Origin of the sequence: Herbidospora solisilvae (genome assembly GCF_009901565.1) — a bacterium.
GTDB classification, from domain to species: Bacteria; Actinomycetota; Actinomycetes; order Streptosporangiales; family Streptosporangiaceae; genus Herbidospora; species Herbidospora solisilvae.
This window is the reverse complement of record NZ_WXEW01000006.1, coordinates 570,248-627,235: the sequence shown is the minus strand read 5'-3', so window position 1 is coordinate 627,235 and position 56,988 is coordinate 570,248. Positions and strand designations below refer to the sequence as shown.

The window sequence follows — 56,988 nt, the reverse complement described above, 5'->3', positions numbered from 1 at the left end:
GAGCAGATCCAGAGCGACCTGGAGCTCGAACTCGGCGTCGTCAAGCGCCTGAAGCCGGGCATCGCCCTGATGCGCGAGCGCGGCGACATCGTCTCGGCCCTCCTCTTCGAGGAGATCCTCAAGGACGAGGAGCACCACATCGACTACCTGGAGACCGAGCTGGCCCTCATGGAGACGCTCGGTGACGCTCTGTACCTCCAGCGGTACGCCGAGCCGCCGTCCGCGTCCTGACGCAGTCGAGACGCAGGGCCGCGAGAAACGCCCGCCGGGATCCCGGCGGGCGTTCGCTTGTCTTGGGGCGGTCCGCGTCTCGCGTTCGTCACCAAAGCCGCCCGGACATGCTGCCGCAAAACCGCCTTTGTCCATGTTTGCCCAGGTCAATTGATGGGTCAACGTGGAGTCAAACCGCGCGCTGTGCCCGGGAAACGATCGCCTAAGGTCCTACGATCGCTTCCATGACCTGCGTACTTCTCGCCGAGGATGACACCTCGATCTCCGAGCCGCTTGCGCGCGCCCTGCGCCGGGAGGGCTACCAAGTCGAGGTGAGTCCCGACGGCCCGCAGGCCCTGGAAAGGGCACTCTCGGGAGGCGTCGACCTCATCGTTCTCGACCTCGGTCTCCCGGAGATGGACGGCCTGGAGGTCGCCCGCCGTATCAGGGCCGAGGGCCACGGCACTCCCGTGCTGATCCTGACCGCTCGCGTCGACGAGGTCGACACCGTGGTCGGCCTCGACGCCGGGGCCGACGACTACGTCACCAAGCCGTTCCGCCTCGCCGAACTGCTCGCCCGCGTCCGGGCCCTGCTGCGGCGGGGCACCTCCGAGACGCCGGTGGTCCAGGGCGTCCGGATCGACGCCGACTCGCGCCGGGCCTGGATGGGCGACAAGGAACTCCACCTGACCACCAAGGAGTTCGACCTGCTCCGCGTGCTCGTGCGCGACGCCGGCAAGGTCGTGACCCGCGAGCAGATCATGCGGGAGGTCTGGGACACCAACTGGTGGGGTTCCACCAAGACCCTCGACATGCACATCTCCTGGTTGCGGCGCAAGCTCGGTGACGACGCGGCGAAGCCGCGGTACATCACGACCGTCCGAGGGGTCGGCTTCCGCTTCGAACGCGAGTAAGGGGCATGCGGAGGCGTCTGCTCTCCTCGATGCTGCTCGTCGCGGTCATCGCGGTGCTGCTGCTCGGAGTTCCCCTCGGTGTTGTCGTCGTCCGTCTCATCAACGACGAAGCCGCGCAGGAGCTCCGAGCGGAGGCGACGCGCGTGCTGATCAGCGTTGAGTACGCCATCAGCCAGGAGCAGCCGGTCGATCCCAAACAACTGGAGCGGAACTACCCCAACCGGTTCATCCAGGTCGCGTTCCGCGGCATAGAGCCGATCACCGTCGGCGTCGAACCTCCCGTGAACCGGTCGCTGACCGAAGACGCGCGCTCCGAGAACGGCGTCGTCCGGCTCAGCCGCGACACCGCGGAGATCGACCGCGACATCCGGGCGCGGCTGCTGCTGACCATCGCCCTGGCGGTCGCCGCCCTGGTCGTGGCCATCGGGCTCGCGGTCGTGACGTCACGGAGACTCACGCTGCCGCTCCTCGATCTGGCCAAGATCGCGGAGCGGCTGGGCTCGGGCGACGCGCGTCCGAGCAAACACCGCTACGGCATCCCCGAGCTCGACCGGGTCGCCGAGGTGCTCGACCGCAGCGCGATCCGCATCTCCGAGCTGCTCGGCCGCGAGCGCGAGTTCGCCACCGACGCGTCCCACCAGCTCCGCACGCCCCTGACCGGGCTCACGATGCGCCTGGAGGAGATCGTCGCGGCGGCGTCCCAGCCGGCCATCGTGCGCGAGGAGGGGGAGGCGGCGATCGTCCAGGCCGAACGGCTGACGGCGGTCATCGACGAGTTGCTCAACGCGGCCCGGCGGCAGCGCCACTCCCAGGCCGAGCCGATCGACGTCGACGAGGTGCTGGTCCAGCAGATCACCGAGTGGGATCCGGCGTTCCGGCGCTCCCACCGGTCGATCCAGCTCACCGGCAGCCGGGGCCTCCACGCGCTGGCCACCACGGGCGGGCTCAGCCAGGTCGTGGCCACGCTGCTCGACAACTCCCTGCACCACGGGGGCGGCATCGTGTCGATAACGACGACGAGCTCGGAGAAGTCCATCGTCATCGAGGTCTCCGACCAGGGCGAGGGGGTGCCCGAGAAGATCCGTACCAGGATCTTCGAACGGAGTGTCACCGGCGGCAGCGGCACCGGGCTCGGGCTCACGCTGGCGCGGTCGCTGGTCGCCGCCGACGGCGGACGGCTGGAGCTGGTCAAACCCCGGCCGGCGACGTTCGCGATCTTCCTGCGGAAGGTCGGCGACGACGAGAAGGGCTACCGCGTCGTGAGCGGCCCCGCCTGACCTTCCTCCTGGACCACCGGCGGGGCCATGAACACCCACCGCTTGTACGACCAGAAGCGGAACAGCGTGCCGAGACCGGTGCCGATCAGCGTGGCGATGTTGTTGGCCACGATGTTGTCGAGCCCGAGCGTGTAGCGGCTCAGGCCGAGGCAGATCAGCTCGATCAGCAGGCCGACGCCGTTGAGCACGAAGAAGAGGACGTACTCCCGGGCCAGGCCGCTCTGCTCACGATGGCGGAAGGTCCAGTAGCGGTTGCCGAAGTAGGCGAAGGTCGCGGCGACGACCGTCGCGATGACCTTGGCGGACAGGGTGCCCTCGGAGCCCCACATGGCCCACAGGATGTTGACGACGCCGAAGTTGATCACGAAAGCGATGGCGCCGACGGAGCCGAACTTGATCAACTCATGGAGGAGGGTGGCGAATCGCGCGTAGGCGCCGCGGATGAGTTGCTGCACGAGCCGCACAGTCCTTCCTGGTGGGATGGGGTCGTCTCAGGCTACCGGTTGGGGCTGTTAGGCGGGCTGAAAGCTTCCTCTGAGTCCCTTTCTGCCCAGGTCGTCCAAGAACATTTCAAGAAATTTCAGACTTTGCGGCCCGATCGGGGTCGCCACGGGCTACGTTGGCGCCCGACGTCACACCCGCGCGCACATTTGGGAGAGGTGCGGGCATCCTCATGGTCCGACTGAGCCGGATGGTGATCACCGGTACCGTGCTGGGCCTGCTGGCCGCCTGCGGTGGGCTGCCCGCCGAGACCACGGCCCGGGAGTCCCCTTCCCGTGAACCCGAGACGCTCACCCTGGCCGCCGCCGAGGCCGCCTTCGCCGACCTGGCCGTCCTCGAAACCGCGTGGGGCGACAGCGACTGCGACGAGGTGGCCCGCCTGCTGGCCGCCCCGATCGCCGAGCTCGGCGGCGCCGCCTGCACGGCCACCGCGCTCGGCCACGAGGGCGCCCGGTTCGAGTACGGAGAGCCGGAGTTCTACCTGCCGAGCCGGGGCGCCAAGGGCAGGCCGTGGTTCGCCGCGCTGGCGAAGAAGCCCGATCCGGCCTACTTCGTCTTCACCCAGGGCAAGGGCGGCTGGCGGCTGGCCCTCGGGCCGATCCCGGTGCCCGACGGCGCCCCGGAGGTGCCCGTCACCGAGGCCGTCGTGCCGGCAGGCGACGTCAACCCGCAGGTCACCGCCAGTCTGGTGTCCCAGCGCTGCCTGACGTATCTGACCGACCCGACGGGGGTCAACGGCATCCGGGTCTCCTCCGGCGACGCGCTGCGGGAACTGCGCGACTCGATCACCCGGGCCCCGGCCAGGCACCGCCCGGACAAGATCGGCGTCGACGTGCGTCTCGTCCGCAGCGCGCCGGCGCACGCGCTGGCCCTCCCGGGCGGCGCGTCCCTCGTCTTCCACACCCTGCGGCTGGTCACCACCCAGAGCCCAGGCCCCGGCCGCGACTCGCTGGCCAAGCCCTCCTTCCCCGACCGGGACGTGCGCGCCTTCGCCGGTCAGGGCCGCCTCGGCAAGGTGACCGCCGAGGAGCTGTTGTTCCTGGCCACGAAGGTCGACGCAGACGGCCGGATGACGACGGTGGGGCTGGGCCGCAGGCTGGCCTCCGTGACGAACGGCTGAACCGGGCTGGGTAAGCTTCCCCTTCGTGAACAGCCCCTTCATCGTCGGCATGGTCGGCGCCGGGCAGCTGGCCCGGATGACCCAGCAGGCCGCCATCGCCCTCGGCGTCGAGCTCCGGGTGCTGGCCGGATCACGCGACGAGAGCGCGGCCAAGGTCGTCGTCGACACCCGGCTCGGCGACCACCGCGACCTCGGCGACCTCATGGCGCTCGCCAAGGGCTGCGACGTGGTGACCTTCGACCATGAGCACGTGCCGACCGAGCTGATCGAGTCGCTCGGGACGCCGGCCCGGCCGGGTGCCGCGGCGCTGGTCCACGCCCAGGACAAGCGGGTCATGCGCGAACGGCTGACCGCTCTCGGGGTGCCGTGCCCCCGGTGGAGCTCGACCGACTTCACCGCCCCCGTCGTGCTGAAGGCCGTCAGGGGTGGCTACGACGGTCGGGGCGTGTGGGTGGCGCGCACCCAGGCCGAGGTCGACGAGGTGGTCTCCCACGGGATCGACCTCATCGCCGAGGAGATCGTGCCCTTCGAGCGGGAGCTCGCCGTGCTGGTGGCGCGCTCGCCCCACGGGCAGGGGGTGGCCTACCCGGTCGTGGAGACCGTCCAGGAGGACGGGATCTGCGTCGAGGTGATCGCGCCCGCCCCGGGCCTCGACCCCGAGCTCGCCGCCGAGGCGCAGCGCATCGCCCTGACCATCGCCGAGGAGCTCGGCGTGACCGGCCTGCTGGCGGTGGAGATGTTCCAGACCGCCACGGGCCTGCTGGTCAACGAGCTGGCCATGCGCCCGCACAACTCGGGTCACTGGACGATCGAGGGCGCCCGCACCTCCCAGTTCGAGCAGCACCTCCGTGCCGTGCTCGACCTGCCGCTGGGCTCGCCCGAGATGGCGGCGCCGGTGGTCGTGATGGCCAACCTGCTGGGCGGCCCCGACCCCGACGTGTACTCCCGCTACGAGCACGTGATGGCCAACGACCCCGCCATCAAGATCCACTTCTACGGCAAGGACGTCCGTCCCGGCCGCAAGATCGGCCACGTGACCGCCCTGGGCGACGACCTCGACGAGGTCCGCGCCCGGGCCCGCCACGCGGTCACCTGCCTGAGAGGACCCCTGAGTGCCTGACCTGCGGCCTGACGTCGGCATCGTCATGGGCAGCGACAGCGACTGGCCCGTCATGGGCCAGGCCGCCGAGGCGCTGCGCGAGTTCGGCGTGCCCTTCGAGGCCGACGTCGTGTCGGCCCACCGCATGCCCGAGGAGATGATCGCCTACGGCAAGTCGGCCGCCTCCCGGGGCCTGAAGGTGATCGTGGCGGGCGCGGGCGGCGCGGCCCACCTGCCCGGCATGCTCGCCTCCGTGACCCCGCTGCCGGTCATCGGCGTGCCGGTGCCGCTGAAGTACCTCGACGGGATGGACTCGTTGTTGTCGATCGTCCAGATGCCGGCCGGCGTCCCGGTCGCGACGGTCGCGGTCGGCGGGGCCCGGAACGCGGGCCTGCTCGCGGTACGGATCCTGGCGGCGTCCGACCCTTCGTTGCAGGAGCGGATGGTGGAGTTCCAGGCGGACCTGAAGAAGACCGCCTACGCGAAGGGCGAGGCCCTCCGGAAGGCCGCGTCCTCGTAGGGGTCTACTGGGGGCGGCCCAGGGCGCGGTAGTTCCAGCCGGCCTCGCGCCAGACCGTCGCGTCCAGGGCGTTGCGGCCGTCGACGATGTTGCGGCGGTTCACGACGCGGCCCAGGGCGTGGGGGTCGAGGTCGACGAACTCCTGCCATTCCGTCAGGAGCAGGACCACGTCGGCGTCGCGGGAGGCGGACAGGGCCGACTCGGCGTAGCTCAGGGTCGGCTGGGCCTTGCGGGCGTTGTCGAGGGCCACCGGGTCGTAGACGGTGACGGCGCCGCCCTCCTGGCCGATGGTGGCGGCCACGTCGAGGGCGGGGGAGTCGCGGATGTCGTCGGAGTTGGGCTTGAAGGCGGCGCCCAGGACGCCGACGACGCGGTGGCGGAACGAGCCGCCGACCATGTCGCGGGCCAGGTCGACCATGCGGGCGCGGCGGCGCATGTTGATCGCGTCGACCTCGCGCAGGAAGGTCAGGGCCTGGTCGGCGCCGAGTTCCCCGGCGCGGGCCATGAAGGCGCGGATGTCCTTGGGCAGGCAGCCGCCGCCGAACCCCAGGCCGGGGTTGAGGAAGCGGCCGCCGATGCGTTCGTCGTACGAGAGAGCCTTGGAAAGTTGTTTCACGTCGGCCTGGGTGGCTTCGCAGACCTCGGCCATGGCGTTGATGAAGGAGATCTTGGTGGCCAGGAACGCGTTGGCGGCCGTCTTGACCAGTTCGGCGGTCGGGAAGTCGGTGACCACGATCGGGACCTCGCCGAGCGGCGCGTAGACCTCGCGGAGGATCTGCTCGGCCCTGGGACCGGCGACGCCGAGGACGATCCGGTCGGGGTGGAGGGTGTCGTTCACGGCGAAGCCCTCGCGGAGGAACTCGGGGTTCCAGGCCAGGTCGACGCGGCCGCCCGCCAGCCGCCGCAGCCGGGCCGCGAGGCGCTGGGCGGTGCCGACCGGCACGGTCGACTTGCCCACCACGAGGCAGTCGCGCCGCAGGTGCGGGGCGAGGGAGTCGACGACCTGGTCGAGGTGGGAGACGTCGGCGGCGTACTCGCCCTTCTTCTGGGGTGTTCCGACGCAGACGAAGTGGACGTCGCCGAACTCCGCGACCTCCTCGTAGGAGGTGGTGAACCGGAGCCGGCCGGTGGCGACGTGCTTCTTGAGGAGGGTCTCCAGGCCCGGCTCGTAGATCGGCGACTCGCCGCGCCGGAGCCGGGCGATCTTGTCGGGGTCGACGTCGAGGCCGAGCACCTCGAAGCCGAGCTCCGCCATGCACGCGGCATGCGTCGCGCCCAGATATCCGGTCCCCAGGACCGTCAGTCGGTGTGTCACGCCGCCGCTCCCCTCGATGACCTGCATTTATCAGGGTGTGTGATGTTACCTGAGGCTATCGGGGGCAGACCGCCCGCTGCGATAGTTGGACGTCCTAGAATCCCTACATGAGCTTTCCTCTGTACGCGCCGGCGGAGGAGCACGACATGCTCCGCGAGGCGGTCCGGGCCCTGGCCGAAGAGAAGATCGCCCCGCGTGCCGCCGCGGCCGACGAGAACGAGGAGTTCCCCGAAGACTCCTACAAAGACCTCGTCGCGGCCGACTTCCACGCCGTCCACGTGCCCGAGGAGTACGGCGGGGCGGGGGCCGACGCGCTCGCGGCGGTGATCGTCATCGAGGAGGTGGCCCGGGTCTGCGCGTCCTCCTCGCTCATCCCCGCGGTCAACAAGCTCGGCACGGTGCCGCTGCTGCTGTCGGCGTCCGCGGAGCTCAAGGCGGCCTACCTGCCCGCCGTCGCCCGGGGCGAGGCGATGTTCTCCTACGCCCTCTCCGAGGCCGAGGCCGGCTCCGACGCCGCCGCGATGCGCACCCGCGCCGTGGCCGACGGCGACTCCTACGTGCTCGACGGCGTGAAGACCTGGATCACCAACGCGGGCGTCTCGGAGTACTACACCGTCATGGCGGTGACCGACCCGTCGGCCGGGGCGCGGGGCATCTCCGCGTTCGTGGTCGAGAAGGCCGACGAGGGCGTCTCGTTCGGGCCCAAGGAGAAGAAGCTCGGCATCAAGGGGTCGCCGACCCGCCAGGTGATCCTGGAGAACGTGCGCATCCCCGCCTCCCGCATGATCGGCGCGCCCGGCACCGGCTTCAAGACCGCCCTGGCGACCCTCGACCACACCCGCATCACCATCGCCGCGCAGGCCCTCGGCATCGCCCAGGGGGCGCTCGACTTCGCCATCGGCTACGTCAAGGAGCGGCGGCAGTTCGGCAAGGCCATCGGCGACTTCCAGGGCGTCCAGTTCATGATCGCCGACATGGCGATGAAGCTGGAGGCGGCGCGGCAGCTCACCTACGCGGCGGCGGCCAAGTCGGAGCTGGCCATGCACGGCACCCCGGTCAAGGACCTGACGTTCTTCTCCTCGGCGGCCAAGACGGCGGCTTCCGACGCGGCGATGGAGATCACCACCGACGCCGTGCAGTTGCTCGGGGGGTATGGGTACACGCGGGACTATCCGGTGGAGCGCATGATGCGCGACGCCAAGATCACGCAGATCTACGAGGGGACCAATCAGATCCAGCGGATGGTGATGGCTAGGCAGCTCCTTAAATAGCCGTTGAACAGCGAAAACCCCGCCCAGGATGTTCCTGCGGCGGGGTTTCGTGGTTCGGCTCAGGCGACCTAAACGATCACTGTTCCGTGCCTGTTCCGTGAGAGATGAGACGAGGGCGGAACAGGCGGTCGTCGATCGCCTTGCGGGCCCGGTCGTGGGGGCCGGGCATCAGGTGGGCGTAGACACGGAGAGTGAAGCCTGGGTCAGCGTGGCCGAGGTACTCGGCGAGTTCCTTGACGGAGACGGCGCCGGCGAGCATCACGCTCGCGTAGTAGTGGCGGAGCTGGTGGAGGCCCTCTTTGCGTGACGTGGCAAAACGGGTCCGGCTGTTGGCGTCCTTCGTCGGCGCGGGGATGACGCCCGCAGCCACCAAGGCGGGTTTCCAGATCAGTTCGCTGTAGATCCGCGCTCTGATGAACCGGTCGTCGGTCCACCGGACGAGCAGGTTGTGGGTCTGCACTTTGCCGTTGAGCTTCTCCCAGGGCAGAGAGCAGGTCAGCGGCGGGAAGGCCGCCACATGACGTCTGATCGCATCGGCGGTCCATTCCGGCAAGGGAACGACGCGCTCACGGTCGTTCTTCGGCAAAGCGAAAACGTGATCGCTGCCCAGCTTCTTGATCTGGCGCCGGACCTGGAACACCTGCCCTTCAAAGTCGATGTCCTCCAGGGCGAGGCCGAAGATTTCGCCCTGCCGGAGGCCGCACGACGCGGCGATGATCGGCACCAGCCGGAAGAACTCCTGGTGGGCGTGGATGATGCCGTGGACTCTCTCGTCTGCCCATGCGGTCAGCTCTTCCCCAGACCGTTTGGGGACTTGGACGATCGACGATCGGGCGGGGTTTTTCTTGATCGCCTCGTCCGCGACGGCCAGTTCGAGAACGCCCTGCAGGACAAGAAACGAAGTCTCGATCGTCGACGGGCCGTAGCGCTCGTTCAGCTCGCTGATCCATCCCTGGATCTGCGACGGAAGGATGCTCTTCACCTGTCGCTTGTCGAAGGTGGGAGCGACGTGGAGGCGATAGATGTACTCGTATCTGATCTTGGTGGCGGGGTCGACGATGCGTGAGTCCACCCACCGTCTGGCCACATCAGCGAAGAGGACCTTGCCGGCGTTCTGCCTCCACGCCGGCCTCTTCGTAGGCGAGGACCATTGCAGCATGGGGCCGCGGCCCAGTTGCTCAGCGAGATGGCCGGCGCGCCGCGGCACACCCTCGCCGCCGCGTTGGCCGAGTCGTTGCTGCTCGTGGGGCGTATCGAGTTCTTCGACCTCCGACAGCCAGACGACGCAGAGGGCCATTTCGTCGAGGCCCTCCAGGCGGCCGGAGCGGCGGACAACCAGCTTCTCGGATCGGCCATCCTCGCGCACTCGGCGTTCGTGCCCGGATGGGCCGGCGAACGGGAAGCCGCAGCGGAACGGCTACGCGCCGCCCGCGTTTACGCGCGCCGGGCGGAGGGCGTACCGGCCCAGTTCACAGCCTGGCTTCACGCCGTGGGGGCGGAGTGCGGGACGCGATGCGGGAAACACCGCGAGGCCCTGAAGTCGATCAGCCGGGGAGAGGAGGCACTGGCCGACGCGGCTGACGGACCGCTGCCCGAGTGGTTCGACTGCTTCTCGCCGGTGCGCCTGGCGGCCTTCAAGGGGAACACGCAGCTCAAGGCCGGTCACTTCCCGCAGGCCAGAGCGACTCTGCTGGCGGTCCTGGAGCAGCTCTCCGACGAGGAGCGCAAACAGCGCACCGTCGTGCTCGGCGACCTTGCCGCTGTGGAGGCGGCCGAAGGACATGCCGAAGCGGCTTGCGCACGGGCCATCGAAGCGCTGGATCAGCTCGCGGTCACCTGGTACGCGGCGGGCATGGAGCGTGTCCGGGACCTGCGCCGGTCCATGGATCAGTGGTCCGACCTGGACTGCGTGATGGAGCTCGACGACCGTCTGTACGAATGGCGCACCACGGTCAACGCGCTTCAGCGTTGAAGGCCCGGATCTTTCCTGGCAGCTCACCCAGCGAGTCGATGCGGATGGACGGGATGCGGTCGGCGTCGGGGTGGGATTGCTGGATCGTGCCCCAAGGCCCACGGCGAATCAGGGCCGTGGGCATTCCGGCGGTCGTGGCCGGGAGGATGTCGTTGTCCAGGCGGTCACCGACGTAGAGGATCTCGTCCATCTCGAAGGGGACCACATCGGCGACCCGCTTGAAGAACTCCGGGTCCGGCTTGGACGCGCCCCAGTCGTCCGAGGTGCCGATGAGGTCGACGTCCTCCGAGAACAGGGTGCGGAGAATGCGCCCGGCCCGGACGGTCTGATTGCCGGCGATGCCCAGCCACAGGCCATCGGCGCGGAGTTCGGCCAGGGCGGGGCGGACATCTTCGTAGAGGTCATCTTCGCCGAAGGTCTCCGGCTGCCCGGCGGCGGCGCGGGCTTCGCGCTGTTCGTAGAGGTCGAAGCCGGGACGGAAGACCTGGAAGGTGTCACGGTAGTCGCGGCCCTGGGCGATGATCGCACCGAACATGGCGCTGAAGGTATGGCGGGGGACGCCGAGCCAATCGGCCCAGGTGCCGTATTCGCGGCTTTCGTCGACCAGGCATTCGCCGACATCGAAAACAACGGCACGGATCATGTCGACAGCCTATGGGCAAGCCTCCTACCGGTCTTCACGTCTCCAACGCCGTACCGTGCGGTGCCGCTTCGAGTGGCATGCCCGGCCGTAGCCGCAGGTAGCGCCGGGGATGCCGCCAGCGCCCGTGCTCACGCGCCACATCGGCTCGTACCCCGAGGTGAAGGCATCGCTCGCCAGGGGTGGTCCGCCATCGGAGCGCGCAGGTGGGGCAGGAATCAGATCTCTGGGCGGCCGATCACGGGAGCCTCAATTCCCTTGGGCGCCAGGATGTTCATCTGAGAAGCGCCTCGGTGAGGTGTGTGGTTCGCATGGACGGTGCGAGTGCTGTTCAACGTGCGCGCGGGGAATCCACCGGGAACACCGTGGGCACCCCGCCCCTTTTGAAGGTCCCCCCGCCGATTCCCGGCACCGATCAGCCGCATGCACTCTGGACTCCGGTCGGTGCCCGGGATGGACGACCCGGTCGAGTCGCACTGCGGCGTAGCCCAGCACTGATACCGCCAGCACGATCATCAGGTCACCGGAGGTCAAGGGCTGGGTACCCAGAAGGTCGCGCAGGGGTGGGAGGTACAGCCCGGCCAGCTGGAGCGCGAGCGCGCCCGCGACGGCGATCGGCAGCAGCGGATTGGCCCGGGTGCCGGGCCGCGTGCGAGAGCCGAGGGCGACACCGAGCTGTGCCGTGCCCAGGGCCAGGAAGGCCATGCTCTGCCAGGGGCGGCCGGTGTGGGCGGCCCAGACCGCGACGCCGAGTGTCACGGCGGTGAGCACCGCGGCGATGCGGACCACGCGCTGCCACAGGCCCGCCCCGAGGATGCTCTCCCTCGGAGGGCGCGGCGGGGCGTCCATGGAGCCGGGCGTGGCGGGCTCGCCGCCCAGGGCCACGCCGGGCAGCCCGTGGGTGAGCAGGTTGATCCACAGGATCTGGGCGGGCAGCAGCGGCAGCGGCAGGCCGAGGAAGGGGCCCAGCAGCATCACGGCGATTTCCGCGGCCCCGCCGGACAGGCCGTACACGAGGAAGCGGCGGATGTTGGCGTAGACGCGCCTGCCCTCCTGGACGGCGGCGACCACGGTGGTCAGGTTGTCGTCGGCGAGTACCAGGTCGGCGGCCTGCCGGGCGACTTCGGTGCCCCGGCGGCCCATGGCCACCCCGATGTCGGCGTGCCGCAGGGCGGGACCGTCGTTGACCCCATCGCCCGTCATGGCCAGCACCTCGCCGCGGTCGCGCAGGCGCCGGATGATGTCCAGTTTCTGGGCGGGGGTGGCGCGGGCGTAGACGGTGGCGTCCTGCCGGTGGGCGTCTGTCTCGCGGCAGTCGGCGACCGAGCCGTCGTGGTCGACGATGCCCAGCTCCACGGCGATGGCGCGGGCGGTTCCCGGGTGGTCGCCGGTGATCAGCAGCGGCCGGATCCCGGCCCTGCGGCAGGAGGTCACGGCGTCGGCGGCCTCCCGCCTCGGCGGGTCGAGCATCGCCACCAGGCCGATCAGGCGCAGGCCGCGCTCCTCGACGCGCGCAGGCGTTCCGTCGAGGTCGGCCCCCGCGACCGCCAGCACCCGGTAGCCCGCGCGGGCGAGCCGGTCGGCCTCCGCGGCCGCGCGTTCCAGCGGCTCCGGCGCGTCGCCGAGCAGCGGGGGATGGAGCAGCACTTCGGGGGCGCCTTTGCAGATCACCCGGGTCCGGCCGTCGGGCAGTCGGTGTGCGGTGGTCATGCGCTTGCGGTCGCTGTCGAAGGGCAGTTCGCCGACCCTCGGGAACCGGCGCCGGAGTCCGGCGTGGTCCAGGCCCAGTTTGGCGGCGGCGGCCAGCAGGGCGGCCTCGGTCGGGTCGCCCAGCGCCTCCCACCGGCCATCGGCGTCGTGGACGAGCGTGGCGTCGTTGCACAGGGCCGCCGCGGTCGCCAGGTCGGTGAAGTCGGCGGCGGTCGTGCCGGGGGAGGGGCGGATCTCGCCTTGCGGCGCGTAGCCGGAGCCGGTGAGCAGCGCTCCTCCGGCGGGGGTCCACATCTGGCGGACCACCATCCGGCCCTCGGTGAGGGTGCCGGTCTTGTCGGTGGCCAGCAGGGTCACCGAGCCCAGGGTCTCCACCGCGTGCAGGCGGCGCACCAGCGCCGACCGCGTGGTCATCCGCCGGGCGCCCAGCGCGAGGCTCAGGGTGACCACGGCCGGCAGGGATTCGGGTACGGCGGCGACGACGAGGCTGATCGCGGTCACCACCATCAATTCCACCGGCTGGCCGCGCAGCAGGCCCAGGGCCAGCACCAGGGCGCACAGCGCCACCGCGACCGCGGCGAGCACGCGTCCGACGTCTGCCAGCCGGCGTTGGAGCGGCGTCAGCGCCGCCTTCTCGCCCATCATCGAGGCGATGCGGCCGACGGCGCTCGCGGCCCCGATCGCCGTGACCTCGGCCGTGCTTCGCCCCCGCACCACCATGGTCCCCGCCGACAGGGGGTCGCCGTCGCCCTTGTCGATCGACACGGACTCCCCGGTCAGGGCCGACTCGTCCACCAGCAGCCCGGCCGACTCCACCACTACCGCGTCGGCGGGGATCACGTCCCCCTCGGCCAGCACCAGCAGGTCGCCCCGCACCACCTCGGCCGCCGGGACCGGAGTCTGGGCGCCGTCTCTGACCACCCGGGCGGATGGGGCGGTGAGCCGCGAGAGGGCGGTGATGGCCCGGTCGGCGCGTACCTCCTGCACCACCCCGACGGTGGTGTTGACCACGACCACCAGCAGGATCACGCTCATGTCGGCCCAGTCCCGGGTGGCGGCGGTCAGGGCGGCGGCCACGAGCAGGACGAGGATCAGCGGATCCTTCATCTGCCCGGCGATCCGCCGCCACAAGGGTGTCGGGGGCTGCTGCGGCGGCAGGTTGGGGCCTTCCCGCTTCAGCAGGACCGCCGCCTCACGGGTGGAGAGCCCATGGTGTTCGGAACTTCGTGTGGTCATCATCGGACTCCCGGCTCGGTTCCGACACCGCTCGCTCGCCCCCACCTCATCGCCGCGTGCGGACAACGGCGAGGGGGCAGGGGGCGACGCGCGGCAGGGCCTGGCTGACGGACCCCAAAACCATTCCGGCCAGGGCGCCCTGGCCGCGTGATCCGACTATCAGGAGTTCGGCCCGCTCGGCGGCGTTGCGCGGGACGTCGACCGGGTGCCCCTCCACGACTTCCATCGACACCGGCGTGGCGCGCGCCCGCCTTCCTCAACGCGAAGTCGAGCACGGGACGTGAACCTCCGGCGCATCGGCGCCGACGACCACCTCAGCCCGCGGTGCGGTCGCCGGGAATATGGCGGTGATCGCGATACGGCGACACGGTTGCACGCGACATTGCGCCAACGGCTCTGTGTACGGCACCACGCGGCTGACGCCACCTGGTTCACCGGGGGCGTCGTACGGACACGCGCTCCGGCTCCAAACCTAGATCCGGTTTATTCTGCGGCCGGTCACGCGTTGAGGTGCGATACGGATGTAGTGGTCACGGCTGTCCCCAGCCCAGGAGTCGACGTCGTCAGCGCCCGTTGCCGACAGCTCACTCTCTGAAACGTGATGGGCAGGACCCTGGATCAGGACACTCCATCCGTTGCGGTTCCGCTCGTCGATATGGTCGATCTGAAAGGCGATCTTCACTTCCACATCGTCGATTCCCGATGAAATACTCTCATCCATGGTTCCGCCTTTGCGAATGCGGAACACAACCTGACCATTGATCAACCGGTAATTAACCGGGAATACCGTCGGGCCTACCACTGCCCCGCCAAAGGCCACCCGGCCGATTCCGCCCTGCTCGGCGAGCTGAAGGCACTCCTTTTCGCTCAGTTCTTCCAGAGTGCTCGGACCGGAATCACGCATCGCACTCAATGGGTCTCCTCTCCTGCCCGGATTTCATCCGGCCGACTGTGGTCTGCTAGGAAGGAAGAAAGAAACTACTCCTTATTCTACCTTCCGCCCATCCGAGAAATGGGGCGGCGGTGCTGAAGGGTGGTCCCATGCCGATCAAGGTCGGACAGGTGATGGGCCAGACCGCAGTCGCGGTACGGCGGGGGACGCGTCGTGCAGAGATCGCGTCGGCGATGGACAAGTACGGGATCAAGCAGGTCACGGTCGTCGATGGCGACAACCGCCCGTTGGGTGTCGTATCGGAGGCCGACCTGCGTTCCGGCAAAGGGCGGAGTCCCAGGTTGACCGCTGGCGATCTGATGACCACACCGGCTGTCACGGTGACACCCGACGTCACCGTCAGGGAAGCGGCGCGGCTCATGTACATCCACGATGTGGAGCAGTTGCCCGTCGTGCATCCCGACGACGGGAAGATCGCGGGCGTCGTGGCGCAGGCGGACGTGGTGCCCATCCTCACCCATCTGGCTGATGAGGTGCGTGAAGAGGTCGTCACGGTGATCCGGGACGTCACCGATCTCGATCCTGACACTCTCTCGATCACCGTCGGCGAGGGCGTCGTCGGTGTGGCCGGGCCCGTCCCTGCCGGAACGCCGGTCCCCCGTCTCATCGAAGCCCTCCGGGGTATCGATGGTGTCGTGGAGGTCAACTGCGATCTCGCCCTGCCCTCGACCGTGCCCTCGGTTCCGTCCGGCGAACCGGAGGCCGGTTTGGAGACGGTGGTGGAAGCGGCGACGTGGGCGCCGTCGATCCACAACTCCCAGCCGTGGTCCTTCGCCATCGCCGGGAAGGAGATCAGTCTCCGCGCCGACGCCGATCGCCGGCTTCCCGTCAGCGATCCGCAGGGACGGCAGTTGACGATCAGTTGCGGCGCGGCGCTGTTCAACATGCGGACGGTCGTCCGGGCGATGGGCCATCAGCCGCAGGTCAGGACGCTGCCCGATCCCGACCGCCCGGGCCTGGTCGCCACAGTGCGCGTCGGCCCGGCGGAGCCGCCCTGTGAGGAGGTAAGGATCGTTCGGGAGGAGATCCCGCGGCGGCGCACCCACCGAGGTGGCTTCGCCGAGCGGCCCGTCCCCGATGACCTGATCGACTCGCTGACGGCGCTGGCCGCCATGCAGAACGTCCGGCTGATCCCGTTCAGGTCGCCGGGCGACGTGCGGATCCTCGGGGCATTGACCACGGTGGCGCAGGAGTTGCAGGAGCGGGATCCGGAGTTCGAGCTGGAGATGATCCGGTGGGGGCTGCGTCCCGGGAGTCCGCGCCGCGACGGCGTGCCCGCCGACGCCTACCCTCGGCGGACCCCAGAGAGCCATCCGGAGTTTCCGCAGCGGGACTACAGCCGGGGCCAGGGCTGGGGCACCGAAGACGAGCCGGCCGGGGTGACCGGAGTGGTGGCGGCGATCACCACGACCGGTGACGAGCGGATCGACTGGGTCCAGGCAGGGCAGGCGCTGGAGTCGATTCTCCTGTATGCCTCCTCCCGAGGCGTCCAGGCCGCCTTCCACACCCAGCTCCTGGAGTATCCGCAGCTGCGCGACTTCCTCCGTCAGAAGTTGTGCTCCGGCGAGTACCCGCAGGTCGTGCTGCGGCTGGGTTACCCGCTCGGCACGACCCTCTCCTACCGCCGCCCCCTGGTGGAGGTCCTTTCCTAGGTCAGGTCACCGGTTCCACCCGGAACAACGCCGGGTGGACGTCACTCGCCGTGCCGGGTTCCGGCGTGATCCGGCCGGCGACGGCGCGGAGGATGTCGACCGTGGTGATCACGCCGACCGCCCGGCACTGCTCGTCGACCACCGGGACGGCGTCGTGGCCGGAGTCGAGCATCACGGCGGCCACGCCGGAGAGCGGCCGGTCGAGCGGGACGCGCGGCGTGAGATTCGATTTGATGAGGTCGCCCACCCTGCGGCGGGACAGGTCGGCCAGCGTGCCCGAGCAACTCGTAGCGATGTCCTGCATCGAGAGGATCCCGTGTGGCCAGCGGCTGGGGCCGACGACCGGGATGTGGTGGATGCCGCCTTTGCGCATGAGTTCCCAGGCCATGATCGGAGACTCGTCCGGGGTGACCGTGACGACCACCCGTGTCATGACGTCCCTGGCGGCGAGCGTCGTCGGGTCGATCATTTCCTGTCCTCCTTGTCGGTGACGATGGCGACCGGGCAGTGGGCCCGGTGCAGCAGGCCGTATCCGACCGATCCCAGAGCGGCCGAGCGGATGACTCCCCGTCGGCGGGAACCGACGATCACGAGATCGGCCGTGCGGGACTCCTCCGACAGGACGTAGACCGGATGACCACAGACACCCGTGTGCTCGATCGGGACCTGGGGGAACTTCTCGGCCCAGGGCGCGAGCTGCTGCCAGACGAAGGTCATCTGTTCGTCGAACATTCGCTGGACCAGCGCGGCGTAGCCGGCGGCCGAGCCAGCAAGGGGTGGCGGTTGCCAGGCGTACACGAGCTTGAGCCGGGCTTCGCGCCGTTCGGCCTCGGCGAAGGCGAAGTCGAGGGCCGTCTCCGCCTCCTCGCTTCCGTCGTAACCGGCGATCAGCTCGCCGTAGGTGTGCCGGGGAGAGGTGCGGACGACCACGAGGGGGGCCGCCGTGTGACCGGCGAGGGCCAGGCCGACCGATCCGAGGATCAGGCCGGCGAAGCCGCCTCGGCCGCGGCTGCCGATCACGACCTCGTCGGCGCCCATCGCCTCGCGGCCGAGCCGGTCGGTGACGTCACCCCTGATCAGTTGGGTGCTGATCTCGATGTCCGGGGCGCAGTCCCAGGCCCGTCGCTGGGCCTCGGCGACGATGTCTTCGTGGTGGCGGTGCTCGGTCTGGTGTATCTCCCGGTCGCCCATGGTGAGGGGCGGCCAGACGTGGATGATCCGCAGCGCGGCGTTCCTGCGGGCCGCGTCGCGCGCCGCGTACTCCACGGCGGCGAGTGAGGGCGCCGATCCGTCGACGCCCACGATGATGGTCGAACTCACGATCGTTCTCCTTACACGGCGTGGTCAGTCGGCCATCGCGACGACGGCGACGGCGCAGGCGGCGTGCCGGAGCACCGGGTCGGCGGTCGAACCCAGGTGGCCGAAGCGGCGGCGCCCCACCACGATGAGCCCGGCCTGCTTCGACAGGCTGGTCAGGGCCTCACGTGGGGCGTCGAGGGTGACCCTGGCGCTGACCCGGACCTCCGGATAGCGCTCCTGCCAGGCGGTGAGTGCCTCGCCGAGCTCCTCCTCCGCCAGGGTCAGGTCGGGGACCAGCGCCATCGAGGTGCCGAACGACGGGGCGGTCAGGCCACACCGGACCGCCACCAGCGGAAGCTGCCGGAGTGCGGCCTCTGCGAAGGCGAACTCGACCACCGGCCGGGCTCTGCCGCCGGGGGTTCCATCGACTCCCACGACGACGGGGCCCGGGTGGAGCGGGGCGGGAATCGGGCCAGGTCCGCGTACGACCAGGGCCGGGCAGGCGGCGTAGGCGGCGACGTGGCAGGCGACCGAGCCGATCATCATGGACGGGACCCGGCTCAACCCCCGGGAACCGACCACGAGCAGGTCGGCCGCCCCGGACAGGGCCACGAGCTGGTCGTTGGCCGACCCCTTCCACAACTCCCCTTTGACTTCCGTCACCGCGCTGGTAGCCCGCGCGCACGAGACGCCGTGCCAGAGCACGTGATCGGCGGCCCGGCGCAGATGATCCTTGGCCTCGTCGGACGCCTCGCCGTATGGCCAGTGCCAGGCGTGGGCGACGGTGAGCGGCAGCTTCCGCATCTCGGCCTCGTCCATGGCCCAGTCCAGGGCCTGCATCGCGAAATCTGAGCCGTCGTAGGCGACGACGACCCCGTTCATCGTGGTCATCCCTCTCACCCGCGCTTTCTCGCTTCAGTTCCACTGTCTCTCTGCGGCCAAGCGGGCGGCAGAGGCGGGGGCCCTTTGAGGAGAGACCTTGGCCTCACCATGAATGCGACACTGACGGTCATGATTCATGCGTCCATAGTCATCGTCGATCTGTGGAATTACCGGCGAACGTGGCTGCGGAGGATCTGCTCGCCCGGTTCACCGTGGCCGGTCCATCGGCCCCGAGTCGTCGACCGCGCTCGGCGCCATCGTCATCTTCGCCGCGACCCGCCTCATAGACCTCGGCGAATTCCGCCGCCCGCTGGCGTTCCGCCACAGCGAGTTCATCCTCGCCTCGGCCACCTGCCGGAGCGCGCTGATCTTCGACATCCTGTACGGGGTGCTTCTCGGCGTCGCCCTCTCGGTCGCCGAGATGCCGGACCGGATCGCCGTCCCCACGATGCCGTCCTGGTCCCGGGCCTGCCGGCGTCGCCGTAGCGGAATGGGTGGTCTCGGGAACCACTGCTTCGCGGGCGTTGGCGTGTGGATGTGAGGGCTGCGAGAACTTACAAAGAGGACGTGCATGCTGCCGGATCGATGGAGTATCCGGCGGCGCCTCGACGTCAACCAAGGGTCGGCTGAGGGCGGTTTGAGCGCCAAAAGTCCTTCCTGGATCGACCATGTGACCTGATGGGCCGCAGGCGGCAGGCTCATGATGAGGATATGGGTGCGGTCGATCGTTTCGACGCCTTGCGCGCGCTGGCCAGCCGGCGTGCGCGTCCTGGTGTCCGGCTGATGGAGGCCTTGGCCAGGTCTGCCGCTGATTCGCCGGACGGCCCTGACTCATGGGCCCCCGAGGTCGCACGGCGGGTCGGGCTCCCGGCGGCGGCCGGGCTGGGCCCGGCCACCTTCTACGCCGATCTCGCCGCCCGGCACGGCCGCCGTCACGTGCGGATCTGCACCGCCGCGGCATGCTTCGCCGCCCGCGCCGGCCGTCACCTGGCCGAGGTCGAGAGCACGCTCGGGGTCGCCGCCGACAGCGTCGGCCCCGACCGGCGGGTATCACTGCAGACAGTCCGTTGCCTGGGTTACTGCTACGCGGGCCCCGCCTGTCTCGACGGCGAAACCCCTTGTGCCGGCCCGGACGTCGCCGACCAACTCGCCGGCCGGGTACCGCCGCTGGCTCCACCGATTCCGGCCGCCGACGCCACTGGCGATCCCGTGGTGCTCGCCGGCGTCGTCGCCGGGGAGTCCGCCTGGCAGGTGTGGCCGGAAACGGTGGGAGTGCGCACCCCTGAGCAGATCCAGGCCGAAGTGGCAGCCTCAGGGCTGCGGGGGCGTGGAGGAGCGGGTTTCCCTGTGGCCGCCAAGTGGGCGGCCACCAGCCGCTCGCCCGACACCGTGGTGGTCGCCAACGGCGACGAGGGCGACCCCGGCTCCTACGCCGACCGGCTGCTGATGGAGGCCGATCCGGCGCGTGTGCTGGAAGGGCTGGCATTGGCCTGCCTGGCCTGCGGGGCCCGTCGCGCCGTGGTGCTGGTGCGCTCGGAGTATCCGCAGGCGCTGGCCCGGATGCGGGCCGCGGTGCGGGAGGCCTATGAGGACGGGCATCTGGGGCGACGAGTCCACGGCAGCGATCTGGATCTCGACATCGAGGTGGCCGAGGGAGCCGGATCCTATGTGGCCGGCGAGGAGACCGCCCTGATCGCCGCGCTGGAAGGAGGGCGCGGCTGTGCCCGGCCCCGGCCGCCCTATCCGACGAAGCAGGGACTGTGGGACGCCCCCACCGTGGTCAACAACGTCGAGACGCTGGCGGCGATCCCGTGGATCGTGCAGCGGGGCGGCGGCGCGTACGCCCGCCGGGGTAGGCGGACCGAGACCGGCACGAAGCTGGTTTGCCTCTCCGAACGGTTCGCCCGGCCCGGCTGCTACGAGGTCGAACTGGGCACCCCGGTAGCCGACATCGTCAGCAACCTGGGCGGCGGCCTGCGCGAGGGGGCACAACTGAGCGTTGTGCAGGTGGGCGGGCCGCTGGGCGGCTTCCTGGGTCCCGGACAGATGGACGTGCCGCTCACCGACGCCGACCTGACCAGCCGCGGCGCGGCGCTCGGACACGCCGGTCTCGTCGCCTTCGACCAGCGCCTCCATCCTCTGGAGGTGCTGCGGCACGTGTGGGAATTCGTCGCCGCCGAGAGCTGCGGAGCCTGCTCGCCGTGCCGGGCCGGTTCTCGTCGCGGTCTGGAGATCGCCTCTTCCGGGGGGCCCGCCGGCGAGGAGTACGCGCGGCTGCTTCGGGTGATGGGACAGGCGAGCCTGTGCGCCTTCGGGCGGCGGGTGCCCGCCGCCGTTCGCAGCCTCGCCCGTGCCTATGGGGACGAGCTGGAGGGGTGGAATCCGTGCTAGTCGAGGTCGACGGTGTCACCGTCCGGCCGGCCCAGGGCGACTCGCTGCTGGCGGCGGTACGCCTGGCCGGCGTCGAGTTGCCCACGCTGTGCCATGACGATCGGCTGACCCCGGCGGGCTCCTGCCGCGCCTGCCTGGTGAGGTCGGGCGGGGACATCGTGGCCGCCTGTGTGAGCCCGGCCGTCGACGGCGCGGTGGTCGAGGTCGCCGCCGGGGAATTGCAGGCGCTGCGCCGCGAAGCCGTTCAGGTGATCGTCGCGGCCTTGCCGCCTCGCGCGCTGGACGGCGGGGTGGACGGCCGCGAGCTGGCCCGCGTCTGCCATGAGATGGGGATCGCACCGCAGACCGCCCAAGGGCACGGCGGTCGGGGCCGCGACGACAGCCACCCCTACGTCCACCTGGATCGAGATCTGTGCATCGCCTGCGGCCGGTGCGTGCGCATGTGCAACGAGGTTCAGGGCACCTTCGCGCTGACTCTGACCGGTCGGGGTGCCGACACGGTCGTAGCTCCCGGCACGGGTGGACCATGGGCGGAGTCCGACTGTGTCGCCTGTGGCGGCTGCGTCGACACCTGTCCCACCGGCGCGCTCACCGAGCCCGGACTCCCGCTCGGCGGCCCGGCGGCAGCGGAGCGCACGGTGACCACGTGCGGTTACTGCGGCGTCGGCTGTTCACTGGAGGTGCTCACCCGTGACGATCAGGTGGCGGCCGTCCTGCCGGACCACAACGGCCCGGTCAACCGGGGGCACGCCTGCGTCAAGGGCCGCTTCGCGCACGGCTTCCTGGGATCTCCCGAACGCCTGACCCGGCCGTTGCTTCGTCGCGACGGGCGACTTGAGCCGGTGACCTGGAAGGAGGCCCTGGAGTACATCGCGCGTGGCCTGCGGGACGCCGTCGCCGCGGGCGGTCCTGACGCCGTGGCGGCGATCTCTTCGGCAAGGGCCACCAATGAGGAAAACTATCTTGCCCAGAAGTTCATGCGGGTGGCCATCGGCACCAACAACATCGACAACTGTTCCCGGCTCTGCCACGCCCCCTCGTCCGCCGGACTCATCGCCGCGTTCGGCCTGTCGGGTGGAACCGACACGTTCGACGACGTAGAGACGGCCGACTGCCTGCTGGTGGTGGGCGCCAACCCGGTCGAGGCCCACCCGGTGGTCGGCGCGCGGCTCCTGCAGAAGGTCCTGCGCGGGACGCGGCTGATCGTCGCCGACCCCAGGACCGTCGGGCTGGCCCGCTACGCCGACGTGCACCTGCGGCCCCGGCCCGGCACCAACGTCGCCCTGTTCCACGGGCTGGCGCACACCCTCTGGGCCGAAGGCCTGGCCGATGAGGAGTTCCTGCGCCGCCGCGCCGACGGCCTGCCGGAACTCCTCGATCTGCTCACCGGCTATCCTCCGGATCGGGTGGAGGCCCTGACCGGCGTTCCCGCCGAGGATCTGGTCGCCGTGGCCCGGCTCTACGGGCGGGCCGAGCGACCGGCGATCATCTACGGGCTCGGGGTCACCGAGCACCTGCACGGCACCGACGGAGTGCGCGCCCTGGCCAACCTGGCGATCCTGCGCGGTGCGGTCGGCACGGAGCGCGGCTTCGGGATCAACCCGCTGCGCGGCCAGAACAACGTGCAGGGCGCCTCGGACATGGGCGCGCTGCCCGACATCCTGCCCGGGTACGGCAAGGTGACCGATCCGCTCGCCCGGGCCAGGGCCGAACATGTGTGGGGGGCGCCGGTGCCGACCCGGCCCGGGATGCGCATCCCGGAGATGTTCGCCGCCGCTCGCGCGGGAACGCTCAAGGCGCTGTGGATCATGGGAGAGGACGTGTGCGCCACCGACCCGGACGGCACTCGGGTCGCCGAGGCGCTGGACGCCTGCTCCCTCGTCGTCTGCCAGGAGCTGTTCCTGTCCCAGACCGCCCAGCGCGCCCATGTCGTGCTCCCGGTGGCGTCCTGGCTGGAGAAGGACGGCACCTTCGTCAACTTCGACCGCCGATTCCAGCGGGTGCGTCCCGCCCTGACCCCACCGGGAGAAGCCAAGACCGACTTCGCGATCGTGCACGCCATGGCCTCTGCGCTTGACGTCGATCTGGGCTGCCGGACACCGGCCGAGGCGCTGGCCGAATGTGGCCGGGTGGCGCCCCTGTTCGCGGGGGTGTCCCATGAGCGACTGGATCGGGAGGGCGCCGTCGCGTGGCCGTGCCCCGACTCCGATTGCCCCGGTGAGGCCAAACTCTACAAAGAGCGCTTCGCCACCCCTGATGGGCGGGCGAAACTGGCCGCCTGCCCCTATCTCCCGCCGGGCGAGAGCCCCGACGACCACTACCCGGTGATCCTGGTGACCGGACGGCGCTGGGCCCACTACAACTCCGGCGGCATGACCCGGCGCACGGACAACATCCGGCTCGACGGGACCGACCGGCTCGACGTGCATCCGGCCGACGCCGCCAGGTACGGGCTTCGCGACGGTCACCCGGTCACCGTGGAGAGCCGGCGAGGCCGCGCTACGCTGACCGTGAAGCTGAGCGACGAAATGGTGCCCGGACAGGTCTTCTGCGCCTTCCACTTCCCCTCAAGTGGGGTCAACATTTTGACCTCCGCCCATGCGGACACCATCACCTCGTGCCCGGAGTACAAGGTGACCGCAGTGCGCCTGGCCCCCGTCCCCGGCACCGCGGCCAAGCGGAGTCAGTGACCGACCGGGCCGACCCGTCGGCCGTCGGTCTCATGGGCACCGCGTCCTGGCACCCTGCGCCGCACCCATGGCTCCTCAGCCGAGGTCCCGGTCCCACTCGATCTCGTTGATCACATCGATGACCCCGTTGACCTGCCGGGTCATCCAGGTCGCGATCACTGCGTCCCGCCGCAGGCACATCCGCCCGGTAAGCGTGACCACACCGTCGGCGACGGCGACATGGACCCGTGTCGCGTCCATCCACAAGGATCGGTTCAGTACCTCGGTCCGGATCTGGAGTTCCAGGTCGGCGTCGGGGCGTACGAACACCTTCAGCACGTCGTGGCGGCTGACGATGCCGACCAGGCGCCCGTCGGCGGCCACCACCGGAAGGCTCTTGACCCCGCAGCCGTTCATGATGCGGGCCGCCACCGTCACCGATGTCTCCGGCGTGACGGTGATCGCCGGAGCCGACATCAAGTCACCCGCCTTGGTGCCCGCCGCGCGCCAGGTGACATGGGAAGTGACGGGCATGTGGCCGCCCCGGAACTCCTCGGTGCGCAGCAGATCCGCCTCCGAGATCACGCCCGACACGCAGCCCCGGGCGTTCAGCACGGGGACGGTCGCCACCTCGTGCTCGAGAAGTTCGGCGGCGACCTGCTTGAAGCAGGTGTCCTCCAGCACCGAGATCACCTGTCGGGTCATGACCTCCTCGACCTTGACACCCATGTGATTCCACCCCCTGTAAGAGGTACGTCGCCACGGCCTGGCTACATTCCGGCGGTCGCCTCGGCCGACACGATCGCGACCGGGCAGAGGGCGTGGTGCAGCAAACCGTGGCCGACCGACCCCATCGTGGCCGCTACGAGCGAGCCCAGACCGCGTGAGCCGACGACCACCAGGTCGGCCATACGTGACTCCTCCGACAGGACCCGCACCGGGTGCCCGCGCACCCCGATGTGCTCACTGATCACGTGAGGGTGTTCGGCGTGCCGGGCAACGAACTTCTGGCGCACGAAATCGGTGTGCTCGTCGTACACGCAGTGAATCAGGTCTTCGTATGCGGTGCTCAGGGACGAGAATGACGGCGACCGCCAGGCGTACACCGCCTCCAGACGTGCGCCGCGGCGTTCGGCCTCGGCGAAGGCGAACTCCAGCGCCACGTCGGCGTCCTCGGTCCCGTCGTAGCCGACCACGACCTTCGCATGCGTGCCGGAGGGGACCTCGCGCACCACGATGACCGGGCCGAGGACATGTCCCGCGAGGCCCAGGCTGGTCGATCCGAGGATCATGCCGGTGAAGCCGCCCATGCCGCTGGAGCCGATGACGAGCGCATCGGCTCTTCCGGCCTCGTCCTTCAACCGGTTGACGACGTCACCGGTGGCCAGGTGAGTGGTCACGGCCAGGTCGGGTGAGCAAGCGCGGGCTCGCTGTTCGGCGGTGGTCAGAACCTGTACGCCATACCTGGTCTCGACCGCGTCGAGTTCTCTGAGCCGGGAGCCCACCCACGGCTCCCTGACGTGGACGATCCGAAGCTCTCCGCCCCGCCGGAGCGCGTCGTGGGCGGCGTATTCGACGGCGGCGAGCGCGGGTGCGGACCCGTCGGCTCCGGCGACGATGATCGAGCTCATGGGGTGCCCCCTCCTCGGTCGTCTCCTGTCTCCATCTCACCATGCGGACGGTGCCGGCGCCGGTCCGCCCACCGCCGGAGCTCGTCCGAACCCCAGATGAGGAGGGGGAAGCACATGATGAGCAGCAGGACGTCAAGGGGGAGCGCCGCGGTGCCGAGCAGTCGTTGGACCGGTGGAAGGTAGATCAACGCGGCGGTGAAGGCCAGCTCAAAGGCGATGCCGGCCAACAGCATCGGATTGGTGAACAGGCCTACCTGGCGTAGCGAGGCGTGCTCCGTCCGGGCCGCCATGGCGGTGCCGACCTGGCAGGCCACCAGGCCCGCGAAGGTCGCGGTCGTGGCGGTCAGGTAGGCGTGGTGTAGTGGGGCGCCCACGCCGGTCGGGGCGCCGGGTCGCCAACCGGCCCGCCACAACACGTAGAAGAAGGCGGTCATCGTCAGGATCGCGGAGAGCACGCCGATGGTGCCCCAGGCCCGCAGCAGCATCCGCCCCGAGACGACGCCCTGCGACCGGGACCGTGGCGGCCGGGACATGATCCCGGGTTCGGCCGGTTCACGGCCCAGCGCCAGCGCCGGCAGGGTGTCGGTACCCAGGTCGATGGCGAGGATCTGGACCACCGTCAGCGGAATCGGCACAGCGCCGCCGCTCAGCGCGAACACCAGGAACGGCACGATCTCCGGTACGGCGTGGGCGAAGATGTACACGATGAACTTGCGGACGTTGTCGTAGACCCGCCGCCCCGACTCGATCGCCGTGACGATGGTGGCGAAGCTGTCGTCGGTCAGCACCATGGTGGCCGCCTCACGGGCCACACCGGTGCCCGACCGCCCCATGGCCACCCCGATGTCGGCCCGGCGCAGCGCCGGAGCGTCGTTGGCGCCGTCGCCGGTCATCGCCACGATCCGGCCCTGGGCGCGCAGGGCGTCGGCGATCTTCAGCTTGGTCTCCGGTGAGGACCGGGCGAAGACGACCTCGGCCTCACCGGCCAGCAGCCGGTCCAGCGCGGCGTCGTCGAGGGTCTCGGAGTCGGCCACCGTCACCAGTTCCGGCCTCCCGATGCCGACCTCCCGGGCCACCGCCGCCGCGGTGATGCCGTTGTCGCCGGTCACCACATGCACACGCAGCCCTGCGGTATGGCAGCGCCGCACCGCGTCGGCGACCTCGGGACGGGGCGGGTCGTACAAGCCGACCAGGCCCAGCAGGCGCAGGTCCCGTTCGGCGTCCTGCCGGCGGCGCGGTTCCCGCCCGGGTTCTGGCCCCGGTCCGAGATCCCGCGCCGCGACGGCCAGGACCCGCAGCCCTCGACCGGCCATGTTCGCGACGGCCGAAAGGACCCGCTGGCGGGCAGGGTCGGCCACCGGCGGATCGGTCACAAGGGGCAGCACCGCCTCCGGGGCGCCCTTCACGACCACCGTCATCCGGTCGGCATCGGTGGTCACCACCGACATCAGTCGTCGCCGGGCGTCGAACCGGAACAAGGCGGCCCGGCGGGCGTCCCGGCCCGCTGTCCCACCCTCCTGCCCTTCGGCCCAGTGGGTGCAGCCCTCCACCAGCGCGATCTCGGTCGGGTCGCCGACCAGTCCATGCTCATCGCGATCGACGGTCGTGCATTCGGCCGCCGCTCGGCCCAGTTCGCCGGTGCCGGCCTCGGCCGGGCGTTCGCCGTCGTGGAGCGTCCAGACGGCCCTCAGCCGCATCCGGTTGGCCGTCAGGGTGCCGGTCTTGTCGGTGCAGATCACGTCGGTCGAGCCCAGGGTCTCGACCGCGCTGAGCCGTTTGACCACCGCCCCCTGCCGGGCCAGCACCCGTACCCCGACGGCCAGCGCGAGTGTGATCGTGGGCAGGAGCCCTTCAGGTACGTTGGCCACCAGCAGCCCGATCGCGAACATGAGCGCGTCCGCCAGCGGCAGCCCGGCCAGCGCCCCCACCAGCAGGAACGCGATCCCCATCCCGACCGCGACGGCGGCGATCAGCCAGGCGGCCCGCTGCACCTGGCGTTCCAGCGGGCTGGTCTCACGGCGGGTGCGCTGGCTGAGGGCGGCGATGCGGCCCAGCTCCGTGTGGCCGCCGGTGGCGTACACGACCCCCTTGGCCTGCCCGCCCGTGCACATGGTGCCGCTGAAGACCAGGTTCGGCTCCCTGAGGGCCGGCAACCCCTTCTCGGATTCGGCCGCCACCCGGTCCACCGGGGCCGACTCCCCGGTCAGCATCGACAGGTCGATCTCCAGCGACCCCTCGACCAGGCGCGCGTCGGCCGGCACCTTGTCGCCCTCATCGAGGAGCAGCAGATCTCCGCGCACCAGCTCGCCGGCGTCCAGGGTCCGCTCCGTTCCGTCGCGCACCACCCGGGCGCGGTCGGGGAGATATCGGGCCAGTTCCTCGACCGCCTGCTCCGCCTGACGTTCCTGGAGGAGGGCGAAGACCGCGTTGAGCGCGACGACGGCCAGAATGGCCCAGCCGAGGACCGGCGTTCCGGCCACGAACGCGAGGGCTCCCGCGCCCCACAACAGCAGCGCCAGAGGATGCACAAGCTGGACGACCGCATCGTGTGCCAAGGACGCGCGCTCCCGGCGGCTCACCTCGTTGGGCCCGTAGGCGACAAGGCGGCGGGCCGCCTCCCGCTCGGACAGGCCGCCGGGCCCGGTGCCCAGGTCGGCCAGCAGCCGCGGCAGCGGTTCGCACGGGTCGGCCTCCCGGCTGAGGTCAGGCGGCCGGCTCATCACGGAACCCGTCGCGGAACGCGGCGATCTTGAGAGCTCCGGTGGAGGCGGGATCGGCGAACGTCCGGTACGCCGCCTCCATGTCGGAAAGCGCGAACTCGTGCGTGACGAAACCGGAGGTGTCCAGACGTCCCGCGGCGACCATCTTGAGCAGATCGGGCGTCGAGCAGGTGTCGACCAGTCCGGTGGTGATGGTCACGTCCCTCATCCACAGGTGTTCCAGATGCAGCGTCGCCGGGGTGCCGTGCACTCCCACGTTGGCCACGCGGCCGCCTGGCCTCACGAGACGGGCGCACAGTTCGAAGGTCTCGGGAACACCCACCGCCTCGATGGTGACGTCGGCGCCCAGGCCACCGGTCAGCTCGGCGACCACCTTCTCGGCGTCCTCGGGCGTTCCCACGGCTACGTCCGCGCCCATCGTCTTGGCGGCCTCCCGCCGTGGTCCTGCGGGGTCCACGACCACGATGTGGGCCGGGGTGAGCAGCCGGGCCGTGGTGACGGCGGCCAAGCCGATGGGCCCGGCCCCCACGATGAGCACGGAGTCTCCGGGCCGTACTCCGCCGTTGCGCACCCCGACCTCGAAGGCCGTGGGCAGAATGTCGGCAAGCAGGAGAGCGGCCCGGTCGGCGACGCTGTCGGGCAGCCGGTAGGCGGAGGTGTCGGCGAACGGTATCCGCACGTACTCGGCCTGCGTTCCGTCGATCAGGTGCCCCAGCACCCATCCGCCGCCGCCCAGGCACTGCCCGAACATTCCCGTGCGGCAGTAGCGGCAGCGTCCACAGGCGGAGATGCAGGACACCAGGACACGGTCACCGGGGCGCAGGGTGGTGACGGCGGGGCCGGCCGCCACGACGGTCCCCACGGCTTCGTGACCGAGGACCCGCCCCGGCCTCACCTCCGGCACGTCACCCTTGAGAATGTGCAGATCGGTGCCGCAGATGGTCACTGCGTCCACCTGGACGACCGCGTCGGCGGGGTCGGTGATCACGGGATCGGGCACCTCGTCCCAGGACCGCCGGCCGGGACCTTGATAGATCATCGCCTCCATGATGCTTCCCCCGTTCCTCGAAGGGTGGGCTCCTCGTCCTCACGTTCGTCCGGTCCGGCCGGGCAGGGCAGAGTCGAAGGTCCCGCGCAACCATCGGGTCTGGTCCCGCCGCCCGTCGGCCTACAGAGGGACGCTCTCATCCGGGCAGGCAGTGGCCGCTCGCCAGCCGAGCTCGCGCTCGATCCGACCCCGCAAGGTGGCGGCCGCTTCGGGCTCGCCGTGGACGACATAGGTCATCCGCGGCCGCTGCTGGAGGTGGCGCAGCCAGGCGAGAGTTTCCTCGGCGTCGGAATGCACGGAGAATCCCGGCAGGTTCACGATCTCCGCCCGCACCGGAACGTGGTCGCCGTGGATCTCCAACGAGGAGGCGCCGTCGACGAGGGAACGTGAGCGTGTCCCCAGCGCGGCGAACCCGACGACGAGGACGGTCATGCGCGGATCTGGAAGCAGATGGCGCAGATGATGCACCACCCGGCCGCCACTGGCCATGCCGGAGGCCGAGATGATGACGCAGGGCTTGGCGGGCTCGTTCACGCTCATCGACTCCTCGACGGTACGTAGCTCCCGCAGCCAGCCCGGATCCAGCACGTCCCGGGTCACTTCGGGACGCAGTTCCGCCGAGCCGCCGGCGATCGCGCGCAGATAGACGTCTCTGGCCGACAGCCCCATGGGACTGTCCACGAAGACTGGAACCTCGGCGATCGCGCCCGCTTGGCGCAACTGGTGGAGCCGGTAGATGATCACCTCGGTGCGGTCGACGGCGAAGGCCGGGATGAGGACCGAGCCGCCACGGCGCACCGTCCGGTTGACGGCCGCGGCCATCGCCATCAGGGTGTCGGCGTCGTTGTGACGCCGGTTGCCGTACGTCGACTCGATCAACATGGTGTCGGCGTGCGGGCAGGGTTCCGGCGGCTTGAGCAACGGGTGGACGGGACGTCCCAGATCGCCGCTGTGAACCAGCACCGTCCCGTCGGTGAGAGTGACCTCGCTCCACGAGGAGCCGAGGATGTGTCCGGCCCGATGCAGGCGAAGTTCCGCGCCGTCCAGGTCGACGGCCTGCCCGTGCTCTGTCGGCGCCATCAGCTCCAGGGCCTTCTCGACGTCCTTCTCCTCATACAGCGGGAGCGCGGGACGGTGCCTCGACCAGCCATGGGTGTTGGCGTGCTCGGCCTCGTCGGCCATCAGCTTCGCGCTGTCCCGCAGCACGATCGCCGCCAGTCGCGCGGTGTCGGGGGTGGCGTGCACCGGCCCGCCGAAACCCTGACGCACCAGCGCGGGCAGATAACCGCAATGATCAAGGTGTGCGTGGCTGAGCACGATCGCCGACAGCGATTCCGCCGGAATCGGGAAGCTGTCCCAGTTCCGCTGCCGCAAGGCCCGCCCGCCCTGAAAGAGCCCGCAGTCCAGGAGAACGCGGCCTCCCTGCGGTAGAGCGAGCAGGAACTTGCTGCCCGTCACCGTTCCCACGCCGCCCAGGAAGGTCAGCTCACCCCTGCCGGGCGTGGTCCGCCCCGATCGGTCCATCCTTGTCGTCACTCCCTATCCGGCATAAGAGTGGCCATTTCCTCGCGACAGGGATGAAAGTCCTACATCAGGGACTCGTTTCGTAAAAAGCGCCCCTGATCACCGGGCCGCCCTCTGGGTCAGGCCGGCGGGGTGCGGATCGCGAGGATGGCCATGTCGTCCTGGCCGTCGCCGGGATGCTCATCGATCAGCGTCGTCACCAGGTCGTGCACCGGCAGGTCGGCATCAGCGGCGGCGAGGGCGGCCAGGCGGGCCAACCCCTCGTCGAGGGGCCGCAGCCGGTCCTCCACGAGCCCGTCGGTGAAGAAGACCACCGTGGTTCCCGGAGGCAGGAGCCGGGTGTGGTTGTGGCGCGGCTGAGTGACGTCGACGCCGAGAGGCAGGTCGGGATTGCTGTGCAGATAGCAGGGAGGCCGGCCGGGAATGAGCAGCAGAGGCGGTGGGTGACCCGCCGTGCTCCACCGCAGCGTCCAGCCTTGGCGGGCCGGTTCGATACGGGCCAGGCACGCGGTGGTCACAGGGTTGTCGGTGATCGCTTGGACCGTGCGGTCGAGGCGGGTCAGGACGGCTCGCGGTGAGGTGCGGTGGTCGTACAGCAGGGCACGCAGCATGTTGCGGATCTGCGTCATGGCGGCGGCGGCCTGGAGGTCGTGCCCGACCACGTCACCGATGATCGCAGCGCACGCCTGGCCGGGGGCGGGCATGACGTCGTACCAGTCTCCGCCCACCCGGCTCGGCTTGCACGCCGGGCGGTAGGCGGCGGCGACGGAGAACGGGTGCAGGTGTTCGGGCAGCCGTGGAAGCAGGAGTCGCTGGAAGTGCTCGGCGTCCCGGCGGTTCTCCTCGTACAGGCGGGCGTCGTCGATCGCGAGGGCGGCCGCGCCGGCCAGTGCGACGATCAGGCTTTCGTCGTGGGCGTCGAAGGGCCGCCCGTCGAGCCGCTCGGAGACGTACAGGTTCCCGTAGATCTCGCCCCGGATGATGATCGGGGCTCCCAGCAGGGTCCGCATCGGCGGATGGCCGGGCGGGAAACCCGCCGATTCCGGGTGGGCGTCGATGTCGTCGACACGCAGGGGCTCAGGGTGGGTGATCAGGTGGCCGAGCAGGCCGCGTCCGCGCGGTAGCGGCGTGCCGGCCAGATCGGCCCGTTCCTGCTCCGACAGCCCCATGGGCACGAACAGTCCGAGGCGTTCGCCTGTCTCGTCGAGCACGCCGAGCGCGCCGTAGCGAGCACCGACCAGGTTCGTCGCGGTCGAGACGATCAGCTCCAGCACGACCGACAGATCTATGTCCCGGCTCAGCACGGCCTCGTACATGTCATTGAGACGGTCCTGGGCACGGGCCAGGGAGCTCAACTGTTCGGCTATCCGGTTCAGTTCGTCGCCCAGGCGCAGACGTGCCCCAAAGACGGAGGCCTGCTGCGGCTCTTCCGCGTTCCCCGTCATCATGCTCACGCCCTCAGCCGGTGTACGTCCCTCAACGGCTCTCACCGCAACCCTGCTCGGGTCCCCTTATCCGAAGCATGTGCCCATCGAATCCGCCGCGACCAGATGACCTGCACATTTTTGGCCCATATGGGCATCCTCCGTGAGATCCCGGCACATTGCCGGGCCCGTTCCCTCAGCGCAGCTTGCGGATATAGGGCGAGGGAGGGGGCCGGCGGGCGCGAGCCGGATCCGGGCGTCCACGACGACCGCGCCGGTCGTGGTCACGATCACGGGGTTGAGATCGAGTTCGGCCACCTCTGGCAGCGAGTCCATGAGCCGGCCGACCGCGACCACCACCTCTGCCAGCGCCGGCACATCGGCTGGGGGCCGGCCACTATCAGCGCGTTGGCCAGGTTCGACTTCCCGGGCTGCGTCGCGCCGGCGACCATCGCGTCTGGCCTTCCAGCGTGCGGATGGTCACTCGCCAGCCGTGCCTGGTGGGCATCGGCCACCACATCCACGGCTTGGTGAGATGCCTACCCGCACCTGGGTGGTCGCCGTCGAAGCGGAGGTCGGCGGCTTCGCGTGGAGCTCGACGGCGGCCAGACGCTGGCCGCTCATTTGCTCATCGCCGCCGCCGCTCGTTCGGCAACCCGTCTGGACCTCCACACCCCGGCTTGTGAGCGAAGCCCTCACGCCGAGGCAACGTCATTTACTTATGGCTGACCAACTTTGCACATTCAGTCATATAGCCTGGTCGAGTGGCTGCTAGGAGCTGTTTGTTCGCGACCCGATGCCGGGGCGCTTCTAGTGCCTTGCTTAGTGTGCTCTCTGCCATCCTCCTGTTCACCGTGATTCTCTGTGGCGTTGGGCCCCATGCTCAGGCTGAATCATCGCTAGATGCGGCCACCTCTCTCTCCACGACAGCGGTCGTCGATCATCACCCTGATCCTGCGCCCGGTTCGCATGACCATGGGTCATGCGAAGACACGGCGCAGTCGGGGGCAGATCATCGCGGCTTGGTGTCGCCACTGCGGTCGCCCGACGAGCAACCGCTGCTGATTAAGCTTCCTGCGATCGAGAAATCGGCACTGGGGGCCACACGCCTGGTCTTCGACGCCGGGTTCGACCTCTTGCCGCCCTTTGGCGTGCATCTCCTCAATTTGCTGTGCATGACACGGGTGTAGAGCGCCCGGCGTCAGCTGCGTGATTTCGGAGTGGACTCTTCCGAGAGCCCCAACACCGGCGCGCGGCTGACGCCTTGTCGATCCATCCGCAGTCCCCAGTGAACGAGGAACTTCATGAACGACGTGCGCATACAGACGCGCGGCTCTTTGGCGGACCTGGTCGGCAATACCCCGGTTCTGTGGGTGCCGGAAATATGGTCCGGGGGTGAGCGTGGCTTCTGGGCGAAGCTCGAGAGCTATAACCCTGGTGGCATCAAAGACCGGCCGGGCCTTCACATGATCGCCGAGGCGAAAACGCGCGGCGAGCTGGAGCCGGGCAGGCACATCGTCGAGTCGACCAGCGGCACGCTCGGCCTGGGCCTGGCCCTCGCCGGGATGATCCACAGACACCCGGTGACGCTTGTCACCGATCCAGGCCTGGAGCCGCTGGTTCACAGACTGCTCCGCACCTACGGGGCCCGGGTGGAACTCGTCACCGAGCCGCACCCTGAGGGGGGCTGGCAGGAGGCACGGCGGCAGAGGGTTCGGCAGCTTCTGGATGCGCGCCCTGGGTCCTATTGCCCTGACCAGTACAGCAATCCCGACAACGTCGCCGCGTATGGCGCCCTGGCCGAGGAACTGGCCGCTCAGCTCGGCCAGGTCGATGTGCTCGTCTGCAGTGTCGGCACCGGCGGCCATAGCGCTGGAACGTTCCGCACGCTACGGGAGCTCTGCCCAGGAGTGCGTCTCGTGGGCGTCGACACGGTCGGTTCGACGATCTTCGGCCAGCCTCCAAGAGCACGACTCATGCGCGGCCTGGGCAGCAGCATCCATCCGCGCAACGTCGCCTACGAGCTGTTCAGCGAGGTGCACTGGGTTGCTCCAGCCGAGGCGGTATGGGGCTGTCGGCGACTCGGTGCCATCAGGTATGCCACCGGCGGATGGAGTGTCGGCGCCGTCGCGCTTGTGGCCTCCTGGCTCGCCAGGACCGAACCGGCCGGCACCCGCATCGCCGCGGTCTTCCCTGATGGTCCGGAGCGCTATTTCGACACGATCTACAACGACGGCTACTGCCATGACCACGATCTTCTCCACCGCAAGCCGGAGCCGGAACCAGACCTGATCTCGAGGTGTGACGCGGCCGAGGTGGAGCGGTGGACCCGCTGTACTGCGGTGACGGATCCGCTGGCGGAAAACCAGGGCATGCCTTCAGCGATGGGGGAGCCGACGTGAAGGCGACCCTCGCCCAGGTGAGATCGTTCGACCGGCCGATCCGGTTGCTCCTGATCAACCAGCTCACCATCAACATCGGCTTCTACATGCTGATGCCGTATCTGGCCACGTATCTGACCGGGGACGTGGGCCTGGCGGTGTGGTTGACCGGGCTGATCCTTGGTGTACGCAACCTGAGCCAGCAGGGCTTGTTCCTGGTCGGCGGAAGTCTCGCCGACCGGATCGGCTACAAGCCGATGATCCTCACCGGGCTGGCTCTTCGTACGGTCGGATTCGCCCTGCTCGGTCTGGTCGAGGCGGTGCCGGCTCTGATTCTGGCCTCGGCCTTGACGGGGCTCGCGGGAGCCTTCTTCAACCCGGCCGCACGCGCCTACCTGGCTCAAGAGGCAGGGGAACGCAAAGTGGACGCGTTCGCCATATTCAACGTCTTCTACCAAACCGGCATCCTGATCGGACCACTGATCGGGTTGCTGCTGCAGGGCTTCGCCTTCCGCATCACCTGCCTGGTAGCGGCCGGGCTCTTTGCGATCTTGGCGCTGGCTCAGGTGCGGGCTCTGCCCAACAGACGCGGCAGCCGGGCCGGGGCCGCAGGGTCGATGCTCAGCGACTGGCGTCAGGCGCTGGGAAACCGCGCCTTCATGCTCTTCTCCCTGGCTTTGATCGGTTCCTACATTCTCAACTTCCAGGTGTACCTCGGCCTGCCCATCGAGGTGCGGCGAGCCACGGGAGGAGAGTTGGGCGTCACTTTGCTCTTCGTGCTGTCCGGCGGCCTGTCGATGATCGGTCAGGTGCACGTTACGAGGTGGGTGAAGGCTCGCTGGACGCCCGGCCAGGCCATGGTTCACGGCCTGTTCCTGATGGGAATCGCATTTGTTCCCATCGCTGTCGCAGCTTCGACTCGCCACGCCACAGTCACCGGGGGGTGGGAATACGTCATCGCTGTAGCCCCCATCCTGGTGACGACGGCGCTGCTCACCGTAGCTACCATGATCGTTTACCCCTTCGAGATGTCGACCATCGCCAACCTGGGTGGTGACCAGATGATGGGCACCTATTACGGTCTGTACAACACCTTGTCCGGGATCGGAATCGCGGTGGGGAACCTCCTCACCGGCGCCCTGCTCGACTTCAGCGGGCAGTCGGGCCTGCCGGGTCTTCCCTGGTGGGGGCTGGCTGCCGTGGGAGTGGCCTGTGCGCTGGCCGTGCGTTGGCTTGATCAGTCGGGTCGGCTGCGTCCCGCGCGGGCCAGCGTGGCGCGCGCCCGCCTTCCTCAACGCGAAGTCGAGCACGGGACGTGAGTTTCCGGCACATCGAGCCGACGACCACCTCAGCCTGCGGTGCGGTCGCCGAGAAGTATGGCGGTGATCGCGATATGGCGACACGGGTTGCACGCGACATTGCGCCAACGCCTGATTTTCCACAAGTTCTCCAGTTGCGATGACGGCCAATTTGCGCTGTGATCCGTCCGGCCGGGTAAGCCGCGTGCTGACCATCGCCTTGTGCGCCTCAGCCGCCAGTTTCCCCGCCGTCAAATGGCGTTGAGCGCGTCGGGAGTAAGGCGAGTGATGAGATAATCGCGAAGATCTTCCGGAAGGGCGTCGTAAGTGCCGTCTTGCATACGGGTCCTGGCTGGATTGAGGGCGGCCTGAGCGGTAGGCGGGCTACCCCCGAACTCGCTCTCTGGCGTATCAATCGACACCATCCGAATCGACATCTCGATGGACGGTGTATCCCTATCCGTGACCTTCAAGAAGCGGTAGTCACGGGCTGGACGACTTGCGCCGACAAAACCTAGCTCCATTGTCGCTGGCTGCCCGCCGTTGGCACTTACCTCCTTAGAGGCGACATCGCAAATGATCAGGCTTTTGTTGCGGCGGGATGCCTCTCCAGGTAAGAAATGTTGGAGCTCCGCCTCTTGTCCCCGTCGAGGGTTTCTGCCATTGCGTATAGGTCTAGAGAGCATGATGGCGTGGTCATGTAGTTGGGAGATGGTCAGACGATGAGTGATCTGCGAAAAGAAGAAGTCTTCGCGTTGCAGGTGGTCAGCCGTGTTTTGGGTGTCGAGGTCGAGGCATACGACCTGAAGGGCAGGCAATCGGCTGTTGACGGCCTGATCCACTTCTCAGATGGGCGGACAGCCGCATTGGAGATCTCCTCGATCGGAGCCGAAGACGAGGCAATCGCGGGCTACCTGAACAACCGAGGGCACCGACGTGCGGTCGATGGCTTGATGTGCTTGTGGTATGTCCAGGTTCCGCCGAACTTCCATCCCGCTGATCTGCGCCTCCTCGACAGGGTCCTCCTGGACTTGGAGCGAGAGAGTCGAAAGACCTTCGACTATCGTGCGATCTGGGATGAGGCCGTCAATGAGCGGCTGATGGGTGTGTTCGGCTCGGTGATCGCGAGTGGCGAAGACGCGCTCCACCGCCGAAAACCAGGTGCGTTCATTTTCACCCGCAGCTTAGGCGGGTTTCTTCACGACGGCATCCAGCCGTTGCCCGACGAATTAGCTCGTCAGCTACAAACCCCAACGGTGCAAGCGAAGATCAGGAAGCTCATGGCCACCGGCCTGGCGGAACGTCATCTATTCCTTCACGTTCGACCATCGGCTTTCAGCTTTCCGGTGTACGACGGCCTCGCCTTCGGGATCGATCTACCGCTCCTGCCTCCGCAGCTTCCCCCCGAGCTGAGTCAGGTGTGGCTGTTGTCGGGGTGGCAGGCCGGCGGAGTCGTGCGTGCGATCGGGCCCAACGAGTGGCGCAGAGATCAACCGTACGATCAAGCTTCCTAGCCTTCGCTGCCGTTGCAGTTCCCGTTGCAGTTCGCCTGTGCCCGCGCGTGACCGTCAGAGCCCGCCTCTGCTCTGACCAGCGGATTTGGACAGTAACGAGCTTGAGCGGACTGCCTTCACTGAGGATCCGGAGGCTCGTAATGCGTAGGTCTGAGGTTCCTGGGCTACGCCCTTCAAACCGGTGAAGGAACCTGAGGCGCCCCACGGATGTACGCGCGTCGCGGGGACAGTCGAACCGATGGCGGGCGGGTGGCGCCATCACAGAACGTGTGGACGGCGTGCTTTGGCCGTTGGCCGGATTGCTGGCTTATCGATCATGGTCTGTTCCGTGGCTGTTCCGCGGAAGGCTGGAAGATAGCCAAAGAAGATGAAGCGCCCCACAAGCGTTCGCCCTGCTCACGAGCTTGATCGAGGCCTCTTGCCAGATGGTCGGTTCCCGGGGAGAAGATCACCCAGATCTACGAAGGGACCAACCAGATCCAGCGCATGGTGATGGCGCGTCAGCTCCTCAAGTAGGGCCTGAACGGCGAACCCCGCCGAGGGTGGGCTGCGGCGGGGTTTCGGGCAGAAATGTACAGAGGGTAGTCGGCTAGCCGTGCATCTCCCGGAGCAAACCGTGCAGGTCGAGCGATTGCGCGGCCAGGATCAGCCCCAGTACGACCACCACGACGACGCCCCAGACGATCAGGGTTCTTCTGCGCATGACAGGTCCTCAGACGTAGGCGAGAGCTTGACGGACAGTGAGTGAGGAGGCGCGGCGGGCGGGAGCCGTACCGGCCAGTGCCGAGCCGGCGACGGCGATGACCAGCCACAACGCGAGCGCGAGCGGTGAGATCGTCAGCGTGAGCGGAAGCCGGAAGGCGAGGCTGCCGAGCAGCGAGCCGATGGCCCAGCTCAACGGCACCGCCAAGACGGCGGCGACGACCCAGCTCAGCAGGCCGACGACGACGGTCTCGCCGAGCACGATCCTCGTCACCGTGGACGGGCTCGCGCCGATGGCGCGCATGACGGCGAACTCGCGGGTGCGCTCGATGACGCCCGTTCCGGTGGCGGCGGCCAGGCCGAGCACGCCCACCACGGCCATCACGACGGCGAGCGCGATGAGCGCGCCGATCAATACGAAGACGTGGCCGTCGACGGCGGCGGCGAGTTCGGCGGTCGACTGGGTGGCCGCCTCGACGTCGGCCTCGCGAAGCGCGGCCCCGACGGCCGGGACGTCATCGGTGGCCACCCGCAACACCCGGCTCGGGCCGACTCTCTGCTCGAACGCGGCCCTGGTGACGTAGGCGGTGGCGGGGTTGCCGATCTCGCGAACCAGCCCGACGACGCGCCAGGTCGTCGGCTTGCCGTCAACGCTGTAGGTGACCGTGTCGCCGACCTTGGCCGGCCCGGCCAGGGAGTTGAGCACGGCGGCGTCGATGTCCCCGGGGCGCAGCATCCGGCCTTCGACGAGGGTGAAGTCGAGCAGGGTCGTCGCCTCGGGCACGCCCCGGATGGTGAAGCTGCCGTGTCCGCCGTCGGGGTAGGTGGAGGCGATCCCGGTCTGCGCGGAGGCCGGGGCGTAGCCCCAGGTCTCGACGGTTCGCACGCCAGGAAGGGCAGTGATCGCCGAGGTCAACGCGGGGTCGGGGGTGGTCAGGCGGATGTCGAGGTCGTAGTGGCGGGAGGCCATGCCCTCGTCGGCCGTGCGCTGCCAGGCGGCGGCCACGTTGAGCCCGGCCAGGAACAGCGCCCCTCCCGCCGAGAGCAGGCCGAGGGTGAGCAGCAGCCGGCCCCGGCGGCGGAAGGTGTTGCGGACCGCGAGCAGCAGCACTCGGTTGAGCCCGGTGATCCGGGCCGACACGGTCTCGTTCCGCACCCCGAAGTCGCTGATCGCCTCCCTGACCGTCACCCTGGCCGCCCGGACGATCGGGATGGCGGCGAACAGCGGTGGCACGAGGAGTCCGGCGGCGATCTGCACCGCGTACACCCACCACGGGATCGTCAGGCTGCCGAGTTCGAGGTTGAGCAGTTCGGCGACGAGGCCCGCGTAGGTGCGCGCTGCCAGGGTGCCCAGCGGCAGCGAGATCAGGGTGGCGATCAGGCCGAGGAGGAAGACCTGGGCGAGGTACAGGCCGGCGATCTGACCGGTGCGGGCGCCGATCGCCTTCATGACGCCGAGCTGGCGGATCTGCTGTGCCATCAGCCCGCCGATCACCGTGGCGGTCAGCACCGCGGCGAGGGCCAGGCCGAGCAGGGCGAAGACCAGCAGCATCGTCATGACCGCGGTCATCTGCGAGGAGTGGGGGTGCTTGCCGGGCGGCGGCACCTGGACCTCGTGCACCTCGCGCCCCTGAGCGCTGAGCCATGCCGACAGGTCGCGGGCGACCGCCTCGATCCCGGCTCGGTCCGTGGCCTCGGTGCGGATCTTCAGTTCGTCCAGTACGGGGGATCCGCCCAGCCCGGCGAGCGTCTCCGGCGTGACGTAGCCATAGGCCGACCGTTCCTGCCAGGCCGGGGCCAGGGAAGGATCGTGCACCACCCCTGACACGGTCAGCGGCCGGATCGTCCCACCCGGCAGGCGCACTTCCAGGGTTCCCGGCGGAACCATCTCACGGGCGCTGCGTTCGAGCAGCATCGTCCCGGCGGGTGGCGGCCAGGATCCGCTCTCATGGGTGACGGTGGCCAGGCGCATGGTGGTGAAGTCGGGCACCACGGTCAGCAGCAGCGTGCGCCACTCGTCGGGTCCGAGCCGGAGGCGGGCCGTGACGGTGGCGCGGGCCTCCGCGTCGGTGACTCCCGGCCAGGTGCGCACCCGGTCGACGAGGGCGGGATCCACCCGATCGAGGTCGAAGGTCGCGGCGGCGGGCCGGGTGCCCAGGTAGTTGGCGTCGATCTCCCGGGTGACGATGCCGTTGGTCCCGAGGACGGAGCCCACGCCGCTGATACCTGCGGCGATGGCGACCACGAGCAGGCTCATCCGCCCCGCCGCGAGGACCAGGTCGCGATGCGCCTTGTTCCAGCGCGGGCTAGACAACGCGGCCGTCCGCGAGTTCGACGGTCGCGGTGATGTACGGCGCCGCCTCCCGCCCGTGGGTGACCATGACGACGGTCGTGCCGTCGGCGGCGATGCCCGCGAAGAGTTCGAGCACGGCCGTGGCGGTCGCCGAGTCGAGGTTGCCGGTCGGCTCGTCGGCCACGAGTAACGGCGGCTCGTTCGCCAGCGCCCGCGCGATGGCGGCGCGCTGCTGCTGGCCGCCGGAGAGCTCGGCGGGCAGTTTGCCGGCCTGGTCGGCGATGCCGACCCGTTCGAGCAGGTCGAGCGCCCGCGGCTTGCGGGAGCCCGGATAGGTGCCGCAGAAGTCCATCGGCAGCATGACGTTCTCGGCGACGGTCAGCGTCGGCAGGAGCTGGAAGAACTGGAAGACCACTCCTATGTTCCGGCCGCGCCAGCCGGCGAGTTCGTTCTCGGACATGGTGTGGACGGCGGCCCCCGCGACGTGCACCTCACCACTGGTCGGCCGGTCGATGCCGGTGATCATGTTGATGAGCGTCGACTTCCCGCTCCCGGATCGGCCGACCACGGCCAGGAACTCACCCGCGTGCACCTTCAGGTCCACGCCGTGCAGCGCGGTGAAGGCGCCGTACGACTTGACGACCTCACGGACGTCGATGACGGACATACCTCTCCTCGAACATCGCATCAGTTAGTGAACACGATGTTCGATTGTGGTGAATCCGCAGGTCAACCGACAAAGAAGCCGATCCGTTCGCTACTGAACGGATTTCCAGAACTGTCCCGAAACGTCATAGGCGCCGTGGACGCTGGAGATGGCCAGCCGCATGTACATGTCGGCCATCTGCTCGGGCGTGTACGGCCGGTCCTCGTCGATCCACCAGGTCAGCAGCCCGACCAGGGAACTCATCAGGAACTCGAAGGTCACCTCGTGCGGCGGCCCGCCCTCGGGCAGCACGCTGTGGAGTCGCCGCAGGCCGATGTCGTAGATCCGCCGCCGCACGCCGTCGCGCATCACCTCGGCGCCGCGTTTCCCGGCCAGCGCCTTCCAGAGGTGGCGGTGCTGGTCGGCGTGCCGGAACGCGGCCAGCACCGGATTCGGGTCGCCGCCTTCGAGATGCCGCCGCATCTGCTCCTCAAGGGTGACCGACATCTCCTCCAGGCCGCTCAGCAGCAGGTCGTCCTTGTCGGTGAAGTGCGCGTAGAAAGTCGACCTCCCGACATCAGCCCGATCGATGACATCTTGGACGGTGATGCGGTCGTACCCCTTCTCCAGAATCAGATCGAGCAGCGCCCGGCGCAGCAGATCCCGCGTCCTGCGCACCCGCCGATCCATGGCGTCCCCTTTCCGAACACAGTGTTCAGCAGGGTAGGTGATGATGGAACCAGGGCCCCAGCTGCTGCCGGGCTTCGTGGTCGCGATCGGGGTCGGTGTGTACGGTGGCCGCGCCTTTGCCAGGGCCGTAGTGATCACGCGGATCGCGTGTTTGCCGGTAACCACGGTTTCTGTAACCATGGTTACGTGGGCGATGCCGGAGGTGTCGGGAAATGGGTACTGCTCGCGTACAAGATGCCGCGGCAACCCTCCACGCCGAGGATCGCGGTGTGGCGCAAGCTGGAGAGACTCGGGGTCGCGCGGCTCGGTGACGGTCTGGTCGCCCTGCCGGCCGACGCCCGTACCGCCGAGCAGCTGGGCTGGATCGCCGAGCAGGTCATCGAGAACAACGGGACCGCGACGGTCTGGACGGCCACGCCCGCGACCGCCGCACAGGAACAGGCGATAGCCACGGCGATGCAGGCCGATCGCGTCCTGGAATACCGGGCGCTGATCGATCAGGCCGGAGCCGCCCTCGACGCATCCCCCGGTGAACGCTCCCGCATCGCGGCTCGTCTTCGTGCCGAGGTGCGGCGGGTCAACCGGCGCGACTTCTTCCCCCCGGCCGAGCGGGAGACCGCCCGTCAGGCCGTTCGGGCCCTGGTCCAGCAGGAGGAAACCGAGTTGGAGGAGGCCGAATGAGATGGGCGACCCGCACGGGAGTGCACATCGACCGCGCCGCGTGCGCCTGGCTGATCCGCCGTCATGTCGACAGCGAGGCGGAGTTCGTCTTCGCCGACGACCTCGCGAACGTCCCGGAAGACGCGGTGCCGTTCGACATGCGCGGCGCGGATCTTTCTCACCACGGAGGCGACTGCACCTTCGAGACGATTCTCCGCCGCCACGACCTCGCCGATCCGGTGCTGTGGAAGATCGCGGAGCTCGTCCACGAGGCCGACATCGACGACGAGCGCTATGACGCGCCGGAAGCGCCGGGGCTGGACGTCCTGCTGCGTGGTCTGTCCATGACCAGTTCCGACGAGCGTGTCATCGAGATCGGCGCGGCGCTCTTCGACGGACTGTACGAGTACTACCGCCGGGCCCTGCTGCTCGGCCGCCCGACCGCCTGAGCCGGAGGCAGACGATGAGAAAGCCGACGACTGCGACGGAAGGCAAGGACTCCGTCGACGTCATCCCGTTCGGCGCGGCCGTTCGCGCCTGGTTCCTGATCAGCCTGCAGACCTTCGGCGGCCCGGCCGGTCAGATCGCCGTCATGCAGCGGACGCTGGTGGAGGAGAAACGCTGGATCGGCCAGCGGCGCTTCAACCATGCGCTGAGCTACTGCATGCTGCTGCCCGGCCCGGAGGCGCAGCAGCTCGCCATCTACGTCGGGTGGCTGCTCAACGGCACCCGAGGCGGACTGGTGGCCGGGGTGCTGTTCGTGCTGCCGGGCATGCTCGCCTTGCTCGCCCTTTCGGCGGTCTACGTCATCTGGCAGGACACCGCGATCGTCACCGCCCTGTTCGCGGGGATCGCCCCGGCCGTGCTGGCCATCGTCGCGCAGGCCGTCATCCGGGTCGCCAGACGTTCGCTCACCCATCCGGTGCTGATCGTGACCGCCGTCGCCGCCTTCGTGGCCCTGGCCTTGTTCGCGGTTCCCTTTCCGATCGTGATCGTCGCGGCCGCCGCTGTCGGCTGGACGGTCCACAGGTTCAAGCCTTCGGTGTTCACGTCCGGTGGCGGACATGGAGGTGACGGCGGACCGGCGCCGTTGATCTCCGACGACGCGCTGCACGACGCGCGGCCCGGCTGGCGCTCGGCCACGCGGATCCTCGCCGTGGGGCTGGTGGCCTGGTGGTCGCCGGTGGCGCTGGTCGCCCTGCTCACGGGTGCGGACAGTGTCTTCACCACCCAGGGCCTGTTCTTCTCGGGGGCCGCGCTGATCACGTTCGGCGGCGCCTACGCCGTGCTGGCGTTCGTCGCCCAGCAGGCGGTGGAGACGTACGGATGGCTCTCGCCGGGGGAGATGGTGCGCGGGCTCGCTCTGGCGGAGTCGACGCCCGGCCCACTGATCATGGTGGTGCAGTTCGTGGCGTTCCTCGGCGCCTACCGCGATCCCGGCGAGCTGACCCCCTGGGCCGCGGCGCTGCTCGGCGCGTTGCTCACCACGTGGGTGACCTTCGTCCCGTGCTTCCTGTTCATCTTCCTGGGAGCGCCGTACGTCGAGCGGTTGCGCCACAACACGGCGATCAGCTCCGCCCTGACCGGGATCACCGCCGCCGTCGTGGGGGTGATCGCGAACCTGGCCGTCTACTTCGCCCTGCACACCCTGTTCGGCACGACCGAGATCCGGACCTGGGGACCGGTCGAGGTGCTGACCCCCGATCCGTCGAGCCTGAACCCGGTGGGGTTGATCATCACCGTGATCGCGTTCGTGCTCACCTTCGTGCTGCGCTGGCCGATGTTGCGCATCCTGGGTGTCTGCGCGCTTCTGGGGCTGGGGTCGCTCCTGCTGACGTGAGGTCAGCCCCACAGCGGTCAGATCGGACGATCAGGGGCGTACGGCGCCCAGCAGGCGCCCGCGCCAGTATGTGTCGAGGTCGACCACTTTGACCACGTCGCCCGTCTGGGGGGCGTGAACCATCTTGCCGTCGCCCGCGTACATCCCCATGTGTCCCAGCCCGTTGCTGAACAGCAGGTCGCCGGGCTGGAGCGCGTCGAGCGAGACGCGCCGGCTCGCTCCCCACGCCCATTGCGTGTACGTCGTGCGGGGAAGCTGGACCCCCGCGCTCGCCCATGCGGCCTGGGTGAGGCCGGAGCAGTCCCAGGATCCCGGCCCCTCGGCTCCGTACTGGTAGGGCTTGCCGATCTGGGCGAAGGCGAACTGCAGCGCGGTCCGGGCATCGCCAGAGGCCGAACCCGTGTACTTGACCCCGGAGCCGTTGGGGTTGCCGACCCGATAGGTGTTGAGCCGCCTGAGCAGCTTGGTCTGCTCGCGGATGAGCCCTTCGACCTTCTTCTTCTCCCGCCCCACCTTGTCTCGTGCGGCGTCCGCCTCGGTCAGCACGACCTTGGCCTCGTCGCGTTGCTCGCGAAGCTCCACCGACGTCGCCTCGTACGCGCGCAGCACCTCACTCTGGGTGCGGGCGATCTGATCGACCAGGAGCATCTGGCCCAGCGCCTGATCACTGTTGTCAGGAGAGGCGAACATCCGGGCGCCGGCGAACCCGCCGGTCTGGAAGCTGCCCACCGCGAGGGACACCAGCTGCCGCTTGAGGGCGTCGAGGTGCTCGTTCTTCTTCTTCAAGGTCGCGTTGAGCGACCGGTACTTCTTGTCGGCCGCGGCGACCGCCTCTTCGGCCTGGTTGTACTGCTCGACCACCTCGTCGGCCTGTTCGTTGAGCTTGACGAGCTTGGCGCGGACCTGGGCGAGCGTGGGACGTGGCTCGGCGGCGACCTGGCTCGGGCTGGCCAGAACGGTGAGCGCGAGACCGCCCGCGATCAACTGGAGGTGTCTGCCGCGCGTCCGTAAGGGCACTACTAAGTCTCCTCGTAGATCGGGGTCACGAAATGGTACAGAAGATCCGTGATCTGTATGGCCGGATTGATGCCGGAAGGTATCAATGGAGACTCCGACTACGACCCCAGTTAGCATCACGGGATCAGGGGGGCCGAGACGATGCGGGCGATGCGGGGCCTGGGAGACCTGGAAGCCGTGATCATGGACCGGCTGTGGTCTTATCGTCGGCCGGCGTCGGTGCGGTTCGTTCTAGATGATCTTCGTAAGGATCGGGAGATCGCGTACACCACCGTGATGACGGTGATGGACAACCTGCACACCAAGGGGCTGCTCCGTCGGGAGCCGGTGGGCCGTGCCTATATCTACGAGCCGGTCGCCTCCAAGGAGGCGTACACCGCCCAACTGATGCGTGAGGTTCTCGCGTCGGGTGCCAACCCGGCGGCGACCCTGGTCCACTTCCTGGAGCGGCTCACTCCCGAAGAGGCCGTGGCGCTGGAGGCGGCACTCCGTGTCTATCCGCCGAAGGGGAGTCGATGACCGTCGCCGCCCTCCCTGGCCGGCGTGAGCGCCTCAGGCCGGAGGTCGAGGCGACGCAGCAACTGCGCGTTGAGTGCCACCACGATCGTGGAGAGCGACATGAGGATCGCGCCGACCGACATCGGCATCACGAACCCGACCGGCGCCAGCACCCCCGCGGCGAGCGGGACGGAGATCAGGTTGTAGCCGGCCGCCCACCACAGGTTCTGCTTCATCTTGCGGAAGCCCGCATGGGACAGGTCGATGACCGACAGGACCGATCGCGGGTCGTCGCTCGCGAGGATGACCCCTGCCGACGCGATGGCGACGTCGGTGCCCGCGCCGATCGCGATGCCCACGTCGGCCTGGGCGAGGGCGGGGGCGTCGTTGACGCCGTCTCCGACCATCGCGACCCGGCGGCCCTCGTTCTGCAACTCCTCGACCTTGTCGGACTTGTCTTCGGGACGGACGCCGGCGAAGTACCGGTCGATGCCGAGTTCGTCGGCCACCGACCGGGCGACCGCCTCGGCATCCCCTGTGATCATGACGACCCGCACGCCGCGGCGCCGAAGGGCCGCCACGGCGTGGCGGGACTCCGGCCGGATCTCGTCGGCCAGTTGCAGCGCGCCGACGACCTGGCCGTCCGCCAGGACGTGCAGGATCGTCGAACCGTGCGACCGCCATTCGTCCGCGACGCCGAGTTCCCGGACGTCTTCCCGCTCCAGCAGGTTCGGGCCGCCCACCTGGACCCGCCTCCCGTCGACGGTGGCCGCGACGCCGACGGCGGGTGACGACTCGAAGTCGTGGGCGGCGGCGATGGGTGCTCCGTGCTCCTTCGCCCCCGACACGATCGCCCGGGCCAGGGGGTGTTCGCTGTCTTCTTCGGCCGCCGCGGCCAGGGACAGCACTTCCCCGACCGTGTGCCCGTCGGCGGGTTCGACGGCGATCACCCTGGGCTCGCCCCGGGTCAGCGTGCCGGTCTTGTCGAATAGCACGGTGTCGACGGCCCGCATGCTTTCGAGCGCCAGCCGGTCCTTCACCAGGACACCACCGCGCGCGGCCCGTTCGGTCGCGATCGAGACGACGAGCGGAATGGCCAGCCCGAGGGCATGGGGGCAGGCGATCACCAGCACCGTGATCGTCCGGATGACCGCCTCGTCGGGAGCGCCCGCGAGCGACCAGACGGCCGCCGTGATGACGCCCGCCCCCAGAGCGAACCAGAACAACCACGCGGCGGCGGTGTCGGCGATGCGCTGTGCCCGCGACGAGGAGTTCTGCGCGTCGGTGACCAGGCGCTGAATGCCCGCGAGCGCCGTGTCGTCTCCGACGGCCGTCACCTGTACACGCAGGCCCGAGTCGGTCGCCACGGTTCCGGCGACGACCTTGTCCCCCTCCGACCGGCGCACGGTCCGCGACTCGCCGGTGATCATGGACTCGTCCATGCTGGCCGAGCCGCTGACGACGACCCCGTCAGCCGGGACGCGGCCACCCGGGCGGATGACGACGACGTCCTCGAGCCGCAGATCGGCAGGTCGGACGGGCACCGTCTGGTCTCCTTCGACCCGCTCCGCCTCGTCGGGCAGCAGGGCCGCGAGAGAATCGAGCGCGGACGTGGTCTGGGCCAGAGACCGCATCTCGATCCAGTGGCCCAGCAGCATGATGACGATCAGCAGCGCCAGCTCCCACCAGAAGTCCAGCTGGTGATCGAGCAGGCCGAGTGACGCGCCCAGCGAAGAGACGAACGCCACGGTGATCGCCAGGCCGATCAGCAACATCATGCCTGGCCGGCGCGACCGAAGCTCATCGACCGCTCCGGTCAGGAAGGGCTGACCGCCCCAGACGTACATCACGCTGCCGAGTACGGGTGAGACCCAGCCGATCGCCGAATGATCCGGCAGGTGATACCCGGCGATCATGGCGAACATCCCGGAGCTGAGAACGGTGGGAATCGCCAGGACGAGCATGATCCAGAAGAGCCGCCGGAACCGGGCGACGTGATCTCCGTGCCCGCCGTGGCCCTCGTGGGATGCGTGGCCGGACGGCTCGTGCGACGGGGCGTCGGAATGCACATGGTGTGCGGATGAGTGCTCCATGCCGGTCAGGTCCCTTCCTTCATGGCTTGGTGTTCAGGCCGCACGCTCCAACATACCCCTGTGGGGTATCTATTCCCCACGCATGGTGTTGCCGGAGCCCGCCACGCGGGCTCCGGCAACTGATCACATGGAGCCCAGAAGCTCCTTCATGTGCGCGATTTCGGCGCTCTGGGTGGCGATGATGGTCTCGGCCATGCTCTTGGCGGGCGGGTAGAACCCGGCCGAGAGTTCGGCTCTCGCCATGGTGACGGCGCCCTCGTGATGCTTGATCATCATCTCCAGGAACGCGGTGTCGAACGCCTTGCCGGAGCTGCCGGCGAGGTCGTTCATCTCCTCGGGGGTCATCATCCCCGGCATGCCCTCGTGCCCGGAGTGGTCCATGCCGGGCATGTCTTGGGGGACCGGCTGACCCCACATGGTGAGCCAACCGGACATCGTGTCGATCTCCGGCTGCTGTGCCTCGCTGATCTCCGTGGCCAACTCCTTGACCTCGGCCGAGGCCGCGCGTGTGGCGGCCAGTTCGGACATGGCCACCGCTTGGCGGTGATGGGGGATCATGCCTTGCGCGAAGGCGACGTCCGCAGCGTTGTGATCCATCGGCGTCTTGCTCGCCGTGGCGACAACGGCGGCCGGGCTCTGCGCGGAAGTGGTCCCCGTCGTGTGGGTGGTCCCGGAGGGCTCGCCGCCACCGCAGGCGGTGATCCCGATCGCCAGCGCCGCGGTGGCTGCGGCCAGCGACACCCGGCGGCGACTGATGTGGTGCGTGTTCATGGGCGAGTGACTCTCTGCGCGTACTGATCATGGCCATGACGAAGAGCCGCGGACTCTGAGAATCGCGGCTGGTCGGCCCTTATATGCGCAGAACCTGGAGGGAGATCGGATCCGGCGGCGCGCGACCATCCCGTACGCCCTCGGGCAGGATCGCCGATGGCACGGTCACGGGAAGGAGGCCGATGACCGACGCGCTCAGCGTCGGCGGCGTTGGACCGCCCTTGCCGATGGTGGTCGCGCAGCACAGGACAGCGTGCGTCAGGCACGTGGCCGGATCGGTCTGGTTGTGATGGCAGGCCGACTTCACATGCTGGTGAGCCGCAGACGCCGTCGCAGCCGCGTGACCGTGGCCGGTGACCGAAAAGGTCAGGTGGTGCATGGCCAGCAGGCCCGAGAGGACGGCGAGCACGAGCACGGCGGAGCAACGCGTCCCGAGGGAACACGGCGTCCTCTGCGCTCCACGCCTCACACAACTGAGGATATCGACCCGGTTCTGCGCCAGGCGGCATCCCGGAGCAGGCGGAGCCCATTGAGGCCGACGATGATCGTCGAGCCTTCATGCCCGGCCACGCCGAGGGGAAGTGGCAGGTCGCCGAACAGGTCCCAGGCGACCAGGACGACGATGAACGTCGCGGCGATGCAGAGGTTGGCCATGACGATGCGGCGGGCGCGGCGGGCCAGGGCGAGCACGGCCGGGACGGTGCCCAGGTCGTCGTGGGTCACGACCACGTCGGCGGTGTCCAGGGCCAGGTCGGAGCCGGTGCGGCCCATGGCGATCCCGGTGTGCGCGGTGGCCAGGGCGGGGGCGTCGTTGACGCCGTCTCCGACCAGCGCCACCCGGTCGCCCTGCCGTTCCAGATCACGGACGGCCTCCACCTTGTCCTCCGGTAGCAGGCTCGCGCGGACGTCGGTGATGCCGGCCTGCGCGGCCAGGTGGGCGGCGGCTTGGGAATTGTCTCCGGTGAGCAGGACAGGTTCAGTGCCCGTCAGGGCTCGCACACGGGCGACGGTGGGCGCGGCGGCCGGGCGGACGCGGTCGGCCAGTGCGAACCGGGCCACCGGGCGGCCGTCGATCGTCATCACCACGACGCTGTGCCCCGAGTCGCCGGATTCCGGACGGCCGGGCTTGCCGAGTTCGACCGGCCGCCCGTCGACACGCGCTCGCACGCCTTGGCCGGGCAGCGCCACGAAGTCGGTGACGGGGGGAAACGCCAGGCCCTGCTCGCGCGCGGCGGTCACTATCGCCCGTCCGAGGGGATGTTCCGAGCCTTGTTCCACGGCTGCGGCCATCGCCAGGAGATCTCGCCGCTCCAGGGTGTTCCCGGGCAACGGCTGAATCTCGGCGAGATGGGGCCGGCCCTCGGTGAGGGTGCCGGTCTTGTCGAAGGCGACCCGGGTGACGTCGGCGAGCTGCTCCATCACGATCGCCGACTTCACGAGCACGCCGTGGCGTCCGGCGGTGGCGATGGCGGCGAGCAGGGGCGGCATGGTGGCCAGCACGACGGCGCAGGGCGAGGCGACGATCATGAAGGTCATGGCCCGGATCAGGCTGTCCTGTACGGGCGTGCCCCAGAACAGGGGCAGCGCGAACAGGGCCACCGTGGCGGCGACCATGGCGACGGAGTAGCGCTGCTCGACCTTCTCGATGAACAACTGGGTCTTGGCCTTGGTCGCGCCGGCCTGCTCGACCATCGCGACGATGCGGGCGATCACACTCTCCTCGGCCGGGCGGGTGACCTGGACGTGGAGCGCGCCTGTGCCGTTAAGGGTTCCGGCGAACACCTCGTCGCCAGGTTGTTTGTCGACGGGCAGGCTCTCGCCGGTGATGGTGGCCTGGTCGACGTCGCTCGCTCCGGCGATGACGTGGCCGTCGCCGCCGATGCGCTCCCCGGGCCGTACCAGGATGACGTCGCCGACGGTCAGGTCGGCGGCCCGGACGATCTCCTCCTGGCCGGTGCCGTCCAGGCGGCTGGCCTGCTCGGGGGCCAGGTTCAGCAGGCTACGGACGGAATCCTCGGTGCGCTTGGTCGCCACGGCCTCCAGGGCGCCGGAGGTGGCGAAGATGACGATCAGCAGGGCGCCGTCGAAGACCTGGCCGAGCGCGGCGGCGCCGATGGCCGCGGCGACCATGAGCAGGTCGACGTCCAAGGTCCGTTCCCGGAGCGCCCTCAGCCCGGCCAGGCCGGGTTCCCATCCTCCGGCGGCGTAACAGGCGAGGTAGAGGGACCACCACGTCCACGAGGGAGCGCCCGCCACCTGGAGGAGGCCGCCGACGGCGAACAGCGTGGTCGCCGCGATGGCCCACCGGACTTCCGGCAGCGCGCCCGCGCCGGACCGCCACCACGTCGTGGGATGTGCCGACACGACGGGTGCAGACGTCGCGAGTCCTGTTGTCACGTCACCAGCGTATATGCGTAGTCACGAAGGTATGAATACAGGAAGATGATGAATTATGCTGGTGGGATGCACACCTCGTTGCCTGATTTCGACATGCCGACCGAGGAACAGGTGCACCTCGCCGCCGAGTCGTTCCGGATGTTGTCCGACCCGACCCGGATCAAGATCCTCTGGGCGTTGCTGCAGGGAGAGTCGTCGGTCGCCTGCCTGGCCGAGCTAGCCGACGCGGCACCCTCGACCGTCAGCCAGCACCTGGCCAAGCTCCGGCTGGCCGGGCTGGTCAAGGGGCGGCGGGAGGGCACGTTCGTCTACTACAGCGCGGCCGACGAGCACGTCCGCCGCCTGCTGTCCGAAGGGTTGTTCCACGCCGAGCACGTCGATGTTCAGACCTCGACCGGCGAGTAGCAGACACACATCTCGTCAGGCCGGCGACCCATTCGGGGACGCCGAGAGGCGAGTCGCCACCTGGAGAGAACGCGCCGACCGGGGTGGTCGAGGGCCGGTGACGGGCTTGTCGGGCCCACCAGGTGCGCCGGCGGTTCAGGTCGTCGGCTTCTTCGCCTACGCAGTCGACCAGCGCGGGATCGAAGCCGGCTCCCCCGGGCCATTGCCGCCGGGGTGAGCCGTGCGCGGCGTACTCCCCCTCGGCCTCGGTGGGCGCGATGTGCACAACCAGGTGATGTTCATGTCCCACCAGGTCACTCGCGCGGGTGAGAGCGGGGGGTGGCGCGGTCGAGCACCTGGTGGATCAGGGCGACCACCTCGTCAGGGGTGAAGTCCATGGCGTTCTCGCCGACGCTCACCTCGAAGGAGCATCGGCCGGGGTCGGGGGAGGAGCGCACCCGGCCCCACAGCTGGATTCCGGTCTCGGCGAGCAGCGCGTCACCTGCCTGATCGACTGAGCGTCGGTCGGCCGGTAGGTGGATGTGGAACAGCGGGGTCTGCGGCGGGTCGGGGTGGGCTCGTGCGGCTCCGTCGGCGTTGACGGCGGCGGCGATGGCGATCGCGTGATCGCGGTAGGCGGGCATGAGATCGGCCAGCGTGTCGAGGTGGACCAGCGCCGCCAGGGCTAGAGGCCAGGCGTCGCGGATGCCGCCGCCGAGTCGCTGCCGCCACACGCGGGCGACGTCGATGGTGGCGGTGTCGGCGGCGAGTACGGCGCCGCGTACACCCTGGAGGCTTTTGTAGAGCGAGACGTAGACCGTGTCGAACAGGGCGGCGATCTCGTCGAACGGGCGCCGGTAGTAGCTCTGGGCCTCCCACAACCGGGCGCCGTCCAGGTGCGCGGCGGCGCCGGTCGCCCTTACCAGGGAGACCTGTTCGCGCAGATCGTCCCAGGTGGGCAGCAGGCCGCCGAGGTCGCGCTGGGGCAGTTCCCAGACGGCGGCCGCGAGGGGCTCGCCGATCGCGGCCAGGTCGGCGGTGGTGATCAGTTCGTTGGGGTCGCCGGTACGGCGCAGCCGCAGGCCGTGGACCGCGTTGTAGCCCTGCTCCTCCCACACCTCAAGATGCGAGTAGGGATGGGCGGCGAACGTGCGGCGCCCGCGCCGGTCGGCGTGCACCCGCAGCGCGGTCTGCTGGGCCATCGTGCCGCTGGGGAAGAACAGCGCGCTCTCCTTGCCGAGCAGGTTGGCCAGCCGTCGTTCCAGCACCGCGACCGGGCCGTCGGAGCCGTCGGCGGGGGTGTCGTCGTCGACCAGCGCGAGCATCTGTTGCAGCACGACGCGGGGTCCGCGCCGGATCGGCGCGTGCAGGAACAGGGAGCGGTGTACGGGCGGGGTGGCGTCGAGCATGGATTTCTCCTTTGGCCGTCGCAGCAGAGGCGCGACGAGAGGGGAAGAACCTTACCGGGGTAGGGTATACGGGGAGATCCGCGGGTCCGCGCCGAAGATCGGCGGTGAGCGGTGGATCATTCGTGTTCGGCGTGCTGCCCATGGTCGGTGACCTGGGCGTCGAACCAGGCGTGCAGCGCCGAGATGAGGGCTGGGTCAGAGGTGGTGTAGGTGATCTGCGCTCCGGCGGAAGCCTCCGCGTAACGGACGTCGATCCGGTCGTGACCTTCCTCCAACGCGGAGAGTCCGGGCATCTGGCCGCCGTGGATGGACGCCGGGTCGCCGAAATCGCCCTTGCTGAAGCGGGTGACCTCCTCGGACAGGTGTGCACGGATGAGCTTCACCTGCGGGGCGTCGCCGGGGTCTTTCGCCGTCACGGTCTGCAGGCCACCCGTGCCGGTCTTGTCGAAGCGGTGCGTGGTCCGCTCCAGGTCGAACGGCATCACCTGACGGCTCCTGGCCGCGACCTCCGCCTGACGGTCTGCCAGCGCCCGCGCTTCCCTTTGGTCGCTCTGACTGCTCAAGGCGTATCCGGCCGACGCGGCGGCGATGACCGCAAGGCCCGCCAGCAGCAGCGGAACACGTCGCCTCCTAAGGTTCATCGATTGCCTCCGTGAGGATTTCCAGTGCGTGCAGGACACCGGCACGTTCGCCGTCGGGCACGCGTTCCAGGATCGAGGAGAAGCGCGCCGCTCTGGCCTTGGCCAGTTGCTCGGCGGCTGCGGTTCCGGCGGCGGTGAGCTGGACCAGCACGCCGCGCCCGTCGTCCGGAGCCGGGCCGCGTTCGGCCCAGCCGCGGTTGATCAGTTGCGTGACGAGTCTGCTGGTGGTGCTCTTCTCCAGGCGCAGCCGCCGGCTCAGCTCGCTTTGCCGCAGCGCGCCGTCGCGGGCCAGTTCGCCCAGCGCGTGTGCCTCCGAGACAGGGACGGGCCGACCGCATGGGGTCTGGTCGGGATGATGCAATCCGAATGCCCGGACGAACCGGGCCACGGCGTCCTGGAGGTCGCGCTCATCCGCCATGGTTCGACCATACAACTATCTGGTTGTGTCATACAACTAGATTGAATCGGCGACCGCCGGCCGCACGGTGGGCACGATGAGCAGGGCGAGCACGGCCGATACGGCGGCGGTGACGGCCGCGAAGGTGAACGCCTGGGAGAAGCCGACGTCGGTGCTGCCGGCCAGACTCGCGGCGGCGATGCTGGAGACCACGGCGACACCGAGTGAGGCGCCGAACTCGTGGAAGGTGCTGAGCAGCCCGGATGCAAGGCCGGCCTCGTGGTGGGCGACCTGCGAGAGTGCCGTCGTCGAGGACGCGACGAAGGCGGCGCCGATGCCCGCCGCGCCGAGGCTGACCCCGATGACCACCGGCATCGGCCCTTGGAGAAACGCCGGAACCGCGAGCCCGACAGCCGCGATCAGCATGCTCGCCACCGCTGTCGGGCGGGCGCCGGCGCTGCCGACGAGTCGTCCGGCGGCTTGGGCGCCGATGATCGTGGCCACCGCCACCGGAAGGAACAGCAGACCGGTCTGCAGGGCGCCGAATCCTTCGTGGTGCTGCAGGTAGAAGGAGCCGAGGAAGAACACGGAGATCATCAGGGCGGTGGCCACCAGGATGAGGAAGATGCCGGAGGTCACCGGACGCCGGGTGAGGATGCCCAGGTCCATCAGTGGTGAACGGCTGGTGCGCTGGACGACGACGAAGACGGCGTACAGGATGACGGCCCCGGCCAGCAGGCCGAGCGTCGCCGCCGAGACCCATCCTCGGTCGCCGGCGCCGATCAACCCGTAGATCGCCGTTCCGGTGCCGGCGGTGACCAGCAGGGCGCCGGGGACGTCCAGGCGTACCCGCGAACCGGTCGGCGGTTCGGTGGGCAGTGTCCGGGTGAGCCCGATGAAGACGATCACTCCGATCGGTACGTTGACGTAGAAGACCCACTCCCAGCTCGGCCCGCCGGTGAGCACGCCACCGAGCAGGACGCCGACCGCTGAGCCGCCGCCGCCCTCGGGCACGCCATCGAGCAGGGCGATTTCAGTCTCGACGACGTCGATCTCACGGGTGGTCCAGGTGCCGCTCTGACCAGGCTGATCGATTCGAGCTGGCAACTGGTCGATCGGTCCAGGTCGCTACTGACGGCCGCGCAAAGTGTGCTGCCTCCCAGCAGGATCCGTGAGCTGCACGCCGGGCCGGCGGAGCGTGTTCAGAAGCTCGTGGAGCGCGGCCGGGACGAGGGGGTCTTCCGGACGGACCTACCCACCGAGTGGCTGGTCGGCGTGATGCACAGCGTCATGAACTACGCCGCGGACGAGATCAACGCCGGTCGCCTTCCTGCCGATCAAGCTGCGGGATACATCGCGGCCACGACGCTCGCGGCGTTCAAGGTGACGCCTTCATGACGCCGCGTATTACTGTCCGACCAGCAGCATGGCCGCGTCGTCGGGCAGCGGACCGCCGACGTGGTCGAGAAGGTCGGCCCGCAGATCGTCCAGTGCTCTCTGGGGATCGGTGTGGCCGAGCAGGGCGAGGCGGTCGCTCAACGGGTAGAAGGCCCCGGTTCCGTCGCGGGCTTCGATCACGCCGTCGGTGTACAGGAGCATCTGGTCGCCTTGGGTGAACGGCACCCGCAACGGTTTGGGGCCGGGGAGCCCCAGCGCGGCCAGGCCGAGGGGAAGGCCGTCTTCTTCGGGTTCGAGCAGCACGGCCCGCCCGTCGTGGCGGATCACCAAGGGCGGGGGATGCCCGCAGTTCAAGACGGAGATCTCGCCGTCGTGGGCTTCGGCGATGACGGCGGTCACGAACGTCTCTCCGCTCAGATGCCGGGCGAGGCTGGTCTCCAGGCGCTCGCCGAGCCCGGAAAGGTCGTCCTCCTCGTAGGCCGCCTCGCGGAAGGCCCCGAGCACCCAGGCGGCCGTCTCGACGGACGCCAGTCCTTTGCCCTGGACGTCGCCGATCAGCAGCCGGACCCCCTTGGGCGTGGTGACCACCTCGTAGAGATCACCGCCGATCTGGGCCTTCGCGGCGGCGGGGATGCAGGACAGCGCCAAGCGTCCCCTGGTGGGCGTATTGATACGATCAGCGAAGGTGTGCCGGGAAGTCTGGTCGGCGGAAGCTGTCGCGTTCCTGCTAGCAGAGCGGAGTTCCATGCCCGGCACCGAGATTCGTCGTGCCCCTCGACTGTTCGACCGCAGCACCTGGCCCGAGGCCAGGCGTATCGCCGACATCCTGCGCAAGGAGACCATCGGCGGCGCGTTGTTGCTGGTGGCGGCCCTGGCCGCGATGGTGTGGGCCAACTCCCCGTGGGCGCAGGCCTATCGGGACCTCGGCGCGATCGAGGTCGGCCCCGCCGTGCTGCACCTGAACCTCGACCTGGCCACCTGGGCGGCCGACGGCCTGCTGGCGATCTTCTTCTTCGTGGCCGGGCTGGAGCTCAAACGCGAGTTCGTCGCCGGTGACCTGAGCGACGTCCGCCGCGCGGCCGTGCCCGTGGCGGCGGCGTTCGGCGGGGTGCTGATCCCGGCTCTGCTCTACCTGGCCATCGCGGGCGAGGCCGGAGCACGAGGGTGGGCGATCCCGACCGCCACCGACATCGCCTTCGCCCTGGCCGTGCTGGCCGTCGTCGGCCGGAACCTGCCCGCCGGGCTGCGCACGTTCCTGCTGACGCTGGCGGTGGTCGACGACCTGATCGCCATCGTCATCATCGCCGTCTTCTACACCGCCCACCTGTCGGTCCTGCCGCTGCTGGCGGCCCTGGCGCCGCTGGCGGTCTTCGCCGTGCTGGTACGGCGGCGGGTGTGCACCTGGTGGGTGCTGCTGCCGCTGGCGTTCGCCACCTGGGCGCTGGTGCACGCCTCGGGCGTGCACGCCACGGTGGCCGGGGTGCTGCTCGCGCTGACCGTCCCGGTGCCCCGCCGCGACGGCGGGGAGGGCCCGGGGCTGGCCGAGCACTTCGAGCACCGGTTCCGGCCGATCTCCGCCGGGATCGCGGTGCCGGTCTTCGCCTTCTTCTCCGCCGGTGTCACGCTCGGCGGCCTCAGCGGTCTGGCCGGCACCCTGAGCGACCCGATCGCCCTGGGCGTGGTCGCCGGTCTGGTGGTGGGCAAGCCGGTCGGCATCCTGCTGGCCACCTGGCTGGTGGCCCGTTTCACCCGGGCGAGCCTGGACGAGGGCCTGGCCTGGATCGACCTGGTGGGCCTGTCGGTGCTGGCCGGGATCGGCTTCACCGTCTCCCTGCTCATCGGCGAGCTGGCCTTCGACGGGCAGAGCGGGGTCAAGGTCGCGGTGCTGGCCGGGTCGCTGGCCGCCGCCCTGGTCGCGACGGTGATCCTGCGGATGCGGGCCCGCGTCTACCGGCGGTTGCACGAGGCCGAGACCCGCGACT

Annotated in this window: 50 protein-coding genes and 3 pseudogenes (2 of these 53 only partly in view); 22 read left to right on the top strand and 31 right to left on the bottom strand. The window is 69.4% G+C overall.

All coding sequences use genetic code 11. The annotated features are described in order from the left end of the window. The 3 genes from bfr to GT755_RS22925 all read left to right on the top strand — a co-directional run. Window positions 1–231, top strand: the 3' portion of a protein-coding gene (gene bfr, locus GT755_RS22935; RefSeq protein ID WP_161481668.1) for a bacterioferritin. The gene continues 252 nt to the left of window position 1, outside the view; only the last 231 of its 483 coding nucleotides appear in the window; its start codon lies off the left edge, out of view; its stop codon occupies window positions 229–231. Between the two features lie 224 nt (window positions 232–455). Continuing rightward, the gene (locus GT755_RS22930) at window positions 456–1,124 is read left to right on the top strand and encodes a response regulator transcription factor (RefSeq protein WP_030451323.1); all 669 of its coding nucleotides are present in this window, start codon (window positions 456–458) and stop codon (window positions 1,122–1,124) included. 5 nt (window positions 1,125–1,129) lie between these two features. Continuing rightward, window positions 1,130–2,401, top strand: a complete 1,272-nt coding sequence (locus GT755_RS22925) for an ATP-binding protein (protein WP_062342924.1) — start codon at window positions 1,130–1,132, stop codon at window positions 2,399–2,401. Here GT755_RS22925 and GT755_RS22920 read toward each other — a convergent pair. Further along, complete coding sequence (locus GT755_RS22920) at window positions 2,374–2,856, bottom strand: GtrA family protein (RefSeq protein WP_285585339.1); 483 nt, start codon at window positions 2,854–2,856, stop codon at window positions 2,374–2,376. The two genes, GT755_RS22925 and GT755_RS22920, sit on opposite strands and share 28 nt — an antisense overlap. 218 nt (window positions 2,857–3,074) lie before the next feature. Here GT755_RS22920 and GT755_RS22915 point away from each other — a divergent pair, with 218 nt between their 5' ends. Genes GT755_RS22915 through purE form a run of 3 tightly spaced genes read left to right on the top strand, consistent with a single transcriptional unit; the run spans window position 3,075 to window position 5,641 of the window. Then, complete coding sequence (locus tag GT755_RS22915; protein ID WP_161481667.1) at window positions 3,075–4,022, top strand: hypothetical protein; 948 nt, start codon at window positions 3,075–3,077, stop codon at window positions 4,020–4,022. A 49-nt stretch (window positions 4,023–4,071) separates the two neighbouring features. Continuing rightward, window positions 4,072–5,142: a 5-(carboxyamino)imidazole ribonucleotide synthase gene (locus GT755_RS22910; protein ID WP_161481761.1), complete on the top strand. Its 1,071-nt coding sequence runs from the start codon at window positions 4,072–4,074 to the stop codon at window positions 5,140–5,142. Window positions 5,143–5,167: 25 nt separating this feature from the next. Beyond that, window positions 5,168–5,641 carry a 5-(carboxyamino)imidazole ribonucleotide mutase gene (purE, locus tag GT755_RS22905; protein ID WP_161481762.1) on the top strand — a complete coding sequence of 158 codons (474 nt, stop codon included), beginning with the start codon at window positions 5,168–5,170 and terminating at the stop codon, window positions 5,639–5,641. 4 nt (window positions 5,642–5,645) lie between these two features. On the opposite strand, the gene GT755_RS22900 is transcribed toward purE, so the two are convergent. Then, the gene (locus GT755_RS22900) at window positions 5,646–6,956 is read right to left on the bottom strand and encodes a UDP-glucose dehydrogenase family protein (RefSeq protein ID WP_161481666.1); all 1,311 of its coding nucleotides are present in this window, start codon (window positions 6,954–6,956) and stop codon (window positions 5,646–5,648) included. A 107-nt stretch (window positions 6,957–7,063) separates the two neighbouring features. Between GT755_RS22900 and GT755_RS22895 the strand changes: the two genes are divergently transcribed. Continuing rightward, window positions 7,064–8,227 (top strand): acyl-CoA dehydrogenase family protein, encoded by a 1,164-nt coding sequence (locus tag GT755_RS22895; RefSeq protein WP_161481665.1) that lies wholly within the window; start codon window positions 7,064–7,066, stop codon window positions 8,225–8,227. Between the two features lie 76 nt (window positions 8,228–8,303). On the opposite strand, the gene GT755_RS22890 is transcribed toward GT755_RS22895, so the two are convergent. Continuing rightward, entirely contained in the window at window positions 8,304–9,299 is a 996-nt protein-coding gene (locus GT755_RS22890) for a tyrosine-type recombinase/integrase (RefSeq protein ID WP_161481664.1), read from the bottom strand. A gap of 102 nt (window positions 9,300–9,401) precedes the next feature. Here GT755_RS22890 and GT755_RS22885 point away from each other — a divergent pair, with 102 nt between their 5' ends. Continuing rightward, window positions 9,402–10,199, top strand: coding sequence for a transcriptional regulator (locus GT755_RS22885; protein WP_161481663.1), 798 nt, complete (start codon window positions 9,402–9,404; stop codon window positions 10,197–10,199). Here GT755_RS22885 and GT755_RS22880 read toward each other — a convergent pair. The 4 genes and pseudogenes from GT755_RS22880 to GT755_RS22865 form a co-directional block, all read right to left on the bottom strand. Then, window positions 10,180–10,842, bottom strand: coding sequence for an HAD family hydrolase (locus tag GT755_RS22880; RefSeq protein WP_161481662.1), 663 nt, complete (start codon window positions 10,840–10,842; stop codon window positions 10,180–10,182). The two genes, GT755_RS22885 and GT755_RS22880, sit on opposite strands and share 20 nt — an antisense overlap. A 246-nt stretch (window positions 10,843–11,088) precedes the next feature. Further along, window positions 11,089–13,785 (bottom strand): cation-translocating P-type ATPase, encoded by a 2,697-nt coding sequence (locus tag GT755_RS22875; RefSeq protein ID WP_202610350.1) that lies wholly within the window; start codon window positions 13,783–13,785, stop codon window positions 11,089–11,091. A gap of 46 nt (window positions 13,786–13,831) precedes the next feature. Beyond that, window positions 13,832–14,023, bottom strand: a pseudogene (locus tag GT755_RS22870) (universal stress protein); the annotation flags it as partial. A gap of 234 nt (window positions 14,024–14,257) precedes the next feature. Beyond that, a complete protein-coding gene (locus GT755_RS22865; RefSeq protein WP_235967198.1) occupies window positions 14,258–14,689 on the bottom strand; it encodes a pyridoxamine 5'-phosphate oxidase family protein in 432 nt (143 codons plus the stop codon). A 137-nt stretch (window positions 14,690–14,826) separates the two neighbouring features. On the opposite strand from GT755_RS22865, the pseudogene GT755_RS41605 reads away from it, so the two are divergent. Continuing rightward, a pseudogene (locus GT755_RS41605) lies at window positions 14,827–14,982 on the top strand (CBS domain-containing protein); the annotation flags it as partial. A 54-nt stretch (window positions 14,983–15,036) separates the two neighbouring features. After that, complete coding sequence (locus GT755_RS22860; protein WP_235967021.1) at window positions 15,037–16,389, top strand: Acg family FMN-binding oxidoreductase; 1,353 nt, start codon at window positions 15,037–15,039, stop codon at window positions 16,387–16,389. Between the two features lies 1 nt (window position 16,390). On the opposite strand, the gene GT755_RS22855 is transcribed toward GT755_RS22860, so the two are convergent. From GT755_RS22855 to GT755_RS22845, 3 genes are read right to left on the bottom strand one after another with little or no spacing between them, the layout of a single operon-like run. Further along, on the bottom strand, window positions 16,391–16,858 hold the full coding sequence (locus GT755_RS22855) for a CBS domain-containing protein (protein ID WP_161481657.1): 468 nt from the start codon (window positions 16,856–16,858) through the stop codon (window positions 16,391–16,393). After that, the gene (locus tag GT755_RS41250) at window positions 16,855–17,709 is read right to left on the bottom strand and encodes a universal stress protein (protein ID WP_202610349.1); all 855 of its coding nucleotides are present in this window, start codon (window positions 17,707–17,709) and stop codon (window positions 16,855–16,857) included. Before GT755_RS41250 ends, GT755_RS22855 begins: the two co-directional genes overlap by 4 nt. Window positions 17,710–17,733: 24 nt before the next feature. After that, window positions 17,734–18,579, bottom strand: a complete 846-nt coding sequence (locus GT755_RS22845) for a universal stress protein (RefSeq protein ID WP_235967019.1) — start codon at window positions 18,577–18,579, stop codon at window positions 17,734–17,736. Between the two features lie 774 nt (window positions 18,580–19,353). Between GT755_RS22845 and GT755_RS22840 the strand changes: the two genes are divergently transcribed. Together GT755_RS22840 and fdhF are read left to right on the top strand one after the other, a co-directional pair. Beyond that, on the top strand, window positions 19,354–20,961 hold the full coding sequence (locus GT755_RS22840; protein WP_202610348.1) for an NAD(P)H-dependent oxidoreductase subunit E: 1,608 nt from the start codon (window positions 19,354–19,356) through the stop codon (window positions 20,959–20,961). After that, entirely contained in the window at window positions 20,955–23,651 is a 2,697-nt protein-coding gene (gene fdhF, locus GT755_RS22835; protein ID WP_328794467.1) for a formate dehydrogenase subunit alpha, read from the top strand. Before GT755_RS22840 ends, fdhF begins: the two co-directional genes overlap by 7 nt. A 75-nt stretch (window positions 23,652–23,726) precedes the next feature. On the opposite strand, the gene GT755_RS22830 is transcribed toward fdhF, so the two are convergent. The 7 genes from GT755_RS22830 to GT755_RS22800 form a co-directional block, all read right to left on the bottom strand. Then, entirely contained in the window at window positions 23,727–24,359 is a 633-nt protein-coding gene (locus GT755_RS22830; protein WP_161481654.1) for a CBS domain-containing protein, read from the bottom strand. A gap of 41 nt (window positions 24,360–24,400) precedes the next feature. After that, the gene (locus tag GT755_RS22825; protein ID WP_161481653.1) at window positions 24,401–25,261 is read right to left on the bottom strand and encodes a universal stress protein; all 861 of its coding nucleotides are present in this window, start codon (window positions 25,259–25,261) and stop codon (window positions 24,401–24,403) included. Further along, a complete protein-coding gene (locus tag GT755_RS22820) occupies window positions 25,258–27,981 on the bottom strand; it encodes a cation-translocating P-type ATPase (RefSeq protein WP_161481652.1) in 2,724 nt (907 codons plus the stop codon). Before GT755_RS22820 ends, GT755_RS22825 begins: the two co-directional genes overlap by 4 nt. Next, complete coding sequence (locus GT755_RS22815; RefSeq protein ID WP_235967017.1) at window positions 27,965–29,020, bottom strand: zinc-dependent alcohol dehydrogenase family protein; 1,056 nt, start codon at window positions 29,018–29,020, stop codon at window positions 27,965–27,967. The genes GT755_RS22820 and GT755_RS22815 overlap by 17 nt, the downstream gene beginning before the upstream one ends. A 129-nt stretch (window positions 29,021–29,149) precedes the next feature. Further along, the gene (locus GT755_RS22810; protein ID WP_161481650.1) at window positions 29,150–30,553 is read right to left on the bottom strand and encodes an MBL fold metallo-hydrolase RNA specificity domain-containing protein; all 1,404 of its coding nucleotides are present in this window, start codon (window positions 30,551–30,553) and stop codon (window positions 29,150–29,152) included. A gap of 119 nt (window positions 30,554–30,672) precedes the next feature. Further along, a complete protein-coding gene (locus tag GT755_RS22805; protein WP_235967191.1) occupies window positions 30,673–32,001 on the bottom strand; it encodes a PP2C family protein-serine/threonine phosphatase in 1,329 nt (442 codons plus the stop codon). A gap of 63 nt (window positions 32,002–32,064) precedes the next feature. Continuing rightward, a complete protein-coding gene (locus GT755_RS22800; RefSeq protein ID WP_328794470.1) occupies window positions 32,065–32,334 on the bottom strand; it encodes an acetate--CoA ligase family protein in 270 nt (89 codons plus the stop codon). Between the two features lie 470 nt (window positions 32,335–32,804). On the opposite strand from GT755_RS22800, the gene GT755_RS22795 reads away from it, so the two are divergent. The 4 genes from GT755_RS22795 to GT755_RS22780 all read left to right on the top strand — a co-directional run bounded on the left by GT755_RS22795 (window position 32,805) and on the right by GT755_RS22780 (window position 37,170). Then, entirely contained in the window at window positions 32,805–33,167 is a 363-nt protein-coding gene (locus tag GT755_RS22795; protein ID WP_161481648.1) for a hypothetical protein, read from the top strand. Between the two features lie 114 nt (window positions 33,168–33,281). Next, window positions 33,282–34,379, top strand: coding sequence for a PLP-dependent cysteine synthase family protein (locus tag GT755_RS22790; protein ID WP_161481647.1), 1,098 nt, complete (start codon window positions 33,282–33,284; stop codon window positions 34,377–34,379). Next, window positions 34,376–35,677: an MDR family MFS transporter gene (locus GT755_RS22785; RefSeq protein WP_161481646.1), complete on the top strand. Its 1,302-nt coding sequence runs from the start codon at window positions 34,376–34,378 to the stop codon at window positions 35,675–35,677. Before GT755_RS22790 ends, GT755_RS22785 begins: the two co-directional genes overlap by 4 nt. A gap of 701 nt (window positions 35,678–36,378) precedes the next feature. Beyond that, window positions 36,379–37,170: a hypothetical protein gene (locus tag GT755_RS22780; protein ID WP_161481645.1), complete on the top strand. Its 792-nt coding sequence runs from the start codon at window positions 36,379–36,381 to the stop codon at window positions 37,168–37,170. Between the two features lie 712 nt (window positions 37,171–37,882). Here GT755_RS22780 and GT755_RS22775 read toward each other — a convergent pair. From GT755_RS22775 to GT755_RS22765, 3 genes are all read right to left on the bottom strand, one after another. Further along, the gene (locus GT755_RS22775) at window positions 37,883–40,186 is read right to left on the bottom strand and encodes an ABC transporter permease (protein ID WP_161481644.1); all 2,304 of its coding nucleotides are present in this window, start codon (window positions 40,184–40,186) and stop codon (window positions 37,883–37,885) included. Continuing rightward, window positions 40,179–40,832, bottom strand: a complete 654-nt coding sequence (locus GT755_RS22770; protein ID WP_202610347.1) for an ABC transporter ATP-binding protein — start codon at window positions 40,830–40,832, stop codon at window positions 40,179–40,181. The genes GT755_RS22775 and GT755_RS22770 overlap by 8 nt, the downstream gene beginning before the upstream one ends. Window positions 40,833–40,922: 90 nt before the next feature. Next, window positions 40,923–41,501, bottom strand: a complete 579-nt coding sequence (locus GT755_RS22765; RefSeq protein ID WP_161481642.1) for a TetR/AcrR family transcriptional regulator — start codon at window positions 41,499–41,501, stop codon at window positions 40,923–40,925. A gap of 186 nt (window positions 41,502–41,687) precedes the next feature. On the opposite strand from GT755_RS22765, the gene GT755_RS22760 reads away from it, so the two are divergent. From GT755_RS22760 to chrA, 3 genes are read left to right on the top strand one after another with little or no spacing between them, the layout of a single operon-like run. After that, window positions 41,688–42,182: a Chromate resistance protein ChrB gene (locus GT755_RS22760; RefSeq protein WP_202610346.1), complete on the top strand. Its 495-nt coding sequence runs from the start codon at window positions 41,688–41,690 to the stop codon at window positions 42,180–42,182. After that, window positions 42,179–42,610 carry a chromate resistance protein ChrB domain-containing protein gene (locus GT755_RS22755; RefSeq protein ID WP_161481641.1) on the top strand — a complete coding sequence of 144 codons (432 nt, stop codon included), beginning with the start codon at window positions 42,179–42,181 and terminating at the stop codon, window positions 42,608–42,610. Before GT755_RS22760 ends, GT755_RS22755 begins: the two co-directional genes overlap by 4 nt. A 14-nt stretch (window positions 42,611–42,624) precedes the next feature. After that, on the top strand, window positions 42,625–44,001 hold the full coding sequence (chrA, locus tag GT755_RS22750; RefSeq protein ID WP_161481640.1) for a chromate efflux transporter: 1,377 nt from the start codon (window positions 42,625–42,627) through the stop codon (window positions 43,999–44,001). A gap of 30 nt (window positions 44,002–44,031) precedes the next feature. On the opposite strand, the gene GT755_RS22745 is transcribed toward chrA, so the two are convergent. Continuing rightward, complete coding sequence (locus GT755_RS22745) at window positions 44,032–45,018, bottom strand: C40 family peptidase (RefSeq protein ID WP_328794466.1); 987 nt, start codon at window positions 45,016–45,018, stop codon at window positions 44,032–44,034. A 150-nt stretch (window positions 45,019–45,168) separates the two neighbouring features. Here GT755_RS22745 and GT755_RS22740 point away from each other — a divergent pair, with 150 nt between their 5' ends. Beyond that, window positions 45,169–45,537, top strand: coding sequence for a BlaI/MecI/CopY family transcriptional regulator (locus GT755_RS22740; protein ID WP_161481638.1), 369 nt, complete (start codon window positions 45,169–45,171; stop codon window positions 45,535–45,537). On the opposite strand, the gene GT755_RS22735 is transcribed toward GT755_RS22740, so the two are convergent. The 4 genes from GT755_RS22735 to GT755_RS22720 form a co-directional block, all read right to left on the bottom strand. Next, window positions 45,513–47,609 carry a heavy metal translocating P-type ATPase gene (locus GT755_RS22735; protein WP_161481637.1) on the bottom strand — a complete coding sequence of 699 codons (2,097 nt, stop codon included), beginning with the start codon at window positions 47,607–47,609 and terminating at the stop codon, window positions 45,513–45,515. The genes GT755_RS22740 and GT755_RS22735 overlap by 25 nt on opposite strands. A 123-nt stretch (window positions 47,610–47,732) precedes the next feature. Then, window positions 47,733–48,380 (bottom strand): DUF305 domain-containing protein, encoded by a 648-nt coding sequence (locus tag GT755_RS22730; RefSeq protein WP_161481636.1) that lies wholly within the window; start codon window positions 48,378–48,380, stop codon window positions 47,733–47,735. Window positions 48,381–48,459: 79 nt separating this feature from the next. Continuing rightward, window positions 48,460–48,795, bottom strand: a complete 336-nt coding sequence (locus tag GT755_RS22725; protein ID WP_161481635.1) for a DUF6153 family protein — start codon at window positions 48,793–48,795, stop codon at window positions 48,460–48,462. A gap of 50 nt (window positions 48,796–48,845) precedes the next feature. After that, complete coding sequence (locus GT755_RS22720; protein WP_161481634.1) at window positions 48,846–50,777, bottom strand: heavy metal translocating P-type ATPase; 1,932 nt, start codon at window positions 50,775–50,777, stop codon at window positions 48,846–48,848. 66 nt (window positions 50,778–50,843) lie between these two features. Here GT755_RS22720 and GT755_RS22715 point away from each other — a divergent pair, with 66 nt between their 5' ends. Further along, on the top strand, window positions 50,844–51,182 hold the full coding sequence (locus GT755_RS22715; protein ID WP_161481633.1) for an ArsR/SmtB family transcription factor: 339 nt from the start codon (window positions 50,844–50,846) through the stop codon (window positions 51,180–51,182). Here GT755_RS22715 and GT755_RS41600 read toward each other — a convergent pair. The 6 genes and pseudogenes from GT755_RS41600 to GT755_RS22680 form a co-directional block, all read right to left on the bottom strand. Further along, window positions 51,172–51,447 (bottom strand): annotated as a pseudogene (locus GT755_RS41600) (SUMF1/EgtB/PvdO family nonheme iron enzyme); the annotation flags it as partial. The gene GT755_RS22715 and the pseudogene GT755_RS41600 sit on opposite strands and share 11 nt — an antisense overlap. A gap of 28 nt (window positions 51,448–51,475) precedes the next feature. Further along, window positions 51,476–52,570, bottom strand: a complete 1,095-nt coding sequence (locus GT755_RS22705; protein WP_161481631.1) for a threonine aldolase family protein — start codon at window positions 52,568–52,570, stop codon at window positions 51,476–51,478. 116 nt (window positions 52,571–52,686) lie between these two features. After that, on the bottom strand, window positions 52,687–53,211 hold the full coding sequence (locus tag GT755_RS22700) for an aspartate carbamoyltransferase (protein WP_161481630.1): 525 nt from the start codon (window positions 53,209–53,211) through the stop codon (window positions 52,687–52,689). Next, window positions 53,201–53,629 carry a MarR family winged helix-turn-helix transcriptional regulator gene (locus tag GT755_RS22695; RefSeq protein WP_161481629.1) on the bottom strand — a complete coding sequence of 143 codons (429 nt, stop codon included), beginning with the start codon at window positions 53,627–53,629 and terminating at the stop codon, window positions 53,201–53,203. The genes GT755_RS22700 and GT755_RS22695 overlap by 11 nt, the downstream gene beginning before the upstream one ends. 36 nt (window positions 53,630–53,665) lie before the next feature. Beyond that, entirely contained in the window at window positions 53,666–54,715 is a 1,050-nt protein-coding gene (locus tag GT755_RS22690; protein WP_202610345.1) for an MFS transporter, read from the bottom strand. A gap of 300 nt (window positions 54,716–55,015) precedes the next feature. Beyond that, window positions 55,016–55,654, bottom strand: a complete 639-nt coding sequence (locus tag GT755_RS22680) for a PP2C family protein-serine/threonine phosphatase (protein ID WP_235967014.1) — start codon at window positions 55,652–55,654, stop codon at window positions 55,016–55,018. A gap of 97 nt (window positions 55,655–55,751) precedes the next feature. Here GT755_RS22680 and nhaA point away from each other — a divergent pair, with 97 nt between their 5' ends. Beyond that, window positions 55,752–56,988 carry the 5' portion of a Na+/H+ antiporter NhaA gene (gene nhaA / locus GT755_RS22675; protein WP_161481627.1) on the top strand. Its footprint extends 35 nt past the window's final position, so the window shows 1,237 of its 1,272 coding nt (coding positions 1–1,237); the start codon lies at window positions 55,752–55,754; the stop codon falls past the right edge of the window.

Coding starts and splice junctions, on each gene's coding strand:
- GT755_RS22840 (WP_202610348.1), top strand. CDS start 19,354: ATGGAGGCCTTGGCCAGGTCTGCCGCTGATTCGCCGGACGGCCCTGAC.
- GT755_RS22915 (WP_161481667.1), top strand. CDS start 3,075: ATGGTCCGACTGAGCCGGATGGTGATCACCGGTACCGTGCTGGGCCTG.
- GT755_RS22765 (WP_161481642.1), bottom strand. CDS start 41,501: ATGGATCGGCGGGTGCGCAGGACGCGGGATCTGCTGCGCCGGGCGCTG.
- GT755_RS22735 (WP_161481637.1), bottom strand. CDS start 47,609: ATGGAGCACTCATCCGCACACCATGTGCATTCCGACGCCCCGTCGCAC.
- GT755_RS22895 (WP_161481665.1), top strand. CDS start 7,064: ATGAGCTTTCCTCTGTACGCGCCGGCGGAGGAGCACGACATGCTCCGC.
- GT755_RS22875 (WP_202610350.1), bottom strand. CDS start 13,785: ATGACCACACGAAGTTCCGAACACCATGGGCTCTCCACCCGTGAGGCG.
- GT755_RS22860 (WP_235967021.1), top strand. CDS start 15,037: ATGACCACACCGGCTGTCACGGTGACACCCGACGTCACCGTCAGGGAA.
- GT755_RS22845 (WP_235967019.1), bottom strand. CDS start 18,579: ATGACCACGATGAACGGGGTCGTCGTCGCCTACGACGGCTCAGATTTC.
- GT755_RS22705 (WP_161481631.1), bottom strand. CDS start 52,570: ATGCTCGACGCCACCCCGCCCGTACACCGCTCCCTGTTCCTGCACGCG.
- GT755_RS22790 (WP_161481647.1), top strand. CDS start 33,282: ATGAACGACGTGCGCATACAGACGCGCGGCTCTTTGGCGGACCTGGTC.
- GT755_RS22815 (WP_235967017.1), bottom strand. CDS start 29,020: ATGATCTATCAAGGTCCCGGCCGGCGGTCCTGGGACGAGGTGCCCGAT.
- GT755_RS22810 (WP_161481650.1), bottom strand. CDS start 30,553: ATGGACCGATCGGGGCGGACCACGCCCGGCAGGGGTGAGCTGACCTTC.
- purE (WP_161481762.1), top strand. CDS start 5,168: ATGGGCAGCGACAGCGACTGGCCCGTCATGGGCCAGGCCGCCGAGGCG.
- GT755_RS22925 (WP_062342924.1), top strand. CDS start 1,130: ATGCGGAGGCGTCTGCTCTCCTCGATGCTGCTCGTCGCGGTCATCGCG.
- GT755_RS22780 (WP_161481645.1), top strand. CDS start 36,379: ATGAGTGATCTGCGAAAAGAAGAAGTCTTCGCGTTGCAGGTGGTCAGC.
- GT755_RS22880 (WP_161481662.1), bottom strand. CDS start 10,842: ATGATCCGTGCCGTTGTTTTCGATGTCGGCGAATGCCTGGTCGACGAA.
- GT755_RS22730 (WP_161481636.1), bottom strand. CDS start 48,380: ATGAACACGCACCACATCAGTCGCCGCCGGGTGTCGCTGGCCGCAGCC.
- GT755_RS22715 (WP_161481633.1), top strand. CDS start 50,844: ATGCACACCTCGTTGCCTGATTTCGACATGCCGACCGAGGAACAGGTG.
- GT755_RS22755 (WP_161481641.1), top strand. CDS start 42,179: ATGAGATGGGCGACCCGCACGGGAGTGCACATCGACCGCGCCGCGTGC.
- GT755_RS22700 (WP_161481630.1), bottom strand. CDS start 53,211: ATGAACCTTAGGAGGCGACGTGTTCCGCTGCTGCTGGCGGGCCTTGCG.
- GT755_RS22830 (WP_161481654.1), bottom strand. CDS start 24,359: ATGGGTGTCAAGGTCGAGGAGGTCATGACCCGACAGGTGATCTCGGTG.
- GT755_RS22855 (WP_161481657.1), bottom strand. CDS start 16,858: ATGATCGACCCGACGACGCTCGCCGCCAGGGACGTCATGACACGGGTG.
- GT755_RS22695 (WP_161481629.1), bottom strand. CDS start 53,629: ATGGCGGATGAGCGCGACCTCCAGGACGCCGTGGCCCGGTTCGTCCGG.
- GT755_RS22910 (WP_161481761.1), top strand. CDS start 4,072: ATGGTCGGCGCCGGGCAGCTGGCCCGGATGACCCAGCAGGCCGCCATC.
- GT755_RS22930 (WP_030451323.1), top strand. CDS start 456: ATGACCTGCGTACTTCTCGCCGAGGATGACACCTCGATCTCCGAGCCG.
- GT755_RS22770 (WP_202610347.1), bottom strand. CDS start 40,832: ATGTCCGTCATCGACGTCCGTGAGGTCGTCAAGTCGTACGGCGCCTTC.
- GT755_RS22805 (WP_235967191.1), bottom strand. CDS start 32,001: ATGATGACGGGGAACGCGGAAGAGCCGCAGCAGGCCTCCGTCTTTGGG.
- GT755_RS22740 (WP_161481638.1), top strand. CDS start 45,169: ATGCGGGGCCTGGGAGACCTGGAAGCCGTGATCATGGACCGGCTGTGG.
- GT755_RS22825 (WP_161481653.1), bottom strand. CDS start 25,261: ATGAGCTCGATCATCGTCGCCGGAGCCGACGGGTCCGCACCCGCGCTC.
- chrA (WP_161481640.1), top strand. CDS start 42,625: ATGAGAAAGCCGACGACTGCGACGGAAGGCAAGGACTCCGTCGACGTC.
- GT755_RS22865 (WP_235967198.1), bottom strand. CDS start 14,689: ATGCGTGATTCCGGTCCGAGCACTCTGGAAGAACTGAGCGAAAAGGAG.
- GT755_RS22820 (WP_161481652.1), bottom strand. CDS start 27,981: ATGAGCCGGCCGCCTGACCTCAGCCGGGAGGCCGACCCGTGCGAACCG.